The organism is Microbacterium sp. HJ5 (assembly GCF_054824025.1).
Map to the genome: position 1 here is coordinate 113,128 of NZ_JSYE01000013.1, position 55,833 is coordinate 168,960.

General features: G+C 70.4%; 58 protein-coding genes and 2 tRNA genes (2 of these 60 cut by a window edge). 40 read left to right on the top strand and 20 right to left on the bottom strand.

The features are described from left to right. Positions 1-1,227: the 3' portion of a malto-oligosyltrehalose trehalohydrolase gene (treZ, locus tag OB08_RS06975; RefSeq protein WP_461473510.1), read on the top strand. It extends 507 nt beyond the left edge of the window; 1,227 of the gene's 1,734 nt are visible here — the last part of the coding sequence; its start codon lies off the left edge, out of view; its stop codon occupies positions 1,225-1,227. A gap of 2 nt (positions 1,228-1,229) precedes the next feature. Here treZ and map read toward each other — a convergent pair whose 3' ends face one another. Next, positions 1,230-2,012 carry a type I methionyl aminopeptidase gene (gene map / locus OB08_RS06980; protein WP_461473512.1) on the bottom strand — a complete coding sequence of 261 codons (783 nt, stop codon included), beginning with the start codon at positions 2,010-2,012 and terminating at the stop codon, positions 1,230-1,232. Between the two features lie 115 nt (positions 2,013-2,127). Here map and OB08_RS06985 point away from each other — a divergent pair, with 115 nt between their 5' ends. From OB08_RS06985 to OB08_RS07025, 9 genes are all read left to right on the top strand, one after another. Then, a complete protein-coding gene (locus tag OB08_RS06985; protein ID WP_461473514.1) occupies positions 2,128-2,619 on the top strand; it encodes an MFS transporter permease in 492 nt (163 codons plus the stop codon). A 169-nt stretch (positions 2,620-2,788) separates the two neighbouring features. Continuing rightward, positions 2,789-3,136, top strand: a complete 348-nt coding sequence (rplS, locus tag OB08_RS06990) for a 50S ribosomal protein L19 (RefSeq protein WP_461473516.1) — start codon at positions 2,789-2,791, stop codon at positions 3,134-3,136. 172 nt (positions 3,137-3,308) lie between these two features. After that, complete coding sequence (gene lepB / locus OB08_RS06995) at positions 3,309-4,091, top strand: signal peptidase I (protein WP_461473518.1); 783 nt, start codon at positions 3,309-3,311, stop codon at positions 4,089-4,091. Next, entirely contained in the window at positions 4,088-4,747 is a 660-nt protein-coding gene (locus tag OB08_RS07000) for a ribonuclease HII (protein ID WP_461473520.1), read from the top strand. The genes lepB and OB08_RS07000 overlap by 4 nt, the downstream gene beginning before the upstream one ends. A 78-nt stretch (positions 4,748-4,825) precedes the next feature. Then, the gene (locus OB08_RS07005; protein WP_461473522.1) at positions 4,826-5,149 is read left to right on the top strand and encodes a DUF2469 family protein; all 324 of its coding nucleotides are present in this window, start codon (positions 4,826-4,828) and stop codon (positions 5,147-5,149) included. Between the two features lie 112 nt (positions 5,150-5,261). Further along, complete coding sequence (locus tag OB08_RS07010; protein ID WP_461473524.1) at positions 5,262-5,630, top strand: YraN family protein; 369 nt, start codon at positions 5,262-5,264, stop codon at positions 5,628-5,630. Beyond that, positions 5,627-7,153: a YifB family Mg chelatase-like AAA ATPase gene (locus OB08_RS07015; RefSeq protein ID WP_461473526.1), complete on the top strand. Its 1,527-nt coding sequence runs from the start codon at positions 5,627-5,629 to the stop codon at positions 7,151-7,153. Before OB08_RS07010 ends, OB08_RS07015 begins: the two co-directional genes overlap by 4 nt. Then, a complete protein-coding gene (gene dprA, locus OB08_RS07020) occupies positions 7,150-8,331 on the top strand; it encodes a DNA-processing protein DprA (RefSeq protein WP_461473528.1) in 1,182 nt (393 codons plus the stop codon). The genes OB08_RS07015 and dprA overlap by 4 nt, the downstream gene beginning before the upstream one ends. Before the next feature lie 69 nt (positions 8,332-8,400). Continuing rightward, positions 8,401-9,312, top strand: a complete 912-nt coding sequence (locus OB08_RS07025; protein WP_461473530.1) for a tyrosine recombinase XerC — start codon at positions 8,401-8,403, stop codon at positions 9,310-9,312. A gap of 18 nt (positions 9,313-9,330) precedes the next feature. Here OB08_RS07025 and OB08_RS07030 read toward each other — a convergent pair whose 3' ends face one another. Continuing rightward, complete coding sequence (locus OB08_RS07030) at positions 9,331-9,879, bottom strand: peptidoglycan DD-metalloendopeptidase family protein (RefSeq protein ID WP_461473532.1); 549 nt, start codon at positions 9,877-9,879, stop codon at positions 9,331-9,333. 306 nt (positions 9,880-10,185) lie between these two features. Between OB08_RS07030 and rpsB the strand changes: the two genes are divergently transcribed. The 9 genes from rpsB (at position 10,186) to OB08_RS07075 (ending at position 17,071) form a co-directional block, all read left to right on the top strand. Next, on the top strand, positions 10,186-11,118 hold the full coding sequence (gene rpsB, locus OB08_RS07035; RefSeq protein ID WP_461473534.1) for a 30S ribosomal protein S2: 933 nt from the start codon (positions 10,186-10,188) through the stop codon (positions 11,116-11,118). A gap of 110 nt (positions 11,119-11,228) precedes the next feature. Continuing rightward, a complete protein-coding gene (gene tsf, locus OB08_RS07040; protein ID WP_461473536.1) occupies positions 11,229-12,056 on the top strand; it encodes a translation elongation factor Ts in 828 nt (275 codons plus the stop codon). 83 nt (positions 12,057-12,139) lie between these two features. Further along, positions 12,140-12,859, top strand: coding sequence for a UMP kinase (gene pyrH, locus OB08_RS07045; RefSeq protein WP_374314800.1), 720 nt, complete (start codon positions 12,140-12,142; stop codon positions 12,857-12,859). Between the two features lie 50 nt (positions 12,860-12,909). Next, entirely contained in the window at positions 12,910-13,464 is a 555-nt protein-coding gene (gene frr / locus OB08_RS07050; protein ID WP_461473539.1) for a ribosome recycling factor, read from the top strand. Positions 13,465-13,585: 121 nt separating this feature from the next. Continuing rightward, positions 13,586-14,665, top strand: a complete 1,080-nt coding sequence (locus OB08_RS07055) for a phosphatidate cytidylyltransferase (RefSeq protein WP_461473541.1) — start codon at positions 13,586-13,588, stop codon at positions 14,663-14,665. After that, on the top strand, positions 14,662-15,225 hold the full coding sequence (locus tag OB08_RS07060) for a DivIVA domain-containing protein (RefSeq protein ID WP_461473543.1): 564 nt from the start codon (positions 14,662-14,664) through the stop codon (positions 15,223-15,225). The genes OB08_RS07055 and OB08_RS07060 overlap by 4 nt, the downstream gene beginning before the upstream one ends. A 58-nt stretch (positions 15,226-15,283) precedes the next feature. Beyond that, positions 15,284-16,027: an aggregation-promoting factor C-terminal-like domain-containing protein gene (locus OB08_RS07065; RefSeq protein ID WP_461473545.1), complete on the top strand. Its 744-nt coding sequence runs from the start codon at positions 15,284-15,286 to the stop codon at positions 16,025-16,027. Positions 16,028-16,032: 5 nt separating this feature from the next. Beyond that, positions 16,033-16,317, top strand: a complete 285-nt coding sequence (locus OB08_RS07070) for a hypothetical protein (RefSeq protein WP_461473547.1) — start codon at positions 16,033-16,035, stop codon at positions 16,315-16,317. 25 nt (positions 16,318-16,342) lie between these two features. Then, positions 16,343-17,071, top strand: a complete 729-nt coding sequence (locus OB08_RS07075; RefSeq protein ID WP_461473549.1) for an alpha/beta hydrolase — start codon at positions 16,343-16,345, stop codon at positions 17,069-17,071. A 21-nt stretch (positions 17,072-17,092) separates the two neighbouring features. On the opposite strand, the gene OB08_RS07080 is transcribed toward OB08_RS07075, so the two are convergent. Beyond that, a complete protein-coding gene (locus OB08_RS07080) occupies positions 17,093-18,157 on the bottom strand; it encodes an AI-2E family transporter (protein ID WP_461473551.1) in 1,065 nt (354 codons plus the stop codon). 177 nt (positions 18,158-18,334) lie between these two features. Between OB08_RS07080 and OB08_RS07085 the strand changes: the two genes are divergently transcribed. Further along, positions 18,335-20,182, top strand: coding sequence for a glycosyl transferase (locus OB08_RS07085; protein ID WP_461473553.1), 1,848 nt, complete (start codon positions 18,335-18,337; stop codon positions 20,180-20,182). Next, entirely contained in the window at positions 20,179-21,126 is a 948-nt protein-coding gene (locus OB08_RS07090; protein WP_461473555.1) for a tetratricopeptide repeat protein, read from the top strand. The genes OB08_RS07085 and OB08_RS07090 overlap by 4 nt, the downstream gene beginning before the upstream one ends. A 22-nt stretch (positions 21,127-21,148) precedes the next feature. Here OB08_RS07090 and glgB read toward each other — a convergent pair whose 3' ends face one another. The 3 genes from glgB to glgX all read right to left on the bottom strand — a co-directional run bounded on the left by glgB (position 21,149) and on the right by glgX (position 27,560). After that, a complete protein-coding gene (gene glgB, locus OB08_RS07095; RefSeq protein ID WP_461473557.1) occupies positions 21,149-23,326 on the bottom strand; it encodes a 1,4-alpha-glucan branching protein GlgB in 2,178 nt (725 codons plus the stop codon). Then, positions 23,323-25,407: a maltotransferase domain-containing protein gene (locus OB08_RS07100; RefSeq protein ID WP_461473559.1), complete on the bottom strand. Its 2,085-nt coding sequence runs from the start codon at positions 25,405-25,407 to the stop codon at positions 23,323-23,325. Before OB08_RS07100 ends, glgB begins: the two co-directional genes overlap by 4 nt. A gap of 68 nt (positions 25,408-25,475) precedes the next feature. After that, the gene (gene glgX, locus OB08_RS07105; RefSeq protein WP_461473561.1) at positions 25,476-27,560 is read right to left on the bottom strand and encodes a glycogen debranching protein GlgX; all 2,085 of its coding nucleotides are present in this window, start codon (positions 27,558-27,560) and stop codon (positions 25,476-25,478) included. Positions 27,561-27,665: 105 nt separating this feature from the next. On the opposite strand from glgX, the gene OB08_RS07110 reads away from it, so the two are divergent. From OB08_RS07110 to OB08_RS07135, 6 genes are all read left to right on the top strand, one after another. After that, on the top strand, positions 27,666-28,853 hold the full coding sequence (locus tag OB08_RS07110) for a cysteine desulfurase family protein (RefSeq protein WP_461473563.1): 1,188 nt from the start codon (positions 27,666-27,668) through the stop codon (positions 28,851-28,853). Positions 28,854-28,862: 9 nt separating this feature from the next. Further along, the gene (gene mnmA / locus OB08_RS07115; protein WP_461473565.1) at positions 28,863-29,960 is read left to right on the top strand and encodes a tRNA 2-thiouridine(34) synthase MnmA; all 1,098 of its coding nucleotides are present in this window, start codon (positions 28,863-28,865) and stop codon (positions 29,958-29,960) included. A 283-nt stretch (positions 29,961-30,243) separates the two neighbouring features. Further along, a complete protein-coding gene (gene ligA / locus OB08_RS07120; RefSeq protein WP_461473844.1) occupies positions 30,244-32,427 on the top strand; it encodes an NAD-dependent DNA ligase LigA in 2,184 nt (727 codons plus the stop codon). Between the two features lie 7 nt (positions 32,428-32,434). Further along, the gene (locus OB08_RS07125; RefSeq protein WP_461473567.1) at positions 32,435-32,743 is read left to right on the top strand and encodes a YciI family protein; all 309 of its coding nucleotides are present in this window, start codon (positions 32,435-32,437) and stop codon (positions 32,741-32,743) included. After that, entirely contained in the window at positions 32,743-33,525 is a 783-nt protein-coding gene (locus tag OB08_RS07130; protein ID WP_461473569.1) for an SDR family NAD(P)-dependent oxidoreductase, read from the top strand. Before OB08_RS07125 ends, OB08_RS07130 begins: the two co-directional genes overlap by 1 nt. A gap of 40 nt (positions 33,526-33,565) precedes the next feature. After that, on the top strand, positions 33,566-34,060 hold the full coding sequence (locus OB08_RS07135) for a DUF4262 domain-containing protein (RefSeq protein WP_461473571.1): 495 nt from the start codon (positions 33,566-33,568) through the stop codon (positions 34,058-34,060). Between the two features lie 29 nt (positions 34,061-34,089). Here OB08_RS07135 and OB08_RS07140 read toward each other — a convergent pair whose 3' ends face one another. Beyond that, positions 34,090-35,790, bottom strand: a complete 1,701-nt coding sequence (locus OB08_RS07140; protein WP_461473573.1) for a long-chain-fatty-acid--CoA ligase — start codon at positions 35,788-35,790, stop codon at positions 34,090-34,092. A gap of 69 nt (positions 35,791-35,859) precedes the next feature. Between OB08_RS07140 and gatC the strand changes: the two genes are divergently transcribed. Genes gatC through OB08_RS07170 form a run of 6 tightly spaced genes read left to right on the top strand, consistent with a single transcriptional unit; the run spans position 35,860 to position 41,442 of the window. Next, positions 35,860-36,159 carry an Asp-tRNA(Asn)/Glu-tRNA(Gln) amidotransferase subunit GatC gene (gatC, locus tag OB08_RS07145; protein ID WP_461473575.1) on the top strand — a complete coding sequence of 100 codons (300 nt, stop codon included), beginning with the start codon at positions 35,860-35,862 and terminating at the stop codon, positions 36,157-36,159. Positions 36,160-36,167: 8 nt separating this feature from the next. Then, positions 36,168-37,679: an Asp-tRNA(Asn)/Glu-tRNA(Gln) amidotransferase subunit GatA gene (gene gatA, locus OB08_RS07150; protein ID WP_461473577.1), complete on the top strand. Its 1,512-nt coding sequence runs from the start codon at positions 36,168-36,170 to the stop codon at positions 37,677-37,679. Next, positions 37,679-39,196, top strand: a complete 1,518-nt coding sequence (gene gatB, locus OB08_RS07155) for an Asp-tRNA(Asn)/Glu-tRNA(Gln) amidotransferase subunit GatB (RefSeq protein ID WP_461473579.1) — start codon at positions 37,679-37,681, stop codon at positions 39,194-39,196. The genes gatA and gatB overlap by 1 nt, the downstream gene beginning before the upstream one ends. A 59-nt stretch (positions 39,197-39,255) precedes the next feature. Next, positions 39,256-40,521, top strand: a complete 1,266-nt coding sequence (dinB, locus tag OB08_RS07160) for a DNA polymerase IV (RefSeq protein WP_461473581.1) — start codon at positions 39,256-39,258, stop codon at positions 40,519-40,521. A gap of 32 nt (positions 40,522-40,553) precedes the next feature. Further along, complete coding sequence (locus tag OB08_RS07165) at positions 40,554-40,874, top strand: hypothetical protein (RefSeq protein WP_461473583.1); 321 nt, start codon at positions 40,554-40,556, stop codon at positions 40,872-40,874. Continuing rightward, positions 40,849-41,442, top strand: coding sequence for a nucleoside/nucleotide kinase family protein (locus tag OB08_RS07170; RefSeq protein WP_461473585.1), 594 nt, complete (start codon positions 40,849-40,851; stop codon positions 41,440-41,442). Before OB08_RS07165 ends, OB08_RS07170 begins: the two co-directional genes overlap by 26 nt. On the opposite strand, the gene OB08_RS07175 is transcribed toward OB08_RS07170, so the two are convergent. The 6 genes from OB08_RS07175 to OB08_RS07200 form a co-directional block, all read right to left on the bottom strand. Continuing rightward, positions 41,443-41,937 (bottom strand): DUF2017 family protein, encoded by a 495-nt coding sequence (locus tag OB08_RS07175; protein WP_461473587.1) that lies wholly within the window; start codon positions 41,935-41,937, stop codon positions 41,443-41,445. After that, complete coding sequence (gene clpS, locus OB08_RS07180; protein ID WP_461473589.1) at positions 41,934-42,242, bottom strand: ATP-dependent Clp protease adapter ClpS; 309 nt, start codon at positions 42,240-42,242, stop codon at positions 41,934-41,936. The genes OB08_RS07175 and clpS overlap by 4 nt, the downstream gene beginning before the upstream one ends. Next, positions 42,233-42,580, bottom strand: a complete 348-nt coding sequence (locus OB08_RS07185) for a metallopeptidase family protein (RefSeq protein WP_461473591.1) — start codon at positions 42,578-42,580, stop codon at positions 42,233-42,235. Before OB08_RS07185 ends, clpS begins: the two co-directional genes overlap by 10 nt. A 41-nt stretch (positions 42,581-42,621) precedes the next feature. Then, positions 42,622-42,697: transfer RNA gene (locus tag OB08_RS07190), tRNA-His, on the bottom strand. Between the two features lie 37 nt (positions 42,698-42,734). Beyond that, the gene (gene orn, locus OB08_RS07195) at positions 42,735-43,361 is read right to left on the bottom strand and encodes an oligoribonuclease (RefSeq protein ID WP_461473593.1); all 627 of its coding nucleotides are present in this window, start codon (positions 43,359-43,361) and stop codon (positions 42,735-42,737) included. Positions 43,362-43,425: 64 nt separating this feature from the next. Next, positions 43,426-43,498: transfer RNA gene (locus OB08_RS07200), tRNA-Arg, on the bottom strand. Between the two features lie 108 nt (positions 43,499-43,606). Here OB08_RS07200 and OB08_RS07205 point away from each other — a divergent pair. Continuing rightward, the gene (locus OB08_RS07205; protein ID WP_461473595.1) at positions 43,607-43,819 is read left to right on the top strand and encodes a methyltransferase; all 213 of its coding nucleotides are present in this window, start codon (positions 43,607-43,609) and stop codon (positions 43,817-43,819) included. Positions 43,820-43,901: 82 nt separating this feature from the next. On the opposite strand, the gene yczE is transcribed toward OB08_RS07205, so the two are convergent. Then, the gene (yczE, locus tag OB08_RS07210; protein ID WP_461473597.1) at positions 43,902-44,534 is read right to left on the bottom strand and encodes a membrane protein YczE; all 633 of its coding nucleotides are present in this window, start codon (positions 44,532-44,534) and stop codon (positions 43,902-43,904) included. A gap of 61 nt (positions 44,535-44,595) precedes the next feature. Between yczE and yczR the strand changes: the two genes are divergently transcribed. Continuing rightward, complete coding sequence (gene yczR, locus OB08_RS07215) at positions 44,596-46,020, top strand: MocR-like transcription factor YczR (RefSeq protein WP_461473599.1); 1,425 nt, start codon at positions 44,596-44,598, stop codon at positions 46,018-46,020. Between the two features lie 34 nt (positions 46,021-46,054). On the opposite strand, the gene OB08_RS07220 is transcribed toward yczR, so the two are convergent. Further along, positions 46,055-46,309 carry a hypothetical protein gene (locus tag OB08_RS07220; protein WP_461473601.1) on the bottom strand — a complete coding sequence of 85 codons (255 nt, stop codon included), beginning with the start codon at positions 46,307-46,309 and terminating at the stop codon, positions 46,055-46,057. 230 nt (positions 46,310-46,539) lie between these two features. Between OB08_RS07220 and ssb the strand changes: the two genes are divergently transcribed. The 4 genes from ssb to OB08_RS07240 all read left to right on the top strand — a co-directional run bounded on the left by ssb (position 46,540) and on the right by OB08_RS07240 (position 49,987). Beyond that, positions 46,540-47,070: a single-stranded DNA-binding protein gene (gene ssb, locus OB08_RS07225; RefSeq protein ID WP_461473603.1), complete on the top strand. Its 531-nt coding sequence runs from the start codon at positions 46,540-46,542 to the stop codon at positions 47,068-47,070. A gap of 43 nt (positions 47,071-47,113) precedes the next feature. After that, positions 47,114-47,659 carry a DUF6993 domain-containing protein gene (locus OB08_RS07230; protein WP_461473605.1) on the top strand — a complete coding sequence of 182 codons (546 nt, stop codon included), beginning with the start codon at positions 47,114-47,116 and terminating at the stop codon, positions 47,657-47,659. Positions 47,660-47,763: 104 nt separating this feature from the next. Then, positions 47,764-49,443 carry an energy-dependent translational throttle protein EttA gene (gene ettA / locus OB08_RS07235; RefSeq protein WP_461473607.1) on the top strand — a complete coding sequence of 560 codons (1,680 nt, stop codon included), beginning with the start codon at positions 47,764-47,766 and terminating at the stop codon, positions 49,441-49,443. 13 nt (positions 49,444-49,456) lie between these two features. Beyond that, entirely contained in the window at positions 49,457-49,987 is a 531-nt protein-coding gene (locus OB08_RS07240; protein ID WP_461473609.1) for an acyl-CoA thioesterase, read from the top strand. 15 nt (positions 49,988-50,002) lie between these two features. On the opposite strand, the gene OB08_RS07245 is transcribed toward OB08_RS07240, so the two are convergent. After that, positions 50,003-50,875: an acyl-CoA thioesterase gene (locus OB08_RS07245; RefSeq protein WP_461473846.1), complete on the bottom strand. Its 873-nt coding sequence runs from the start codon at positions 50,873-50,875 to the stop codon at positions 50,003-50,005. Positions 50,876-50,978: 103 nt separating this feature from the next. Between OB08_RS07245 and OB08_RS07250 the strand changes: the two genes are divergently transcribed. Then, positions 50,979-51,656 (top strand): hypothetical protein, encoded by a 678-nt coding sequence (locus OB08_RS07250; protein WP_461473611.1) that lies wholly within the window; start codon positions 50,979-50,981, stop codon positions 51,654-51,656. Positions 51,657-51,670: 14 nt separating this feature from the next. On the opposite strand, the gene OB08_RS07255 is transcribed toward OB08_RS07250, so the two are convergent. The 4 genes from OB08_RS07255 to pepN all read right to left on the bottom strand — a co-directional run. Beyond that, positions 51,671-53,341, bottom strand: a complete 1,671-nt coding sequence (locus OB08_RS07255; protein WP_461473613.1) for an FAD-binding dehydrogenase — start codon at positions 53,339-53,341, stop codon at positions 51,671-51,673. 42 nt (positions 53,342-53,383) lie between these two features. Continuing rightward, a complete protein-coding gene (locus OB08_RS07260; RefSeq protein WP_461473615.1) occupies positions 53,384-53,896 on the bottom strand; it encodes a globin in 513 nt (170 codons plus the stop codon). After that, on the bottom strand, positions 53,893-54,981 hold the full coding sequence (locus OB08_RS07265; RefSeq protein WP_461473617.1) for a mechanosensitive ion channel family protein: 1,089 nt from the start codon (positions 54,979-54,981) through the stop codon (positions 53,893-53,895). Before OB08_RS07265 ends, OB08_RS07260 begins: the two co-directional genes overlap by 4 nt. A 222-nt stretch (positions 54,982-55,203) precedes the next feature. Further along, positions 55,204-55,833 carry the 3' portion of an aminopeptidase N gene (gene pepN / locus OB08_RS07270; RefSeq protein ID WP_461473619.1) on the bottom strand. The gene runs 1,917 nt beyond the window's last position, so 630 of the gene's 2,547 nt are visible here — the last part of the coding sequence; its start codon lies off the right edge, out of view — the gene reads right to left on this strand; its stop codon occupies positions 55,204-55,206.

Below are 55,833 nucleotides of genomic sequence, written 5' to 3' on the forward strand. Positions count from 1 at the left end.
ACCTGCCACGAGGCCGGCATCGGCGTCATCCAGGACGTGGTGTACAACCACCTCGGCCCGAGCGGCAACTACCTGCCGGAGTTCGGGCCGTACCTGCGCGACGCCGAGTCGAACACCTGGGGATCGTCGGTCGACCTCGACCAGGCGGAAGTGCGCCGCTACATCGTCGAGAACGCCATGATGTGGCTGCGCGACTTCCACGTCGACGGCCTGAGACTCGATGCCGTCCATGCACTGCGTGACGAGAGCGCTGTGCACATCCTGCGCGAGCTCGCGCAGGCGGCAGACGCCCTCAGTGCCCATCTCGGGCGGCCTCTGACGCTCATCGCCGAGTCGGATCTCAACGACGCGACCCTCATCGCGTCGCGCGAGGCGGGTGGCCATGGTCTGACCGCGCAGTGGAACGATGACTACCACCACGCCCTCCACGTCGCCCTCACCGGCGAGACGGCCGGCTACTACGCGGACTTCGCACCTCTCGCCTCACTGGCGAAGACGGCCACGCGCGGCTTCTTCCACGACGGCACCTGGTCGTCGTTCCGGGACCGCGAGCACGGGCATCCGATCGACCCGCGGATTCCCACCTGGCGACTCGTCACGTTCTCGCAGGATCACGACCAGATCGGCAACCGGGCGGCCGGCGACCGGCTGTCGCAATCGCTCGACGAGGACAGCCTGGCGATCGCGGCCGTGCTGACAGTGCTGAGCCCCTTCACGCCCATGCTCTTCATGGGGGAGGAGTGGGGAGCGTCGACGCCGTGGCAGTTCTTCACATCGCACCCCGAGGCGGAACTGGGCGAGGCCACCGCGCGCGGGCGCCGCGCCGAGTTCGCCCGCATGGGCTGGGACGAGTCGCTCGTCCCCGACCCACAGGATCCGGCGACGTTCGAACGGTCGAAGCTGAAGTGGGAGGAGAAGGATGCCGGTGCCCACGCGCGTCTTCTCGAGCTGTACCGCCGCCTCATCCGGCTGCGTCGCGAGATGCCCGACCTGACAGACCCGGGCTTCGATCGCCTGAGCGCCTCCGCCGACGAGTCGACGCGCGTGCTCCGCCTCCAGAGGGGGTCGGTCGAGATCCTGGTGAACTTCTCGTCGGATGCCGCGGACCTCGACATCGAGCCGTCGTCACGCGTCCTGCTCACCACCGGCCGGGCGCACGTGACGTCCTTGGGCCGGACGCTCGCCCTCGACGGGCGCTCGTCGGCCGTGCTCGCTCGGTCGGACTGAGGTCAGGCGACGCCGAGCCAGGAGCGGTCGGTCAGAACGATCGGGCCGTCGGCAGTGATCGCGACTGTGTGCTCGGAGTGAGCGCCACGCGAGCCGTCGACCGACCGAAGCGTCCAGCCGTCGGGGTCGGTCACGAGCTCGTCCGTCGTCTGGAGGAACCAGGGCTCCAGTGCCACGACGAGGCCGGCGCGGAGCGGGTAGCCCCGACCGGCCTTCCCGTCGTTGGGCACATGCGGATCGCCGTGCATGATGCGGCCGACCCCGTGGCCGCCGAAGTCGGTGTTGATGGAGTACCCGTCGCCGTGGGCGACCTCGGCGATCGCGGCCGAGATGTCGCCGATGCGGTTCTCGACCGTCGCGGCGCGGATCGCGGCATCCAGCGCCCGCTCGGTGGTGTCGATGAGGGCGACATCCTCATCGCGCGCGGTGCCGACGACGAACGAGACGGCCGAGTCGGCGACCCAGCCGTCGACCGACACGGCGAAGTCGAGCGAGACCAGGTCGCCGTCGCGCAGGGTGTAGTCGAACGGCAGCCCGTGCAGCACGGCGTCGTTGACCGACGTGCAGATGACCTTGCCGAACGGGCTCGCCCCGAACGACGGGTGGTAGTCGATGTAGCACGATTCCGCGCCCGCTCGCCGGATGAGGTCGTGGGCCCGGCGATCGATCGCGAGAAGGTTGGTGCCGACCTTCGTCTCGTCGCGCAGGGTCGCCAGCGTCTCGGCGACGAATCGCCCTGCGGGCTTCATCGCCTCGATCTCGGCGGGGGTGCGCAGCTCGATCATCGTTTTCCTCTCGTCGAGTCCATTCTGTCGGACGCGGGCGCGCGGGGCTGTGAGGATGCTCCGCGCGCAGGCCGAGGCGTGCCGCGCGGCGTGGGACCGGCGTACCATTCAGAGCATGTGGCTTCGACGCGGATTCTTCGGGTGGCTCATCCCCGCCGCCTTCGTCCTGCCGCTGTGGCTGTTCGTCGGCTGGATCATCTCCGGCGCGGGCGGCTGGGCGTTCCTCTGGGTCGTCCTCGCGATCCCCGGCGTCTTCCTCTGGCAGCTCCTCCTGTCGCTCCTCGTCCGCGCTCGCGGCACCGTGCGCGCCCACCGGGCCGTCTCGTGGTCGGACGTGCTCGGGTTCTCCGTGTGGCACGTCCTGATCTTCTCGCTCGGGTTCTTCAACCAAGCGTGGTGGGCGCCCGTGATGATCGTGGCGGTGCTCGTCGGCGTCGCGATGTTCTGGCTCGAGCTGTGGCAGCTCTGGCGCGAGGCGAAGCCGTCGCGCATGGTGATGCACACCGTCGAGGGCGTCGCCTACATTCCGCCGGCGCAGGAGCGTCCGGAGGCGGCCGTGCAGGACGTCATCATCGTCAGCGAGAAGCAGCGCCCGACCGCCTCTTGACGCGTTTTGGCCGGGCGCGGCATCCATGGCAGAATGGATCTTTGTGCCCTGACCAGGTTCTGCCTCAGGGGAATCCGCCGTTCGGCTCCGTGCCGGTGGCCTCGGGCACACGACATCCTTTCCATTCCTTCCCGCGGTCGACCTGTGGCGGCCGCAGAGAGAAACGATCATGCAGATCCTCGACTCCGTCGACGCGGCATCGCTGCGCTCCGACATCCCCGCCTTCGCTCCCGGTGACACCGTCAAGGTGCACGTGAACATCACCGAAGGCAACCGCTCGCGCATCCAGGTCTTCCAGGGCGTCGTCATCGGCCGCCAGGGCGACAGCGTCCGCGAGACGTTCACGGTCCGCAAGATCAGCTTCCAGGTCGGCGTGGAGCGCACGTTCCCCGTCCACAGCCCCGTGATCGACCACATCGAGGTCGTCACCCGCGGTGACGTCCGCCGCGCGAAGCTCTACTACCTGCGCAACCTCCGTGGCAAGAAGGCCAAGATCAAGGAGAAGCGCGAGAACTGAGTTCTCCCATTTCCGAAGCCCCGGACCGTTCGGTCCGGGGCTTCGTCGTTCCCGCGCGGGTTCGCTGGGAAACGGCCGCCGAACTCCGCCGCGCGGCACGCCGCGCACGCCGGAATGTGGGAACCTTGTGGGGAGGCCCTCCGATCCGCGGTGCGCCGGTGAAGGATCCCGCATGACGACCGAGAAGACGGCCCCCGCCGAGCCGGCTCCCGCTTCCGGCCCCGGCGGTGACGCGTCGATCCACCGCCGTCGGCGCGGATGGCTGACCTTCCTGCGCGACGTCGTCGTCATCATCCTCATCGCGGTGCTGGTGTCGTTCCTCGTCAAGACCTTCCTGGTGCGCTCGTTCTACATCCCGTCGGGATCGATGAAGGAGACGCTGCACATCGACGACCGCATCCTGGTCGACGAGATCACTCCGCGCTTCGGTGGCTACGACCACGGCGACATCGTCGTGTTCCAGGATCCGGGCGGGTGGCTGCCGCCCGACACCGACCCGGCGCGTCCGCCGGTGGTCGAAGCCGTCGAGTGGGTCCTCGCGCTCGTCGGGCTCTCGGCTCCCGACAGCGATGACCACCTCGTCAAGCGCATCATCGGGCTTCCCGGCGACCACGTCGTGTGCTGCAACACCCTGGGGCAGATCACCGTCAACGGCGTCCCGATCGACGAGACCGACTTCATCGTCGTGCCCACCGGCGAGTCCGCGGCCTCCAGTGTGCCGTTCGATGTCGTCGTGCCGGCCGACAGCCTGTGGGTGCTCGGCGACAACCGCTACCAGTCGAAGGACTCGCGATACAACCAGGACCAACCGGGCGACGGCTTCGTGCCGCTCGAGAACGTCGTCGGCCGCGCGTTCCTCGTGACGTGGCCGCTCAACCGCTTCGGCATGCTCGACTTCCACCACGACGATTTCGCCGGCGTCCCCGAGCCCTCCGCGGAGGACTCCGGGCCATGACCGTGGCCGAGCCGCGGCTGACGCTGGAGCGACGACTCCTCCGGGAGCATGCGCTCGTCATCGCGTGCGACGAGGTCGGCCGCGGCGCCCTCGCGGGGCCGGTAGCCGTCGGCGCGGCGGTGATCGACGCACCCCGCTCGCGCAAGCGCATCCCTCAGGGTCTGCGCGACTCGAAGCTCGTGCCCGAGCCGAAGCGCGCCGATGTCGCCGCCCGTGCCGCCTCGTGGGTGTCGGCGAGCGCCGTCGGGTGGGCGAGCTCGGCAGAGATCGACGAGATCGGGATCATGCGCGCGCTCGGGCTGGCCTCCGTCCGCGCCCTCGCCGACCTGCGTGCGCACGGCGTGGTCCCCGAGGACGCGATCGTGATCCTCGACGGCAACTACGACTACATCACCCCGGCCGGGGCGAGCGGCCTGCGCGTGACGCCGGTGATCAAGGCCGACCGCGACTGCGCGTCGGCGGCGGCTGCCTCCGTGATCGCGAAGGTCGCGCGGGATGCGCTGATGACGCAGCTCCACGACCAGCTCCCGGCCTACAACTGGGCCCGCAACAAGGGCTACGCGAGCCCCGATCATCGCGAGGCGATCCGCGCGCACGGCATCAGCGCGCACCATAGGGCATCGTGGTCGATCGCCGATGCGCCGACGCTGTTCTGACGTCCGCGCGGCGTCCTGCGTCGGTCTGCGGCGGGCGCGGGTCGCGGCATCCGCTCGCGCCCATAGGATGGACTCACCATGGATGACGAAGTCTTCGAGGACTACGACCGTGAGCTGGAGCTCGCCCTCTACCGCGAGTACCGCGACGTCGTCTCGCAGTTCCAGTACGTGATCGAGACCGAACGCCGGTTCTACCTCGCCAACGAGGTGAACGTCGTGCGGCGCGACACCGAGCACGACTTCTACTTCGAGATCTCGATGTCCGACGTCTGGGTGTGGGACATCTACCGCGCCGACCGGTTCGTGAAGGCCGTGCGCGTGCTGACCTTCAAGGACGTCAACGTCGAGGAGCTGCAGCGCCGCGACTTCCACCTTCCCGAGGAGCTCTCGCTCGACAGCTGAGCGCGCGGCCGCTGGTGCATCGGCTTCTCCACAGGAGGGGTGCCACCGGCAGCAGTCAACGGATGCCGCGGCCGGCGTCTTCCGTCGCGCCGCCGCACGCGACGATCGCCTCATGGCAGAGAAGGACGCGCTCGGACGCGCGGGAGAAGATCGGGCGGCTCGGTACTTCGAGGAGCAGGGCTACGCCGTGCTGGCGCGCAACTGGCGCTCGCGCACAGGCGAGCTCGACCTCGTCGTGGCGGGGGAGTCGCACATCGTCGTCGTCGAGGTCAAGACTCGACGCGGCGAGGGGTTCGGGCATCCGTTCGAGGCGATCGACGCGCGCAAGAGGGCGCGCCTCTGGCGGCTCGCGGTGGAGTGGATAGCGGCCCACCACGACGCGGTCCAGGGCCGTCGGCTGCGGATCGACGCCATCGGGCTGACGGGCGCCGACCCCCGCACCGCCCGCCTCGAGCACCTCGTCGATGTCGAGGTGCCGTGAGCGTCGCGCGCACCTGGGCCGTCGCGCTGGTCGGCGCGCAGGGCGAGCCCGTCGAGGTCGAGGCCGACCTGTCCAATCAGACGCCCGAGTTCAAGATCATCGGCCTTCCCGACAAGGCGCTGGCCGAGGCGGTGCAGCGGGTGCACAATGCGTGCGTCAACAGCGGAGTGCCGCTCCCGCGCCGGCGGCTCACCGTCAACCTCTCGCCGGCGAGCCTGCCGAAGCAGGGGTCGGGGTTCGACCTCGCGATCGCGATCGCGTGTCTCGCGACGGAGTCGGGAATGGACCCCGCGTCCGTCGCCTCGGCGGTGCATCTGGGCGAGCTGGGGCTCGACGGCCGGCTCCGCCCGGTCCCGGGGGTGCTGCCGGCGGTGGTCGCCGCGGCGCGGGCCGGGCACCGCACCGTGGTGGTGCCGTGGGCGAACCGCGTCGAGGCGGAACTGGTCGACGGCATCGAGGTCGTCGCCGCCGTCAACCTTGCTCAGGTCGTCGCCTGGCACGGGGCCGACGTCATCGTGCCGCCCGACGAGCCCGTCGATCTGCCCGAGGAGGATGCGCCCCTGCCCGACGCCCCCGACCTCGCCGACGTGCTGGGCCAGCGCGAGGCGGTCGACGCCCTCGTGGTCGCGGCGGCGGGCGGCCACCATCTGCTGATGTGCGGTCCGCCCGGTGCGGGAAAGACGATGCTCGCGCGTCGGCTGCCCGGCATCCTGCCCGAGCTCGACGACCGCGCGGCGCTCGCGAGCGCCTCGATCCGAAGCCTCTCCGGGTCGCGGGTCGTGGACCTGTCGCGCACGCCGCCTTTCGAGGCCCCGCATCACAGCGTGAGCGTCGCGGCGCTCGTCGGCGGCGGTTCGCGGACCGTGCGGCCCGGCGCGATCGCGCGGGCGAGCGAGGGGATCCTGTTCCTCGACGAGGCAGGGGAGTTTCCCACTCACGCCCTCGACGCGCTGCGCCAGCCGCTCGAGAGCGGCTCGATCACGATCCATCGCTCCAGCGTGAGCGCTGCGTTCCCCGCGCGCTTCCAGCTCGTGCTCGCCACCAACCCGTGCCCGTGCGGCGACTACGGCATCAGGGGCGGGAAATGCACGTGCGCGCCCGCGGCGATCCGCCGGTATCGGGGGCGTCTGTCCGGGCCCCTCCTCGACCGCATCGACATCGAACTGACACTGGCCCGCGTCTCGGTCGCGCAGCGCGACCAGTCGCACGGCGTGCTCACGACCGCCGCAGCGCGCGAGCGGGTGTCCGTGGCCCGTGAGCGGGCCGCTGTCCGGCTGGCGGGCACGCCCTGGCGCTTGAACGCCGAGGTCTCGGGGCCCTGGCTGCGCGAGGGGCCCCACGCGCCGGCCGCCGTCATCCGCCGCCCGCTCGACGCGGCGCTCCACCGCGGAGCGCTGACGCTGCGCGGCTACGACCGCGTCCTGCGCGTGGCTTGGTCTCTTGCCGATCTCGACGCCAGCCCGCAACTCGGCGTCGACCACATCGGGCGCGCGCTCTACCTCAAGAAGGGAATCGCCTCATGACGGCGCTCGACCTCTCGCCCTCGACTGCCCGGCGCGTGCTCGGGCGCTTCGGCGACCCGGCAGCGGACGATCACGCTGTGGCGGAGCGCTACGCGACGGTGATCTGGAGCCACCTCGCGGAGCCCGGCGATGCGGTGGCCGGCCGCCTCATCGCCGAGGGTGGCGCACCGCACGCGCTCCGCGTCGTCGCGGGCGAGGTCATCACACGTGCGGTCAGCGGGCGTGAGCTGACGGAGGCGCGCAAGCGGTGGGTGCCGCGACTGTCCGTCGACGCCGTGGCCGACGGGCTGCGCCGGGCCGCGAAGGCGGGCGCCGTGCTGGTGACGCGCGCGGATGCGGAGTGGCCCGTCCAGGTGGACGACCTCGGCGCCCACGCCCCGATCTGCCTGTGGGTGCGCGGCGATGCGTCGCGCCTGGCGCTGCGACCTTCCGTCGCGATCGTCGGCGCTCGGGCATCCACGTCGTACGGAGAGCACGTCGCCCTCGAGCTGTCCGCCGATCTGGCCGGCAGCGGCATCCCGGTGGTCTCGGGTGGGGCGTACGGCATCGACGGCGCCGCCCACCGGGCCGCCATGTCGATCGGCGGCGTCACCGCCGCACTGCTGGCCGGCGGGGTCGACCGTGCCTATCCCGCCGGGCACACCGACCTCATCGAGCGCGCGGCGGCGACGGGCGTGGTCGCGAGCGAGGTGCCCTGCGGAGGCGCGCCCACACGGTGGAGGTTCCTCCAGCGCAACAGGCTCATCGCGGCCCTGGCCGATGTGACGGTGGTCGTCGAGGCCGGCTGGCGCAGCGGGTCGCTCAACACCGCGGGCCACGCCGCCGCCCTGTCGCGCCCCGTCGGAGCGGTGCCGGGTCCGATCACGTCTGCCGCCTCGGCCGGCACGCACCGCCTGCTGCGCGAATTCGGAGCGCAGTGCATCACGAGCGCCGCGGACGTGCGGGAGCTGATGGGCTACGACGCCGGCGTCACGGGAGCGCCGCCCGGCGACGGCCGGGCGCGCACCGATGACACGACCCGTGTGCGCGATGCCCTGAGCTCGCGCGCCTGGCGGGACAGCGGCGACGTCGCGCGCCGGGCCGGCATGAGTCCGCACGACGTCGAAGCGATCCTGGGCCTCCTCCACCTCGAGGGAACGGTGGTACGCGCGCCGGAGGGCTGGCGGATCGTGTCGTGATCGCGGTCCGGGGCCGATCGCCGGTGGGTCGGCAGAGATGATCGAGGGTGGGGCGCCACACTGGAAAGCGTGAGGATCGAACAGGCGGCAGCGACATACACCGCGCACCTCGCCGATGTGCGACGGCTCTCGCCCGCCACCGTGCGCGCGTACCGCGCCGACCTCGCCGACCTCGCCGCCGCTTGCGACGATGCCGAGCTCGCCGACGTCGATCTCGAGGTTCTTCGCGAGTGGCTGTGGCTGGCCACGCGGCGTGGCGATGCGCGGTCGACGATCGCCCGGCGCACATCCTCCGCACGCGGCTTCTTCGCGTGGGCCGTGGAGGAAGGGCTTCTCGACGCCGATCCCGGCATTCGGCTCGTCGCACCCAAGCGCGGCAGGACTCTGCCGAAGGTCGCGACGACCGACGCCCTGTCCGGCCTCCTCGACGCGTCGGCGTCCGCGGCGGCCGAAGGCGATCCCGTCGCGCTGCGCGATCACGCCATCCTCGAACTCCTGTACGGCGCGGCGATCCGCGTGTCGGAGCTCTGCGGTCTGGACATCGGAGACGTCGACCGCGAGCGGCGCACCGCCCGGGTGCTCGGCAAAGGCTCGAAAGAGCGCACCGTCCCCTTCGGCGGATCCGCCGCGCGGGCGCTGGACGCCTATCTCGTGCGCGGCCGGCCGGCCCTGCTCGCCCGTCGCAGCGAGTCGGACCGCGTCGCGCCATCCGCGATGTTCCTCGGCGCGCGAGGCGCGCGACTGGGCCCGCGCGCGGTCTACGACGTCGTTTCGCGGGTGCTCGGTCCCGAGCTCGGGGCGGCCGTCGGTCCGCACGCCCTCAGACACTCGGCCGCCACCCACCTGCTCGACGGCGGCGCCGATCTGCGGGCGGTGCAGGAGATCCTCGGCCACGCGAGCCTCGGCACGACGCAGATCTATACCCATGTCTCGAGCGAGCGTCTGACGGCGACCTACCGGCTCGCGCACCCGCGTGCGTGACCACCGGTCGATGCGCGCCTAGCAGCAGGGGAGGAGCACCGCCCGCGGCACGCCTCCGAGGAGGAGCAGCGGATTGATGTACTCGCCGTGGAGCCGCACCCCGAAATGCACGCTGCCCGCGGCGGCATGACCGCCGAGCGCGACCGTGCCGATGTCGTCCCCGGCGGCGACGACGTCGCCGGGCGAGAGAGCGGTCTCGATCGGCTCGAGGGTCGTGACGAGGCCGTCGCTGTGGTCGATGGTGAGGATGCCGCGGCCGGCGACAGCCCCGGCGAACGCGACGACACCCGCCGCCGGCGCGCGCAGCGCCCCGGCGTCGGCGGGCGCGAGGTCGATTCCCCGGTGTCCCGCGGCATAGCGGTGCGCCGGTGCGACGAACGCCCGCTCGAGCCGGAAGGCGGTGAGCGGCCAGACCCACCCCTCGGACGACAGGTCCGCGGCTTGCGCCGACGCCGGCAGGGGCGCTGACGCGGATGCGCCCGCAGGACAGCCCGTCACCAATGCGGCGATCAGGGCGCATGCGGCCAGTCGTCTCGCGTGCGGGTGTCGATGCAGCTGTCCTGACATCTCCCCACGGTCGCTCACCCGGCCGGGCGCGCAGCCGCGTGCGGCGGAGCGGTGGAGGGACGCCGCCCACGGCGGACCGGGGGAGAAGGCGCTGCTGATACACTGGTTCCCGCACCCCGCTCGTCGGGGTGACTCCGCGTGCCCAGAGCGCTGCGGCGATCCATGATCGCGCGGCGCGGCATCCACTCCCAACGGTCTTGCAGAGCTTCTGCGAGCGGGCGTGTGCCGGGCACCAGGCCACGTCGGCACCCGCCGGCAGGAACACAACCGCAAGAGGCGCGAAAGCGCCGGAACAGGAGAACGGCCATGGCCGTCGTCACCATCCGCCAGCTGCTCGACAGCGGCGTCCACTTCGGACACCAGACCCGTCGCTGGAATCCGAAGGTCAAGCGCTTCATCCTCACGGAGCGCTCGGGCATCCACATCATCGACCTGCAGCAGTCGCTGACGTACATCGACAAGGCGTACGACTTCGTCAAGGAGACCGTCGCGCACGGCGGCACCATCCTCTTCGTCGGCACCAAGAAGCAGGCCCAGGAGATCGTCGCCGAGCAGGCGACCCGCGTCGGCCAGCCCTACGTCAACCAGCGCTGGCTCGGTGGCCTCCTCACCAACTTCCAGACGGTCTCGAAGCGCCTCGCGCGCATGAAGGAGCTCGAAGAGCTCAACTTCGACGACCCGGCTGCGAGCGGCTTCACCAAGAAGGAGCTGCTGATCAAGAAGCGCGAGCTCGACAAGCTCCACAAGTCGCTCGGCGGTATCCGCAACCTGCAGAAGACCCCGTCGGCGATCTGGGTCATCGACGCCAAGCGCGAGCACCTCGCGGTCGACGAGGCCACGAAGCTCGGCATCCCGGTCATCGGCATCCTCGACACGAACGCCGACCCGGACGAGTTCCAGTACCCGATCCCCGGCAACGACGACGCGATCCGCTCGGTGAGCCTGCTCACGCGCATCATCGCCGACGCCGCCGCCGAGGGCCTCATCCAGCGTCACCAGCCCACCGACGAGTCGGCCGACGCCGAGCCCCTCGCCGACTGGGAGCGCGAGCTGCTCGAGCAGGGCGCCGCCGAGACGACCGACGCCGCTGAGACGACCGACGCCGCCGAGGTCGCCGAGGTCGCCGAGGTCGCGACCGAGTCCGCTGCCGACGCCGAAGGCGCCGCCGCGCAGGAGGAGGCCGTCGCAGCCGACGAGACCGCGACCGAGGTCGCGGACGCCGAGGCCGCCGACAAGTAATCGGCCCCGCCGCATGAACTCCGCCCCGGCGGGATCGGACTGAGTCCCGCACTCACGCCGGTCCCGCCGAGGCATCCCCAGCACTCATCACAATCAAGGAGCCGCCACCCATGGCAAACTTCACGATCGCCGACATCAAGGCGCTGCGCGAGCAGCTCGGCACGGGCATGGTCGACACCAAGAAGGCTCTCGAGGAGGCCGACGGCGACCTCGAGAAGGCCGTCGAGATCCTGCGCCTCAAGGGCGCGAAGGGCAACGCCAAGCGCGCCGACCGCTCCACGAGCGAGGGCCTCGTCGCTGCCAAGGAGCTCGATGGCAAGGTCACCATCATCGAGCTGAACACCGAGACCGACTTCGTCGCCAAGAACGAGCGCTTCATCGCCCTGGCCGACAAGGTGCTCGACGCGGCCGCCGCCGCCGGCGCCGAGTCCGCCGAGGTCGCCCTCGCGGCGCCCGCCGGCTCGCAGACGGTCGCCGAGCTCATCTCGGACGAGGCCGCCATCATCGGCGAGAAGGTCGAACTCCGTCGCGTGAGCACCCTCACCGGCGACAAGTTCGAGATCTACCTCCACCGCACCAGCAAGGACCTGCCCCCGCAGGTCGGCGTCGTGCTGGCGTACTCGGGCGACGACGCGGAGACCGCGCGCAGCCTCGCCCAGCACATCTCGTTCGCGAACCCGTCGTACCTCTCGCGTGACGAGGTGCCCGAGGCCGACGTCGAGAAGGAGCGCGAGATCGTCACCGAGATCTCCCGCAACGAGGGCAAGCCCGAGGCCGCCCTGCCGAAGATCGTCGAGGGCCGCGTCAACGCGTTCTTCAAGCAGGTCGCCCTGCTCGACCAGGACTACGCGAAGGACAACAAGCTGTCCGTGGCGCAGGTCGCCAAGGACGCGGGTCTGACCCTCACGGGCTTCGCCCGCTTCAAGGTCGGCGCGTAACATCTCGAGAAGGCCCGCATCGGACTCCGGTGCGGGCCTTTTCTCATGCCCTTCGGTAGTTTGTCCCCAACGAGAGGATCGTCGTGATCAATGAGAACACCGGGCGCCGCCGCGTCCTCCTGAAGCTGTCGGGTGAGGCGTTCGGAGGCGGCCAGCTCGGCGTCAACCCCGACGTCGTCAGCCAGATGGCGCGCGAGATCGCCGAGGCCGTCGATCGTGTCGAGATCGCCGTCGTCGTCGGCGGCGGCAACTTCTTCCGCGGCGCGGAGCTCAGCCAGCGCGGCATGGACCGCGGTCGTGCCGACTACATGGGCATGCTCGGCACCGTGATGAACGCCCTCGCGCTGCAGGACTTCCTCGAGCAGGCCGGAGCGGCGACCCGCGTGCAGTCCGCGATCTCGATGACCCAGGTCGCCGAGCCCTACATCCCTCGCCGCGCGGAGCGTCACATGGAGAAGGGACGCGTCGTGATCTTCGGCGCGGGAGCCGGGCTTCCCTACTTCTCGACCGACACCGTCGCCGCCCAGCGGGCGCTCGAGATCGACGCGCAGGAGGTCCTCGTCGCCAAGAACGGCGTCGACGGCGTGTACACGGCCGATCCGAAGAAGGATGCCTCGGCCACGAAGATCGACCGCATCACCTACCTCGACGCCCTCCAGCGCGGGCTCAAGGTCGTCGACTCGACCGCGTTCAGCCTCTGCATGGACAACAAGATGGACATGCGCGTGTTCGGCATGGAGCCTGCCGGCAACGTGACCAGGGCGCTCCTCGGCGAATCGATCGGCACGCTGGTCACGGCGTGAAGACCGCCGCTGAGTAGACTGATCAGGTTCACCCCGATGAAGGAGACACAGTGATCGCGGACGTCTTGGCCGATGCCGGTGCACGCATGGATCGTGCCGTCGAAGCGGCGAAGGATGACTTCGCGACGGTTCGCACCGGGCGGGCCAACCCCCAGCTCTTCCAGAAGGTGCTGGTGGACTACTACGGCACCCCCACTCCGCTCGCTCAGCTGGCCTCCATCAACAACCCCGAGGCGCGGTCGCTCATCATCACGCCGTACGACAAGTCCGCGCTGAAGGCGATCGAGCAGGCGATCCGCGACATCCCCAACCTCGGCGTCAACCCGACGAACGACGGCAACCTCGTCCGCGTGACGATGCCCGAGCTCACCGAGGAGCGACGCAAGGAGTACGTGAAGCTCGTGCGGTCGAAGGGTGAGGACCACAAGGTCCACCTGCGCGGCATCCGCCGCAAGTCGAAGGACGACCTCGACGACCTCAAGAGCGAGTTCGGCGAAGACGAGCTCAACCGTGCCGAGAAGGAACTCGACGCCCTCACGCGCGCGCACGTCGATGCCATCGACGAGGCGCTCAAGCGCAAAGAGGCAGAGCTGCTCGAGGTCTGAGGTCTCGATGACCGACGCATCGAGCGGACCTCCAGGGGGCGATTCGTCTCCTCCGGAGGTCCCCCTGACGCGCCGAGAGGCGGCAGAGGCACGCAAGGCGACCGAGGCGGCGCCCGCACCCATGCCCGACGACGCCGTCCCCCCGAGCCCCGCCGACCCCGTGATCCCGCCCCGTCCGCCCGCGCCCGTCCTGCCGCTGCCGGCCGACGAGCTTCTCGCGGCCGGCGAGCCTGTCGCCGCGGCAGGGCCGGTCGATTCCGGACCGGTGATCCAGGCTCACCTCCGGGCCGCACGGTCGGAGTTCGAGAGCCAGGTCGCTCATGCCCGTGCCGAGTTCGAAGAGGCGAACGAGCGCATCAAGGCGCGGACAGGGCGCGATCTGATCGTCGCCACCCTCATCGGCATCGCCGCGGGAGCCGTTCTCGTCGGCTCGCTGATCTTCGTCAAGCAGCTCTTCCTCGCCTTCGCCCTGGCAGCGGTGCTGCTCGGCGTGTTCGAGTTCTCCCGCGCGCTGATCGCCTCCGGCCGCCGGGTCGACCTGGTTCCCCAGCTGGTCGCCGGCGGCGTCGTGGTGCTCTCCGGGTATTTCCTCGAGCTCTGGCTGCACTGGGTGGTCGTCTTCGTCGCCGTGGCCCTCGTCGTGGTGTGGCGGCTCGTCGCGCAGATGGCCTCGCACGACGGCCGGACCTACGGGGCCGTGCTGGCGGACGTGCTCATCGGCGCCTTCATCCAGCTGTACGTCCCGTTCCTCGGAAGCCTGTGCGTCGTCCTGCTCGCGCAGGACGGCGGCGAGTGGTGGGTGCTCGCCTTCATCGCCGTGGTGGTCGCCGCCGACACCGGCGCCTATGCGGCGGGCGTGTCGTTCGGCAAGCATCCGATGGCTCCGCGGATCAGCCCGAAGAAGACCTGGGAGGGCTTCGCCGGTGCGGTCGCGGCCGCGATCATCGCCGGTGCGCTGCTGGGAATCTTCATGCTCGGCCTCGACTGGTGGATGGGCGTCGTCATCGGCGTGGTCATCCTCGGCACGGCGATCATCGGCGACCTGGGAGAATCGATGATCAAGCGCGACCTCGGCATCAAGGACATGAGCTCATGGCTGCCCGGCCACGGTGGTGTGCTGGACCGCCTGGACTCGATCCTGCCGTCGACGGCCGCAGCCCTCGCCCTCTACTACCTCTTCACCCCCCTGGTGGCTTCATGACGACCGCAGCTTCATCGACCCCGGCCGCATTCCCCGAGACACGCGGCCGTGAGAAGGGCTACGACAAGCAGGCGGTCGACGACTTCCTCGCCCGTGCGCGAACCGCCTTCGAAGCGGGCGGCGAACCGCTCACCGCGGCCGAGGTGCGGCAGTCGGCCTTCCCGCTGGTGCGCCACGGCTACGCCATCGCCTCGGTGGACGCCGCGCTCGGCCGCATCGAGGACGCCTTCGCCGCGCGCGAGCGCGAGGCGGCGGTGTCCGAGGCCGGTGCGCGCGCTTGGGTGGGCTCCACGCGGGAGACCGCCCAGACCGTGCTCGACAGGCTCTCGCGTCCCCGCCGCAGACGTTTCGACAGGGTGTCGACGCTGCGCTACGGCTATCGCATCGATGAGGTCGACCTCGTCGCCGACAAGCTCTCGCGCTACCTCGAGACGGGGGAGTCGGTGACGATCGAGCAGGTGCGGTCTGTCGCGTTCCGCATGCAGCGAGGCGGCTATCGCGAAGCGCAGGTGGATGCCGTGCTCGACGCCGTCGTCGAGGTCATGCTGGCGGTCGCCTGACGGCCGGCCTTCTGTCCGGATGGACCGTTCGCACGGTGGTCGCTAGACTCGGGACACTGTGACTTCCGGAAACGAGCTGATCCCGAGCCGGCGCTCCCATCGCCAGAACGTGTCGACCCTCGCGGATTCACGGATCTCCGCGCCTCCGCGCGCCGCCGCCCCGAAGCCGCGCTGGTCCCGCCGTCGGGGGGTCCTCGGGGTCTTCGCCGCCTTCGCCGCGGTGGGCTTCGTCGCCGCGTACGTAGGCCCCACAGGCATGGCGCTGTCGGATGCCAACGCCGAGGAGGCCGTCCAGGTCTCGCTCTACGCGAACTCCATCGGCGACGTTCAGACGCGGGAGGCCGACGCGTCGGCAGAGGCGGAAGAGACCCCGGCACTGGACCGCGGCGGCTACTCCGTCTACGTCAAGCCGAAGCCGAAGCCGAAGCCAAAGCCCGTGGTGGTCGAGTCGGCATCGTCCTCTTCCTCGAACTGGGCTCCTCCTTTCGTCACGCCCGACCCCGGCACCGCCCAGGCGATCGCCTACGACATGGTCAAGGCACGCGGCTGGGGCGACGGCGAATTCTCCTGCCTCGTGGCGCTGTGGAACAAGGAGTCGGGGTGGCGCGTCAACGCCTACAACGCCTCCAGCGGCGCCTATGGCATCCCCCAGGCGCTCCCCGGCAGCAAGATGGGCAGCGCCGGCGCCGACTGGGAGACGAATCCCGCGACGCAGATCTCGTGGGGCCTCGGCTACATCGGCGGTCGCTACGGCACGCCTTGCGGCGCGTGGGGCCACTCGCAGAGCGTCGGCTGGTACTGACGCCGATGCCGCGGTCGAACCGCCGTCGTCCGGATCCGGGCGGCGACGACTCGTTCGAGCGTCTGCTCGCCGGATGGAAACGAACCGAGGTCCGTCGCGGCGTCGAGTGGACGGTGCAGCCCGTGTCGGGCGCGCAGGCCGTCAAGAGCTATGTCTGCCCGGGGTGCGGCCGCCCGATCGACGCGGGCGTCGCCCACGTGGTGGCCTGGCGCGCCGACGGGGTGCTCGGCGACCAGGCCGATCTCGCTGCACGCCGGCACTGGCATCCGCATTGCTGGAAACTGGCCTGACGGCCCGAGGGGAGGATCAGCGCACATGGAGATCCGCGGACCGATGCTGCTTCCGGCGCGCCGGGAGGACATCGAGCTCGAGACGATCGACGGTCTCACCCTCGTCGGCGAGCTCGCGCTTCCGGAGGGCACCGACCCGGTCGCGACCCTGGTGACCCTGCATCCGCTGCCCACGGCGGGCGGGTTCATGGACTCGCACATCCTCCGCAAGGCGGCGGGCCGGCTGCCCGCCCTCGCCGACATCGCCGTCCTGCGCTTCAACACGCGCGGGACCACGTCTCCTCGCGGCACGAGCGAGGGCACGTTCGACGGAGGACGCGACGAAGCCTTCGATCTCGCCGCCGCGATGGACTTCGTGCGCGAGCGCGGTCTTCCGCGACCGTGGCTCCTGGGCTGGTCGTTCGGCACGGAGATCGCCCTCAAGTACGGACGCGACCACGAGGTGGAGGGCGCGATCCTGCTCTCGCCGCCCCTGCACCGCGCGACCGACGACGAAGTCGCGGCGTGGTCGGGCGACGAGCGCCGCGTGATCGTGCTGATCCCCGAGTTCGACGACTATCTCAGGCCGGATGCCGCGACCGAGCGGTTCGCGAGCATCCCGCATGCCGTGCTCATCCCCGTCGAAGGGGGTAAGCATCTGTGGGTCGGTGAGAATCAGACGCGCCGCGTCCTCACGGAGATCGTCGCCGCGGTCAATCCCGATGCGCTGCCGCTTCCGAGCGAGTGGGACGGCGAGGTCGTCCCCGACGCCTGACCGGCCGGACGCGGCATCCGCTCATCTCTCGTTCTGGCGGGGGATGACGACCTGCCGGTAGATGATCAGGATGCTGGCGGCCACGGGGATGGCGACGAGAGCGCCCAGCAGTCCGAGCAGCGCGCCGCCGGCGAGCGCCGCGATCACGACGACGGCGCCCGGCACGGAGACGGCGCGTCCCATGATGCGCGGCGACAGCACGTACGCCTCGATCTGCATGTAGATCAGGTAGTAGATCGCCGCGATGAGCGCGGTGGTCGGTGAGCCGAGCCCGAGGCAGAACAGCACGATGATCGTCGAGCCGGTCAGGGTTCCGACGAGGGGGATGAGCGAGAAGAAGAAGGCGATCACGGCGAGGACCGCGGGGAAGGGCGCGTTGATGATCGACAGGAAGATCGCGCTGAGCACGCCGTTGATCACACCCAGGCTGAGCTGGCCGATGACGTAATAGCCGACGGAGTCGGTGATCTGCTCCCCGAGGTCGATGAAACGCGCGCGCTTCGAGGCCGGCACGAGCTGGTAGACGGCGCGCTTCAGGTTCGGGGTCGATGCGGTGAAGTAGATCGTGAGGATCAGCACGATGAAGGCGCCGGCGAGCCCGGCGAGGACGGCGCCGCCCACGGCGATGATGCCGCCGCCGATCTGCTCGCCGACGGCGCCCACGTCGATGGAGTTGAACCAGTCCTCGAGGTACATGAAGACGTCGTCGACGTTCAGGTTGGGGAAGGCGTCGGTCATCCACTGCTTGATCTCGCCGACAGGGTTCCAGTCGTCCTGCTCGACGAGGTCCTGGATGTCGGACACGAGCTGCGAGATCTGCCCGACGATGATCGGCACGATCATGAGGAGGATGCCCGCGAACACCCCCAGCACGCCGAGGATCGTGATGAGCACGGCCGCCCAGCGCGGGAGTTTGCGACGCTCCAGCCACGCCACGATGGGGTCGAGGCCCAGCGAGAGGAACAGCGCCGTGCCGACGTACAGCAGGATCGTCGACAGCGTCTGGATGCTGCCGATGAGCACGAGGCCGAGCCCGACGCCGAGCGTCGCGACGAACGCGACCCGGAACGGATTGTGCACCTTCATGCGGCCCTCCCCACGGGGCCGGCACGTTCGCCGATCCTCGTTCCGTCAGCCTACGCATAGGTGACGCCCAGCCCGGCGGACGCGCCCTCCCGGGCGGCTTTCAGGTCAACTTCGCTAGTCTGAAATGTCGGATCGAGGGTCCATGCCGTCCTGGCGGACCTGTGAAAGGTGTTCTTCGTGCGTTTCGTGTGGGCTGTCGCGGCGTTCGTCCTCGCCGCCCTGATGATCGGTGCGGGCATCGCGCAGCGGACGATCTTCCAAGGACCCGACACCGACATCGCGGCCATCGCGGTGGAGGAGGAAGCACCGTACCTGCTGATCGACGGCGCGGTGCTGAATGAGATCCCGGGTGCGCAGACTCTCCGCGCGCAGGGCGAGGGCGACATCTTCGCCGCCTACGGCCGCACCGCCGACATGAAGGCATGGCTCGCCGACACCCCGTTCAACATCGCGACGCTCGACGACCAGGGCGAGATCGTCACCGAGCTGGTCGAGCCCGAGACGGAGGCCCCGGCGGCCGACGGCGAGACCACTCCGGAAGGCGAGTCCGCGACCGCGCCCGAAGATGAGACCGAGGACGAGACCCCGGCCCGCAGCCCGATCGGCTCGGATCTGTGGCTCGACGAGTACCAGCAGAGCGACATCCTCATCGCGCCCCTTCAGCTCCCCTCCAACATGAGCGTCCTCGTCGCAGCCGACGGCACGGCGCCCGCCCCGGACAACATCTCGGTCTCGTGGCCGATCCCCAACGCGACCCCGTGGGCCGGCCCGCTCATCGTCGGCGGCGGCATCATCATGGCGGTCGGCGTGTTCCTGTACATCCTCGGCATCCGTCACGTCCGCCGTTCGCGCGGGCCGCGCCGCAAGGGTCTTCCGCTGCCCGTCACCGAGCCGATCGACCTCGCGGTCGAGGGCGCGGACAAGGGCGTCATCAGCTCCGGCGCCCCGACGCGCCGCGCCGTGACGAGCGGCCGCCGCGCGTTCGCCGTGCTGCCCGTCGTCGCCGTGTCGGCGCTCCTCTTCAGCGGCTGCTCCGCCGACGCGTGGCCCGAGCTCGGGCCTTCGGCCACCCCCACGCCGACCGAGACGGTGATCGTCCCCGAGGGACAGCAGGCGCCCGCGGTGACCAAGCCGCAGGCGGAGCGCATCCTCACCCGCATCGCCGCCACCGTCGCCGAGGCCGACGAGACGATGGACGAGCAGCTCGCCGCCACGCGCCTGGACGGCGCCGCTCTCGCCGCCCGCTCGACGAACTACACGCTGCGCGGTGCGATCGCCGATCACGCCGCGCCGAAGGCGATCCTCACGAAGCCGCTCGAGATCGTGCTGCCGCAGGCCAACGACTCGTGGCCCCGCTCGGTGATGGCCGTGGTCGACGACCAGGAGACCAAGACGTCGAGCATCATGTTCCTCACGCAGCAGGACGCCTGGTCGCCCTACAAGCTGTCGTATGTCGCGAGCCTCGCCGCCTCCACCGCCATACCCGACCTCGCCCCCGAGTACATCGGCGCGGTGCAGCCCGCGCCCGATTCGCCCTTCCTCGTGATGCCGCCGCAGGACATCGCCGCCGCGTACGCCGACATCCTCAACAAGGGCGAGGAGAGCGAGTTCTTCGACATGTTCGACGCCGAGAGCGACGCGTTCCGCGAGGTCGTCGCCGCCGACCGCCAGAGCCGCCTCGACGAGTTCAACGTGACCGCCGCGAAGAAGACGGGAACCATGACGTTCGCGGCATCCCCGGGAAAATACGCTCCGTTCGCGCTCGCGACCGTCGAGAGCGGCGCCATCGTCGCGGTCAACGTCAACGAGACCGACACGGTGAAGCCGACCGACAAGGCGGCCGTGATCAAGCTCCCCAACAATTCCACCGTGAAAGCGCTGGCGGGCGCGGAGCAGAGCGCGACGGGCTTCCTGACGACCTTCTCGGACCAGGTATTCTTCTATGTCCCCACTCAGGGGTCGACTGAGAAGATCCAGTTCCTCGGGTACTCCTCCGACATCCTCGACGCGAAGGTGATCAAGTGACCGATCCCGCCCCGGGCGCCGCTCTGCGCGGCGCCGTGGATCTCTCGGCGCTCCGCAACCGCCCGGCCGCCCCGCAGGCGGGAGAGACCCCGCCGCCCGGTGCGGCGGCGGGTGCGGTGCCGTCGCTCGTGATGGACGTGACCGACGACACGTTCGGCCAGATCCTCGAGCTCTCGCGCACGGTTCCCGTCGTGGTCGACCTGTGGGCCGAGTGGTGCGGGCCGTGCAAGCAGCTGAGTCCGGTGCTCGAGCGCGTCGTCACCGAGCTCGGCGGCCGCGTCGTGCTCGCCAAGGTCGATGTCGACGCCAACCCTCAGCTGTCGCAGGCGTTCCGGGCGCAGTCCATCCCGATGGTCGTGGCGCTCGTCGCCGGCCAGCCCGTGCCGATGTTCACCGGGGCGGTTCCCGAGCAGCAGGTGCGCGAGGTCTTCGCCCAGCTGCTGCAGCTCGCGGCGCAGAACGGCGTGACCGGCACGGTGAGCGTGGAAGCGGATGCCGCGGCCGAGCCCGCTGAGGCCGTCGAGCCTCCGCTCCCTCCGCTGCACGCCGAGGCCTTCGCGGCGATCGAGGAGGGGGACTACCCCCGCGCCATCGCCGCCTACGAGAAGGCCCTCGCCGAGAACCCGCGCGATGCCGACGCACGCGCGGGCCTGGGCCAGGTCCGACTGCTGGATCGTGTGCAGGGAGCCGATCTCCAGGCGGCGCGGGCGGCGGCCGCTGCCGCGCCACTCGACGTCGACGCGCAGTTCGCGGTGGCCGACCTCGACCTGGCGGGCGGGCACGTCGACGACGCGTTCGGCCGACTCCTCGAGCTGTTCGCGCAGCTGCCTGCCGACGAGCGGACACCCGTGCGAGAGCGCCTGCTCGAGCTGTTCGCGCTCGTCGGCGACGCCGACCCGCGCGTCATCCGCGCACGTGGTCAGCTCGCCTCGCTCCTGTTCTGACCTGAGCCGACGGCGTTCGCGCTCAGCCCTTCGTGGGCGACGGGATGTGCGACTCCGGGTCGTGGCGGAGCCAGAGCACGCCCAGCGGCGGGAGCACGATGTGCGCTCGCCCGCCCTCGCCGGCGTGGACGACGCCGAGGTTGCCGACCCCTGAGCCGCCATAGGCCGCGGCATCCGAGTTCAGAACCTCGTGCCAGACGCCCTGTTCGGGGAGATCGAGCTCGTACGACGTGATCGGCACACCCGAGAAGTTGCAGATCACGGCGATGGCATTGCCGTGCCAGTCGCGACGCGCGAAGGCGATGACGTTCGGGTTCCAGTGCGGGGCGCCGAGCCTGGTGAAGGCGGCGCCGTCGCTGTCGCGCGCCCAGAGGGCCGAGTGCTCGCGGTACACCCGGTTGAGAGTGCCGACGTAGTCCAGCAGCTGCGCGTGCGACGGCTGGTCGAGCAGCCACCAGTCGAGCGAGCGGCCCTCCGACCACTCCGAGAGCTGGCCGAACTCCTGCCCCATGAACAGCAGCTGCTTGCCGGGATGCCCCCACATGTACGCCAGGAACGCCCGCATGTTCGCAAGCTTCTGCCAGTGGTCGCCCGGCATGCGTCCGAACAGGCTGCCCTTGCCGTGCACGACCTCGTCGTGGCTGATCGGCAGCACATAGTTCTCGCTGAACGCGTACACGAAGGAGAACGAGAGCTCGCCTTCGTGGTGGGATCGGTACATCGGGTCGCGCTTGATGTACTGGAGTGAGTCGTTCATCCAGCCCATGTTCCACTTGAAGCCGAAGCCGAGTCCGGCCTGGCTCGTCGGCGCCGTCACACCGGGGAAGCTCGTGGACTCCTCGGCGATCATGGCGATGCCGGGGTACCGCTTGTAGGCCGTCGCGTTGACCTCCTGCAGGAAGCGGATGGCCTCGAGGTTCTCGCGCCCGCCGTGGATGTTGGGAACCCACTCGCCGTCCTCGCGCGAGTAGTCGAGGTACAGCATGGAGGCGACGGCGTCGACGCGCAGGCCGTCGACATGGAACTCCTCGAACCAGTAGAGGGCATTGGCGACGAGGAAGTTGCGCACCTCGTTGCGCCCGTAGTCGAAGATGTAGGTCCCCCAGTCGCGGTGCTCGCCGCGGCGGGGGTCGGGGTGCTCGTACAGCGCCTCGCCGTCGAAGCGGGCGAGGGCGAAGGCATCCTTCGGGAAGTGTCCAGGGACCCAGTCCATGATCACGCCGATGCCGGCGCCGTGCAGGCGGTCGATCAGGTACCGGAGGTCGTCGGGGTGACCGAACCTGCTGGTGGGGGAGTAGTACCCGGTGACCTGATAGCCCCACGACCCCCCGAACGGGTGCTCGGCGAGCGGGAGGAACTCGACGTGGGTGAAGCCCTGGCCTCCGACGTACTCGATGATCTGGTCAGCGGCGTCGCGGTAGGACAGGCCCGGCCTCCACGACCCGAGGTGCAGCTCGTAAACGGACATCGGCTGCGAGACCGGCGTCGACGTCGCGCGGCGCGTCATCCAGTCGTCATCGCCCCAGCGGTAGGCGGAGTCGACGACCACGGAGGCCGTGGCGGGAGGCACCTCGGCCCAACGGGCCATCGGGTCGGCCTTCAGCACCCAGGTGCCGTTGCGGCCGAGCAGTTCGAACTTGTACGCGGTCCCGGCCGCCAGGCCGGGCACGAACAGCTCCCACACGCCGCTGCCGCCCATGGAGCGCATGGAGTGGCCCTGACCGTCCCAGTCGTTGAACGAGCCCACGACCCGAGCGGCTCGGGCGTTGGGCGCCCACACCGTGAAGGCCGTGCCCATCGTCCCGTCCACCTCGCGCACGTGCGCGCCGAGCACGCGCCACAGCTCCTCGTGCCGGCCCTCGCCGATGAGATGCAGGTCGAGTTCGCCGATCGTGGGCGGGAAGCGGTAGGGGTCGTCGGCGACGTAGTCGGGCGCGCCCTCGTACGCCGTCACCAGCTGATAGGCGCGGAGGGGCCCTGATCGGGCGCCTTCCCAGACGCCGGCTCGCACGTGCTCGAGCGGCACGCGGGTGCCGTCCACGAACACCGCGGTGACGCTGCGGGCGAGAGGTCGCCGCGCACGCACGATCCACTCCGTACCGCCCTGGCCGTCATCGTCGGGATGGATGCCGAGCACGCTGTGCGGATCGTGGAACGAACCGGTGCCCACAGTGTCGAGAACCTGGTCGTCGGGGGTCATCGGGTCTCCTTCACGTGCAGGATGTGGACGGGATCCGTGAAGGCGTCGAGGCGGACGAAGTTGTGATCCGACCACGTCCAGCGTGCGCCGGTCACGAGGTCCTCGACCTCGAACGGATCGCCCGCGGCGACACCCCACACCTCGGTGTCGAGATGCACCATCGTCTGCCGCACCGAATGCGGGTCGGTGTTCGCGACGACGATGATCGTGTCGGCCCGCCCTGTCGGCGATAGCGCCGCCGGAAGGTGCTTCGCGTAGACGAGGATCGCGTCGTCGTCGCTCCAGTGGATCGTGAGGTTGCGCAGCTGACGGAGCGCGGGATGATCGCGCCGGATCTCGTTGAGCCGTCGCAGCCACGGCGCGAGCGAGTCGCCGCGCGCCTCCGCGCCGGTCCAGTCGCGCACCTTGATCTCGTACTTCTCGTTGTCGATGTTCTCCTCGGAGCCGGGTCGTGCGACGTTCTCGAAGAGCTCGTAGCCGGCGTACACACCCCACGTCGGGGCCGCGGTCGCAGCGAGTGCCGCCCGGATGGCGTACGCCGCGCGCCCTCCGAACTGCAGGTATTCGGTGAGGATGTCGTGGGTGTTCACGAACAGGTTGGGACGCATGAAGTCCGCGGTCTCGGTCGAGATCGACGTGAAGAACTCCTCGAGCTCCGCCTTGGTGTTCCGCCAGGTGTAGTACGAGTACGACTGCTGGAATCCCGCTTTGGCGAGCGTCTGCATGACCTCGGGGCGCGAGAACGCCTCGGCCAGGAAGACGATGTCGGGTCGCTCGGCGTTCACGGTGGCGATGAGCCACTCCCAGAACTCGAGCGGCTTGGTATGGGGGTTGTCGACGCGGAAGATCGTGACGCCCTGCGCGATCCAGTGCCGGACGACCCGGAGGACTTCCGCGTACACGCCCGCGGGGTCGTTGTCGAAGTAGACCGGGTAGATGTCCTGGTACTTCTTCGGCGGGTTCTCGGCGTACGCGATCGAGCCGTCGGGGAGGGTGACGAACCACTCCGGGTGATCGACGACCCATGGGTGGTCGGGTGAGGCGTTGAGCGCCAGGTCGAGTGCCACCTCGAGCCCGTTCTCGGCGGCGGCGCGCACGAAGGCGCGGAAGTCCGCCATCGAGCCGAGTTCGGGGCTGACGGCGTCGTGCCCGCCGTCGGGGGATCCGATGCCGTACGGCGAGCCCGGATCGCCCGGCTCGGCCGTCAGCGTGTTGTTGCGCCCTTTGCGGTTCGTGGTGCCGATCGGGTGGACCGGCGGAACGTAGAGCACATCGAAGCCCATGTCGCGCACCGCGGGGATGCGGGCGCGGGCGGTGCGGAGGTTGCCGGCCTTGACCCGGCCGTCCTTGAACCGCTTGGCGCCCTCGGAGCGGGGGAAGAACTCGTACCAGGCGCCGACGCCGGCCCGCTCGCGCTCGACGAGCAGCTCGAGCATCGGTCCCGTCGACGCGATCGACATCACGGGGCGGTCGGCGAAGAACCCGGCGAGGGCCGGATCGCGCACCACGGCGAGCGCGCCCTCTGTGCCGACCCGCGCGTCGCGCAGGGTCGCCGCCGCTCCGATGAGCGTCCTGCGTTCGGCCGCGGAACGGTCCTTCTCCGCGGCGGCCCCCTCGAGCAGAAGGGCCCCCATCTCCCGCATGAGGTCGATGTCGACGCCCGCCGCGATCTTGACGTCGGCGGCGTGCTGCCACGTGAGGAAGTCGTCGCCGAACGCCTCGAACCGGAAGGTCCACAGACCGTCCTCGAGAAGCGCGACGGAGGTCGTCCACCGGTCGAGCCCGTTCTCGAGGGGCGTGACGCGGTGCAGGGACTCGTCGCCGGACGGCGAGTGCAGGCGCAGGTGCACGCCGATGCGGTCGTGGCCCTCTCGGAACGACGTGACGGCGAAGGGGACCGCCTCGCCGTTGAACGCCTTGGGCCGGTAGGGCTCGCCGGGGATGGCCGGTGAGGGCTTCGTGAGCGGGATCCTGCCCGTCAGCGTCGCGTACGGCGACTCGTGCTCACGGGCGGGGCGGAGGGGGAGCGCAGACGCGCTCCGCCACGGACGATCGGGGTTCGGTCGCTTCGACGATGCCACGTCTCGAACCTACCGGCCGTGCCGACGGGTCGATAGGAGGTTGCGCGGCGCGTGGATCCGTCGCAGGATCACTCCGCGCGGAAGAGGTGCATCGAGGTGCCCGGCACGTCGACCGCGTCGCCGGGGGCACGCGCCTCGCCGTCGTCCTGCGGCTGCTCGTCGTCGCTCGACCACAGCGGCACGTAGCGCGTCACGCCCTCGATCTCGGGCAGCGTCACCCGCGTGGCGCTCTCGGTGCCGTGCACGATGAGCAAGATCCGGTTGAACTCCTCGAGCTCGGGAGTGGAGGCCGCGACGTACTGCAGGGTGCGATGGGACGGGTTCGTCCATCGCTCGCCGGACATCGTCTCGCCGTGCTCGTCGAACCACTCCATGACCGACGCCGAAGGCGTGTGCTCGCCGAGCCGCGCGAACCGGATGGGGCGCAGCGCCGGGTTCTCGCGGCGGAGGGCGGTCAGCCGCCGCACGTGGGCGTGGAGATCCTTCTGCCACGGCGCGTGCTCCCACGACAGCCATGTGAGCGCCGAGTCGTGGCAGTACGCGTTGTTGTTGCCGCGCTGCGTGCGTCCGAACTCGTCGCCCGCGGTGAGCATGGGGACTCCGGCGGACAGCAGCAGGGTGCCGAGCAGGTTGCGCATCGCCTTGCGCCGTGTGGCGAGGATCGACGCATCGTCGGTGGGGCCCTCGGCGCCGTGGTTGAAGGACCGGTTCGTGTCGGCGCCGTCGCGGTTCTGCTCGCCGTTGCCGTGGTTGTGCTTGACGTCGTACGACACGAGATCACGCAGCGTGAAGCCGTCGTGGGCCGTGACGAAGTTGACGCTCGCGAGAGGACCGCGCTCCGACGAGAAGGTGTTCGCCGATCCGGCGAGCCGCGTCGCGAACCCGCCGATCCCGACCGGAGCCGTCGACGCCCGCCGGGCGTAGTCGACGTCGCTCAGCCAGAAGTTGCGCACACGGTCGCGGTAGCGGTCGTTCCACTCGCTCCAGCCCTCGCCGAAGTTGCCGGTCTGCCACCCGCCCATGCCGACGTCCCACGGCTCGGAGATCTTCTTGACGTCGGCGAGCGCGGGGTCGTCGATGATCGCGCGGAGGAGCGGATGCTCGGGCGTGAAGTGGTGGGCGCCGTCGCGGCCGAGCGTGGCGGCGAGGTCGAAGCGGAACCCGTCGACCTGCACGTCGTTCGCCCAGTAGCGCAGCGAATCGAGGATCAGGCGGGCAGCGGCATCCGTCGCCGTGTTCACGGAATTGCCGCAGCCGGTGACGTCGATGTACGCGCCGTCGTCCTGCTGGCGGTAGTACGCGCGGTTGTCGATGCCGCGCAGGCTCGAGCGCGGACCGCCGATGCCCTCTTCGGCGGTGTGGTTGTAGACGACGTCGAGGATGACCTCGAGACCCGCCTCGTGGAGCAGGCGCACCATGCCCTTGAACTCGCGCAGGACGGCCTCGGGACCCTCGCGGCGCGCATGCTCGGTGGCGTACGGAGCATGCGGGGTGAAGAAGTTGAGGGTGTTGTAGCCCCAGTAGTTCGACAGCCCGTGCTGCAGAAGACGCGGCTCGGTCGCAAAGGCGTGCACCGGGAGCAGCTCGATGCTCGTCACACCGAGCGACAGGAAGTGCTCGACCATCGCGGGGTGCGCGAGTCCGGCGAACGTGCCGTGCAGTGCCGGCGGCACACCCGGATGCCGCTTCGACAGGCCCTTGAGGTGTCCTTCGTAGAGCACCGTGCGGTCCATCGGCACGGCGGGCTTGGGCACGCCGCCCCAGTCGAACGAGCCGTCGACGACGACCGACCGCCAGTCGTCGTATCCGCCGCGGTCGAGGCCGCGCGAGTACGGCTCGAGGAGCAGCGTGCCGCGGTTGAAGGTGTTGCCCGGTCCGTGCGGGCCGTCGACGCGCACCGCGTAACGTGTGCCGGGCCGCAGCAGATGGGTGGTGATCTGCCACACGCCGCCCCCGACGTGGTCGAGCGGGAGGGTGTCGGTGGCCCAGTCCAGGTCGGTGTCGTCGAACACCACGAGGTCCATGGCGTCGGCGGCACCCGACCACACGCGCAGCGTGCCGCCGTCGGGTCCGAGCGTCACGCCCAGGTCGTCGAGATCCGGGCTGAGCAGCCCCGCCGACAGGGTCGGCGAAGCGGACAGGTGGCGAGGCATGCGACCTACAGTAGTAAGGGCGTGCGTCGGGCACGTTACGGAACCCGGTGTCCGGCCACGTGGAACGCAGTCGCGACGCCCGATCGGCGACGGAGAGCGAGAGGCATGCAGGTCTACCTCGATCATGCGGCGACCACTCCGCTGCGCCCGGAGGCGCGCGACGCGTGGGTGCGCGCGGCCGATGCGGTCGGCAACGCGTCGTCGATCCACGGCTACGGGCAATCGGCGCGCAGGCTGCTCGAGGAGTCGCGCGAACGCCTCGCCGCGGTCATCGGCTGCGATGCGATCGAGATCGTGTTCACGTCGGGCGGCACCGAGGCGGTGAACCTCGCCCTCAAGGGCCTGTGGTGGGCGCGAGACGCCGGCACCGACGCGGTCGTGCTGCCGGACGGAGAGCACCACGCGACGCTCGACGCCGTCGAGTGGCTGCGCACCGCCGAGCGGGCGACCCTGCGTCATGTGCCGCTCGATGCCGTCGGAGCGATCAGTGCGGATGCCTTCGCCGAGCGCCTTCCGGGCGCCGCGCTGGCCACCGCACTGGTGGCGAACAACGAGGTCGGGACGGTCAATGACGTCGTCGGGATGGCGACCGCCGCAGGAGACGCGGGAGTGCCCCTGCACCTCGATGCCGTCGCGGCCTTCGGCCACGTCCCGGTGTCGTTCCGGTCGTGGCGAGCGGATGCCCCGGGCCACGCCGGGCTGCGCGCGATGAGCCTCTCGGCGCACAAGGTCGGCGGTCCTGCGGGCGTCGGTGCCCTCGTGGTGTCGCGGCACGCGCGGCTTGTGCCGCTCGTGCACGGCGGTGGGCAGCAGCGGGGCCTGCGGGCAGGCACCCAGGATGTCGCCGGCGCCGCCGCGTTCGCCGTCGCCGCCGAGCTGGCGGAGTCCGAGCGCGAGGCCGAAGCCGCGCGCCTCTCAGGGCTGCGGGAGACGCTGGTGCGGGGCATCCTGTCTACGGTGCCGCGCGCCGAGCTGCTGGGCCACCCCGTCGATCGGCTGCCGGGCAACGCGCACGTCCTCTTCCCCGGCGCGCCGGGCGAGACCCTGCTGTTCCTGCTCGACCAGGCGGGTGTGGCCGTGTCGACCGGCTCGGCGTGCCAGGCGGGCATCCCGGAGCCCTCGCACGTCGTGCAGGCGCTGGGGCGCACCGATGCCGAGGCCCGTCAGGTGCTGCGATTCAGCCTCGGCCGCACGACCGCCGTGGCCGACGTCGTGCGTGCCCTGGAGGTGATCCCCGGTGCGGTGGAGCGCGCACGGGCGGCGTCCGGGGCGTCCACAGGCAGCCGCTCGTAGACTGGACCCATGCGGATCCTTGCGGCCATGAGCGGTGGCGTCGACTCCGCCGTCGCGGCCGCGCGTGCCGTCGAAGCGGGCCACGACGTCGTCGGCGTGCACCTCGCGCTGTCGCGTGCCGGAGGCACGCTGCGCACCGGCAGTCGCGGCTGCTGCACGATCGAGGACGCCATGGACGCGCGCCGCGCGGCCGATCTCCTGGGCATCCCGTTCTACGTGTGGGACTTCTCGGAGCGCTTCCGCGACGACGTCATCGACGACTTCGTGGCCGAGTACCGCGCCGGGCGCACCCCGAACCCGTGCATGCGCTGCAACGAGAAGATCAAGTTCGCGGCGCTGCTCGAGCGGGCGATCGAGCTCGGCTTCGACGCGGTGTGCACCGGCCACTACGCCACGCTCGTCGACACGGCCGAGGGCCTCGAGCTGCACCGCGCGTCGGACGCTGCGAAGGACCAGTCCTACGTGCTCGGGGTGCTCACGGCGGAGCAGCTCGCGCACACGTACTTCCCCCTCGGATCGACGCCGTCGAAGGCGGTCGTGCGCGCCGAGGCCGAGGCCCGTGGCCTCACGGTCGCGCACAAGCCCGACAGCCACGACATCTGCTTCATCCCCGATGGCGACACGCGCGGCTGGCTGGCGGAGAAGGTGGGCACGGCGCAGGGCGACATCGTCGATCGCGCCGGCGCGGTCGTCGGCACGCACGAGGGTGCGCATGCTTTCACCGTGGGGCAGCGACGCGGACTCTCGCTCGGTGTCCCCGCACCCGACGGCAGGCCGCGGTTCGTGCTCGAGGTCCGGCCGGTGTCGAACACGGTGGTCGTCGGGCCGAAGGAGGCGCTCGCGACCGCTGAGATCTCGGGGGAGCGGCACTCGTGGGCGGGTCGCCCGCAGGCGGCGGGGGAGTTCGACTGCGACGTGCAGATCCGCGCGCACGCCGAGCCGGTGCCCGCGCGGGCGACCTTGGCCGACGGGCGCGTCACGGTCGTGCCGGAGGCGCCCTTCGACGGTGTCGCGCCCGGACAGACCGCGGTGCTGTACGACGGCACACGCGTCATCGGGCAGTTCACGATCGATCGCACCGTGTCGGCGGTCCCCGTCGAGGCGTAGGTCCCGGTCCCGGGGTCGTCGAGCGGATGCCGCGCCCCGCCGACTCGGCAGCCGCGGGCGCCCTGGCGCTGTCGCAGGCCGCTCCTAGACTGGCGGAGTGACGGACGACCTCGGTACGCCAGCCTCCGCGCCGCTCGATGCGGCGAACGCCCTGCCCCGAGACGCCGGTCTCGAAGCCTCCCGCACCGAGGCGCAGCAGCTCACCGACCGCATCCTCGATGCGCGCGATGCGTACTACGGCCGCAACGCGGAGATCGTCGACGACGCGACGTACGACGGGTGGATGCATCGCCTCGAAGAGCTGGAGCGCCTGCACCCCGAGCTTCAGGGCCAGGACTCGCCGACGCAGACGGTCGGTGCCGCCGAGAGCTCCATGTTCGCCCCCGTCGAGCATGCCGAGCGCATGCTCAGCCTCGACAACGTCTTCAGCCTCGACGAGCTGAGCGACTGGTGCCGCAAGGCCGAGGCGGGCGCAGGGCGGTCGGTCCGCTGGCTCACCGAGCTCAAGATCGACGGTCTCGCGATCAGTCTCCGCTACGAGCGCGGGGTCCTCACGTCGGCCGCGACGCGCGGCGACGGCCGCACCGGCGAAGACGTGACGGTCAACGCCGTCCGGGTCGCGGGCATCCCGCAGCGTCTGGCAGGCACCGGGCATCCCGACCTGGTCGAGGTGCGCGGCGAGGTGTTCATCCCGGTGGCGGCCTTCGAGCAGCTCAACGCCCTTCAGGCCGACATGCGCGACCGCGCGGTCGCCGAGACGCGGGCGCGCAGCCGAGCGTTCGACGAGGCCAGGGCGCGGGTCAGCGCCGAGCGGCGCTTCCCGTCGTTCGCGAATCCGCGCAACGCCGCGTCGGGCGGGCTGCGCCAGCAGCTCGACAAGAAGGACGGGCTCGAGCGCGAGGCCGGCCAGGCCCGCCTCGACTCGCTGAGGCTCTTCGTTCACGGCATCGGCGCATGGAGCCGCCCACCGGTCGATTCGCAGAGCGAGACCTACGCGCTCCTCGCCGAGTGGGGCCTCCCGACGAGCCCCTACTTCCGCACGTACGACGACGTCGAGGGCGTGCTCGGCTTCGTGGCCCACTACGGCGAGCACCGGCACGATGTGGAGCACGAGATCGACGGCGTCGTGGTCAAGGTCGACGAGCTGGCACTCCACGACGAACTCGGAGCGACCAGCCGCGCACCGCGATGGGCGATCGCCTACAAGTACCCGCCCGAGCAGGTCAACACGAAGCTGCTCGACATCGTCGTGTCCGTCGGGCGTACCGGTCGGGCCACGCCGTTCGCGGTGATGGCCCCGGCGCGCGTGGCGGGATCGGTGGTGCGGCAGGCGACGCTTCACAATCAGGACGTCGTGCGCGCCAAGGGCGTGCTGATCGGCGACACGGTGGTGCTGCGGAAGGCGGGCGACGTCATCCCCGAGATCCTCGGACCCGTGGTCGAGCTGCGCGACGGCAGCGAGCGCGAGTTCGTGATGCCGGCGGACTGCCCCGAGTGCGGGTCGCCTCTCGCGCCCGCGAAAGAGGGCGACATCGACCTGAGATGCCCCAACACGAAGGCGTGCCCCGCGCAGGTCCGCGGCCGTGTCGAGCACATCGGCTCGCGTGGCGCGCTCGACATCGAAGCGCTCGGCGAGGTCACCGCCGCAGCGCTCACGCAGCCCTCTCTGCCCGAGCAGCCTCCGCTCGACACCGAGGCGAAGCTGTTCGACCTCACACTCGACCAGCTCGTGCCCATCGAGGTGGTCGTCCGCGACGCCGAGACGGGTGAGCCGCGGGTCGACGAGAAGACGGGCGACCCCGTGCGGCGCGCTCCGTTCCGGCGCAATGCGAGCGCGGCCGAGAGGAAGGCGGGGATCACGGCTCCTCAGCCGTCCGCGCAGGCGCTCACGCTGATCGATCAGCTCGAGCGAGCCAAGACGAAGGATCTGTGGCGGTTCCTCGTCGCGCTCAACATCCGCCACGTCGGGCCGGTCGCCGCGCGCGCCCTCGCCCAGTGGTTCGGATCGGTGGAGGCCATCCGCTCGGCGTCCCGCGACGAACTGGCCGCCGTCGAGGGCGTCGGCGGGATCATCGCGGATTCGCTGGACGAGTGGTTCGCCGTGGACTGGCACCAGGACATCGTCGACAGCTGGGCCCGCGCGGGTGCGCAGCTCGCGACCCCCGGTCACCCCGGGCCGGGCGCCGCCGTCGAGCAGGGCGGCGTGCTCGACGGCGTGACCGTCGTCGCGACGGGCAGCCTGGAAGGCTACTCGCGCGAAGGCGCGCAGGAGGCGATCATGAGGGCGGGCGGCAAGGCGGCGAGCAGCGTCTCGAAGAAGACCGACTTCGTCGCGGCCGGGCCCGGCGCGGGATCGAAGCTCGCCAAGGCCGAAGAGCTCGGGGTGCGGATCCTCGACGCCGCCCAGTTCCATGTTCTGGTGACCGAGGGACCGGGTGCGCTCGATCCCGCCCCCGACGAGGGGTGAGCGCGCCGTGGCTCAGTGGCTGTATCGCGTCGTCCCGGTGCGCGCCGACATGGTGGGCTCGCCCACCGAGGCCGAGCAGCGGATCGTGGCAGAGCATTTCGGCTATCTGACCGAGCTGCGCGATCGTGGCGTGCTGATCCTCGCGGGGCGCACGCAAGAACAGGCGGGCACGTTCGGCATCACCATCTTCGAAGCGCCCGACGACGCGGCGGCGCGCGCGGTGATGGACGCCGACCCCGCCGTCGCCGCGGGCGTCTTCGCGGCGACCCTCCATCCGTATGCGGTAGCGGTCGCGCGGCGGGGCTGGACGATCTGATGTCCTCGGGGCGCGTGTCGGTCGTGACCGGTGCGGCCGGCGGGGTGGGCTCGGCGATCGTCGATGGGCTGCTCGCCCGCGGCGAGGCCGTCGTCGCCCTGGATCGACGATCCACCGGCCGAGGCGCCTCCGAGGTGTTCGCCGAGGTGATCGGCGATGCCGGCAGCCCCGAGGTCGCGGAGTCTGCGCTGGTCGCCGCTCGCAGGCTCGGGCGACTGACCGGGTGGGTGAACAACGCCGCCGTCTTCGGCGATCTCTGGCTGGATGGTGCCGGCGCCGCGGAGGTCGGCGCCGCGATCGGGGCGAACCTGACGCCGGCGCTGGTGGGGTCCGAGGCGGCGATCCGGGAGTACCTCCGGTTCGCCACACGCGGCGCGATCGTCACCGTGAGCTCGCACCAGGCGTCCCGATCCGTGCGGGGGAGTCTCGCGTACGCCACCGCGAAGGCCGCATCGGAAGGCCTCACGCGCTCTCTCGCCGTCGACTACGGGCCGGACGGCATCCGCGCGAACGCCGTGGCTCTGGGATCGATCCGCACAGCGAGGTACGACGTTCACCTGGCCGAGCTGCCGGAGGCTGAACGGACCCGCTTCGAGGACGCGATCTCGGCGCTGCACCCGCTCGGGCGCGTGGGGGAGGCGTCGGAGGCGGCAGAGGTCGTCGTCTTCCTGCTGTCCGAGGCGGCGTCGTTCGTGACCGGGGTGGTCGTGCCCGTCGACGGAGGGCGAGCGGCGCACGGCGCCGATCCGGAGCAGAGGAATCGCGCCGCGGGAATGTCGTAGATATGTTCTAATCTCGAGACATCCGACGAAGGGACCCGCGATGACTCTGATGCCCGACCCCGCCACGATCGCCTGGCTCGACCAGCAGGACAAGCGCACCGCGCAGACCATCCGCAGCCACGGCACGAGCATCGAATACGTCATGGGCGACATGAAGCGGCGGCAGACTCCCTTCGCCTACACGATCGGGCTGTTCGGCATGGGGCATCCGGAACTGCTCGTCTACGGGCTCGACGCCCGCACGGCCGGCATCCTCCTCAACGACGTGTCCGATCGCGTCCGCGGCGGTCGGGACATCATCCCCGGCGAGCTGCTCGAGTTCGAGGGCTGGGGTCACCGGGTCACGCCCGAGACGGTGCCCAATCCGGGCGAGATCGCCTTCGCCGCGAACCGGTTCTACCGGCGCCCCGACGACCACTCGGTCGAGCTGCTCCAGCTCACGTACGACGATCGCGACGGCCACTTCCCGTGGGACGACGATTACGCGAACGCGGTGTGGATCCAGCCTCGGCCGGGCGCCTTCAGCGCGTGGTGACCGGCGCGGCGGTGCCGTTGCGGTCGGTGCTACGAACCCGTCGTGAGCGTGAGCAGTCGATCGCGCACCTGGCGGCGCAGCACCTTGCCGATCAGAGACTTCGGAAGCTCGTCGACCACGAAGATCCGACGGGGGACTTTGTAGGGGGTGAGGATTCCGCGTGCGAACTCGCGTACCGCCTCGACGTCGATCTCCTCGCCCGGTGCGACGACGACCGCGGCGACGACCTCCTCGCCGGAGTGCTCGCTCGGCAGGCCGACCACGGCCGCGTCCTCCACCTGGGGGTGCTGGCGCAGCGCGCTCTCGACCTCGGTCGGCGCGACGTTGAAGCCGCCCGTGATGATGAGCTCCTTGATGCGGTCGACGATGCGGACGAAACCCGCTTCGTCGATCGTCACGATGTCGCCGGTGCGGAACCACCCGTCGGTGAAGACTGCCTCGGTCTCCTCCGGCTTGCCGTAGTAGCCCCCGAACACCTGAGGCCCCCGCACCACGAGCTCTCCGCGCTCGCCCTCCGGCACGTCCTGCGTCGGGTCGTCCGGATCGACGACCCGGCACTCCGTGCCGGGCAGGGGCAGGCCGACGGTGCCGGGCACGCGGTTGTCGGCCACCGGATTGGCCATGAGCACGGGCGAGCACTCGCTCAAGCCGTAGCCCTCCACGAGGAACCCGCCGGACGCGGCCTCGAACGGCACCACGAGCTCGTGCGGGAGAGCCATCGCGCCGGAGATGGCCACTGCGGTCCCGGCGAGCGATACGCCCTTCTCGCGGGCCGCCTTCAGCAGTCGATCGGCGATCGGGGGCACCAGAGGCAGGAACGTGGCGGGGTGCTTTCTGGTGACCTCGAGGACCATGTCGGGGTCGAAGCGGGGGAAGAGCACCAGACGCGCACCCATCGACATCGCGAAGGTCAGGCACAGCGTCAGTCCGTACGCGTGGAACATCGGCAGCACCGCGTAGACGACGCACCCGTCGCCGCGCACGATCGACGGCACCCAGGCCTTCGCCTGCGCCGCGTTCGACAGCAGGTTGCGATGCGTGAGCGATGCGCCCTTCGGGGTGCCCGTGGTGCCGCTCGTGTACTGGATGAGGGCGAGATCGTCGGTCGACGGCCTCGGATGCGTGGCCGGGAGCGGCTGCGTACCGACGATGTCCTCCCAGTCGATCGCGCCGCTCACGCGCTCGGTGAGCGCCGTTCTCGCCTCGCGGGCCTTCGCGATCGGAAGACGGAGGGCCAGACGGGTCGGGAAGGGCATCGCCTTCGTGATGTCCACCGTGATGAGCGAGGCGACCTCGAGGTCGGCGGGGAACTCCTGGACGGTCTTCACGACCTTCGACCACACGATGGCGTGCTTCGCGCCGTGGTCCTCGAACTGCTTGCGCAGTTCGCGCGGTGTGTAGAGCGGATTGTGCTCGATGACGACCGCCCCCAGGCGCAGGATCGCGTAGAACGCGACGATGTGCTGAGGGCAGTTCGGCAGCACGATCGCCACGGGGTCGCCGGCGCGCACCCCCTGCGCACGCAGTCCCGCGGCGGCGCGATCGATCTGCTCGTTCAGCGAGCGGTAGGAGGTCTCGCGGCCGAAGAACTGCAGCGCCACGGCGTCCGGGTAGTCCGTCGCCGACGCCTCGACGATGTCGATGAGCGAGCCGGTCACCGGCTCGAGGTCGTCGGGCACCCCATCGGCGTAGCTGGCGATCCACGGGCGAGGCGGGTCATACGTCGTCACGCCGCTCAGCCTACGCCTTGGCCCGTCGGCGGCCACGGGCGACCGCCGCCGTCGAACTAGACTGTCGTGGTGTCTGAAATCACCCCTGATCTCGTGCGCCATCTCGGTGTGCTCGCCCGGATCCAGCTGTCCGACGAGGAGGTCGAGCGCCTCACCGGTCAGCTCGACGTGATCGTCGACAACATCGCGAAGGTGTCGGAGGTCGCGACCCCCGACGTGGTGGCGACCAGCCATCCGATCGCGCTGGAGAACATCTTCCGCCCCGATGTGGTGGGCGATCAGCTGACCCCCGCGCAGGTGCTTCAGAACGCTCCGGATGCCGCGGACGGCCGTTTCCGAGTGACCGCCATCCTCGGCGAAGAGCAGTGAGGACCCCCGTGACAGATCTGACGAAGCTGAGCGCCGCCGCGCTCGCAGACAAGCTCGCCGCCGGCGAGATCTCGAGCGTCGAGGCCACGCAGGCCCATCTCGACCGCATCGCCGCCGTCGACGGCGACGTCCACGCCTTCCTCCACGTCAGCGACCGGGCGCTCGCCGTCGCCGCCGACATCGACCACCGGCGCGCCGCCGGCGAGCAGCTCGGACCTGTGGCCGGCGTCCCGCTCGCGATCAAGGACGTCCTCGTCACGACCGACATGCCGTCGACGAGCGGATCGAAGATCCTCGAGAACTACATGTCGCCCTACGACGCCACGGTGGTCGCTCGCTCGCGCGCCGCGGGCCTGGTTCCGCTCGGCAAGACGAACATGGACGAGTTCGCCATGGGCTCGTCGACCGAGCACTCGGCGTACGGCCCGACCCGCAACCCGTGGGATCTCGACCGCATCCCGGGCGGTTCGGGCGGCGGGTCTGCGGCCGCGGTAGCGGCTTTCGAGGCTCCGCTGGCCCTCGGCTCCGACACGGGGGGCTCGATCCGCCAGCCCGCGCACGTCACCGGCACTGTCGGACTCAAGCCCACCTATGGAGGGGTGAGCCGGTACGGGGCGATCGCGCTGGCGTCGAGCCTCGACCAGGTCGGGCCCGTCACGCGCACCGTGCTCGATGCGGGTCTTCTCCACGACGTCATCGCAGGACACGACCCGCACGACTCCACATCGCTGTCCGAGCAGTGGCCGTCCTTCGCCGACGCCGCCCGCGAGGGCTCTCGCGGAGACGTGCTCAAGGGGCTCAAGGTCGGCGTCATCAAGGAACTCCCCGACGCCGGGTTCCAGCCCGGTGTGTCGGCATCGTTCCGGACCGCACTCGCGGCGATGGAGGCCCAGGGCGCTGAGATCGTCGAGATCAGCGCCCCGCACTTCGAGTACGGCGTGGCGGCGTACTACCTGATCCTTCCGGCGGAGGCGTCCAGCAACCTGGCGAAGTTCGACTCGGTGCGTTTCGGCCTCCGCGTCGACGTGCCGGGCGGCACCGTCGAGGACGTCATGGCGCGCACACGTGACGCCGGGTTCGGCGACGAGGTGAAGCGGCGGATCATCCTCGGCACCTACGCGCTGTCGGCGGGCTACTACGACGCCTACTACGGCTCAGCACAGAAAGTCCGCACGCTCATCCAGCAGGACTTCGACGGCGCGTTCGCGTCGGTGGACGTCATCGCCACGCCCTCGGCGCCGACGACGGCGTTCCGGCTGGGCGAGAAAATCGACGACCCGATGCAGATGTACCTGAACGACGTGACGACGATCCCCGCGAACCTCGCGGGTGTTCCGGGCATCTCGATCCCGTCGGGCCTGGCAGACGAGGACGGGTTGCCCGTCGGCATCCAGTTCCTGGCCCCCGCCCGTGAGGATGCGAGGCTCTACCGCGTCGGGGCCGCGCTCGAAGCGGTGCTCGTCGATTCGTGGGGCGCGCCGCTGCTCGACCGCGCACCGATCCTCGGAGGGGCACGCTGATGGCCAAGGACAAGCTGATGGATTTCGACGAGGCGCTGGAGCGGTACGAGCCGGTCCTCGGCTTCGAGGTGCACGTCGAGCTCAACACGAAGACCAAGATGTTCTCGGGGGCGGCCAACCCCGCGCACGCCGACAACCACGGAGCGGACCCGAACACCCTCGTCGCCCCCGTCGACATGGGCCTGCCGGGCTCGCTGCCGACCGTGAACGCCGAGGCCGTGAAGTTCTCGATCAGCCTCGGGCTGGCCCTCGGCTGCTCTATCGCGCCGTCGAGCCGATTCGCACGGAAGAACTACTTCTACCCGGACCTCGGCAAGAACTACCAGATCTCGCAATACGACGAGCCCATCGCCTTCGAAGGTCACGTCGACGTCGAACTGGCGGACGGAACGATCGTCACCGTCCCGATCGAGCGTGCGCACATGGAAGAGGACGCCGGGAAGCTGACCCACGTCGGCGGCGCCACCGGTCGCATCCAGGGCGCCGAATACTCGCTGGTCGACTACAACCGAGCGGGCGTGCCGCTGGTCGAGATCGTCACGAAGCCCATCTTCGGCGCGGAGCATCGCGCGCCCGAGATCGCCAAGGCCTACGTGCAGACGATCCGCGACATCGTGCTCTCCCTCGGCATCTCCGAGGCGCGCATGGAGCGCGGCAACCTCCGCTGTGACGCCAACGTCTCGCTGCGCCCGCGCGGCCAGGAGAAGCTCGGCACCCGCACCGAGACCAAGAACGTCAACTCGATGCGGTCGGTCGAGCGTGCGGTGCGGTACGAGATCCAGCGGCAGGCGGCGATCCTCGCGGCCGGCGGCTCCATCATCCAGGAGACGCGGCACTGGCACGAAGACACCGGCACCACGTCGCCCGGGCGCCCGAAGTCCGATGCCGACGACTACCGGTACTTCCCGGAGCCCGACCTGCTGCCCGTCGCACCGTCGGTCGAGCTGATCGAGCAGCTGCGCGCCGCACTGCCCGAGCCGCCCGCTGCACGTCGCCGCCGGCTCAAGGCCGACTGGGGCTTCGCCGACATCGAGTTCCAGGGCGTCGTCAACAGTGGGCTGCTCGCCGAGGTCGAGGCGACGGTCGCGGCCGGAGCTTCCCCGGCCGCCGCCCGCAAGTGGTGGACGGGTGAGATCGCCCGCATCGCGAACGCACAGGGGCGCGAGGCATCCGATCTCGCGAGCCCGGCAGACGTCGCCGCGCTGCAGCGGCTGGTCGACTCGGGCGCCATCAACGACAAGCTCGCACGTCAGGTCCTCGAGGGTGTCATCGCGGGTGAGGGAACACCGCAGGAGGTCGTGGACGCTCGCGGGCTCGCGGTGGTCTCCGACGACGGCGCTCTGATCGCGGCGATCGACGAGGCTCTCGCCTCGCAGCCCGACGTCCTCGCGAAGATCCGCGACGGCAAAGTGCAGGCGGCCGGTGCGGTGATCGGAGCCGTCATGAAGGCCATGAAGGGCCAGGCCGACGCCGCGCGCGTGCGCGAACTCGTCCTGGAGCGCGCCGCCTCGTCCTGACGGCGGGTGCGGGCCGGTCCGACGCGCAGGTGTCGGAGGGGTGGAGGAGAATCGGGGCCATGGGACGCGGTGACGGCACGGGCAGACTCGTGTCCGCCGAAGGGGCTGACGACACCGGTACCGGCATCCTCCACGTCGACATGGATGCCTTCTACGCATCGGTCGAGCAGCTCGACGACCCTTCGCTCCAGGGCAAGCCGATCATCGTCGGCGCGCCCGAGGGCCGGTCCGTCGTCTCCAGCGCCTCTTACGAAGCCCGCCGATTCGGCGTGCGGTCCGCGATGCCGGTGGGCCAGGCGCTGCGACTGTGCCCGACGGCGACCGTGGTGCTGCCGCACTTCGACCGCTACCTCGAGCTCTCGGGGCGCGTCATGCGCATCTTCCGCGACGTGACACCGCTGGTCGAGCCGCTCTCCATCGACGAGGCGTTCCTCGATGTGCGCGGAGTGCGTCGACTGTGGGGGAGCCCTGGCGCGATCGCCCGTGATCTCCGTGCGCGGGTGCTCGACGAGACCGGGCTGACGTGCAGCATCGGCGTGGCGGCGACGAAGCACGTCGCCAAGATGGCGTCGACCATCAGCAAACCCGACGGCCTGCTGATCGTCACCGAGGCCGACACCGCCGCATTCCTCGCCCCGCGTTCGGTGAGGGCGCTGTGGGGGGTCGGCCCGAAAGCCGCGGAAGCGCTGGAGGGCCGCGGCATCCGCACCGTCGCGGATGTGCTCGACAGCCCGCGGGAAGTGCTCGATCGGGTGCTCGGACCGGCGATGGGCGAGCGCATCCGGCACCTCGCGCGCGGCATCGACGCCCGATCGGTCGACACCCGGCGCGTGGAGAAGAGCATCGGTCACGAGGAGACGTTCGACGAAGACATCGCCGACCCCGCGATCCTCCGCTCCGAGCTGCGTCGCCTCGCCGACAAGGTCGGCGCAAGGCTACGGGGCGCGGGGTGGGAGGCATCGACCATCGCCATCAAGGTGCGCTACGCCGACTTCTCGACGACCTCACGCTCGCAGACTCTTCCCGAGCCGACGGCGGTCGGCCAGCGGATCGGCGATGCGGCGCACGACCTGTTCGCCGCCGTCGACCACCATCTGCCGATCCGGCTCATCGGGGTGCGCGCCGAGAAGCTCAGGACCGCCGGATCCGCACCCCTCGCGCTGTGGGACGACGATGCGGAATGGCGACGTATCGAGGACGCGCTCGACGGAGCGGCCGCGAAGTTCGGGCGAGGCGCAGTCACGCGGGGCACCCTGCTCGGCAAGGCCCGCGGCGGCGGCTCGCTTCCCTCCAGCCCGCCGCCTCCCACGCTGGATCAGGGCTGACACCGGGCATGCGCGACGGGTAGCGTGGTCGCATGCCCAACATCGCACTCGAGCTCGGCCAGCAGTCCGCGTCCTTCGGAGTCAAGAGCGCCTACGGCGAGCAGCAGGATGTCGACGGCATCCGCGTCATCCCCGTCGCGCTCACGTGGTCGGGCTTCGGCGGCGGCTCCGACGAGGCCGGCAACGGGGGCGGCGGCGGTGGGGGATGGTCGGTGCCGCTCGGGGCATACATCCGGCGCGGCGACGACCTGCGGTTCGAGGCGAACATCGTGTCGCTTCTCGCCGTCGGCATCCCGTTCGTGTTCTTCGCCGGTCGCGCGCTCAGCCGTGTCATCCGCGCCCTCAAGAAGTAGCTCCGACCCGGTCGCCCTCTCGCTCGACGCTGCCGCGTCGAGCCTTCTGAGTGCGATCACCGGCGTCGCGGCGGGTAATCCCGTCGTGCTGATCGATGGACGCAGCGGCGCGGGCAAGTCCTCGCTCGCGCGCGCTCTCGTGGCGCGCTGGCCGCTCGCAGGTCGGGTGCAGCTCGTCGCGCTCGACTCGATCTACCCCGGCTGGGACGGCCTGGACCAAGGGGTCGCCCTCGCCCGCGAGCAGATCCTGGTGCCTCATGCGCGCGGGATGATCGGGGTCTGGCAGCGCTGGGACTGGGAAGCCGGCGTTCCGGCCGACGCTCACGCCGTCGACCCCTCCCTCCCGCTCGTGGTGGAGGGATCGGGCATCCTCACGCCCGCGACGGCGCGTCTGGGCGATGTGCGGGTCTGGCTCGAGTCGCCTGCTCCGTCCCGCCGGAACCGGGCGCTGCGGCGGGACGGCGAGACCTACCGGCCGCATTGGGAGCGGTGGGCGCGCCAGGAAGATCAGCACGTCACGCGGGATCAGCCCACACGCATCGCGACGCACGTGTTCGCGGTTCCCTGATCAGTCGTCGTCGCCCGCGACCGCCGCGACCAGGCCGTCGAGCCGGTATCCGAGCCAATCGTAGATGCCGAACCGAGGATCGTCCGGATGGTGGTCGTCGGCCTCGGCGATCCCCAGTCGCGTCGCGAGCACGAGACGGATCGCGGCGAGCGTCCGCAGCCACGCTCCCACCGCGGTGGGATCGAGCGTGATGGTGGCGTTCTCGACCAGCACCGAGTCGGGCGCATCGTCGGGGAGGACAGCGGTCTCGCCGAGGGACGCCAGCACCGCCTGCGCGTCGTCGCGACGGCGGTCGAGCAGATCGGCTTCGGTCAGACGGCGGAACTCCGCCGCGGATTCCGCATCATCGTAGGCATCGGGAACCAGGCGCGCGACCGCGGGGTCGCCCGTCTCGACGACGGCGCCGTCGACCAGCTCGGCGAACTGCGCGACGAGCCCCGCGAGGTGGGCGGCCTCGATGCGCGTGAGTTCGAGGACGACGGACTGCTCGCTCATTGCGGAGCCTGCCGCACCGTCGCCCACAGCCCGTAGTCGTGCATCGCGTTCGCGTGCAACTCCATCTGCTCGCGCGCTCCTTCCGCCACGACCGCGTGGCCTTCGTTGTGGACGGCGAGCATGAGCGCCTCGGCCCTGGCCCGCGGGTAGCCGAAGTATTCGCGGAACACATGGGTGACGTAGCTCATGAGGTTGACGGGATCGTCCCAGACGACTGTCTGCCAGGGGCGGTCGGGGGACACGCGCTCGTCGCGGTCGACCTGCTCGTCGACGTCGGGTGTGGCCAGCGGCGCCATCAGGCCCATCCCAGCTCGTGGAGGCGGTCGTCGTCGATGCCGTAGAAGTGGGCGATCTCGTGCACCAGGGTCGTGTGCAGCTCGTCGCGCAACTCGTCGAGGTCCTCGCACACGGCGAGGTGCGCCTCGCGGTAGACGATGATGCGGTCCGGCAGCTCGCCGACGCCATAGCGGTCGCGCTCCGTGAGCGCCCACCCGTCGTACAGCCCGAGCAGGTCGAGACTGCCGTCCTCGGCGCGGTCCTCGACGACGAAGATGACGTTGTCGAGTCCGTCGACCATGTCGTCGGGCAGGAGATCAAGCTCGTCGATCACGAGCTGTTCGAAGGTCGCGGCATCCATCTCCATCTACGGAGCCTCGATCGATCGTGTCGTGCGACGAACGTACTTGGGGTGAGTAACGGGACTTGAACCCGCGACCCCCTGGACCACAACCAGGTGCTCTACCAACTGAGCTATACCCACCAAGCCTCCCGCCTGCGCGGGCAACCAGAAGATTCTCTCACACCTCTGGGGCGAACAGCGACACGGCGGCAGCTGCTGCCGCACGTGCCCCGTCGCTGGTCGGCCCGGGCTCGGGCACGAACACGGCCTGCCGGTAATACGCCAGCTCGCGGATGGATTCGAGGATGTCGGCGAGCGCCCGGTGGCCGCCGTCTTTCGCCGGCGCGTGGATGTAGGCGCGCGGGTACCAGCGTCGCGCGAGCTCTTTGATGCTCGACACGTCGACGTTGCGATAGTGAAGCCAGTGGTCGATGCGGGGCATGTACTTCGCGAGGAACATGCGGTCGGTGCCGATCGTGTTGCCGGCCAGCGGCGCCTTGCCCTCGAGGGGCACGAACTGCTGGATGTACTCCAGGGCCTGGAACTCGGCGTCGGCGAGACTCACGCCGTTCGGGATCTCCTCGAGAAGACCGGACTTCTCGTGCATCTTGGTGACGAACTCGCTCATGTTGGCGAGCGCGGACGCGTCGGGCTTGATCACCACCTGGAAGCCCGCATGCACGGGACGCAGCTCGAAGTCGGTGACGACGACGGCGATCTCGACGAGCTCGTCGACATCGAGGTCGAGTCCCGTCATCTCGCAGTCGATCCAGACAAGGCGATCGTTCTCAGGTGCCCCCACCATGCGCTCCATCCTATTGACGTCCCCAGACGCCGACGCCTCGGCGTCGACGCCGAGGTCGTAACTGCCCCCCCGGGAGGATTCGAACCCCCGACCTGGCGGGTAGAAACCGCTCGCTCTGTCCCCTGAGCTACGGAGGGAAGGGTGAAGCTCCAGGTTATCGGGTTCGCGCAACACGTGGCGGATGCTGGCATATGAGGCGGGCGCGGCGTAGCGTCAGCCTCGGACGCATCGAAAGGAGTTCACCCATGAGCACCACGGAGACGCACCACACCCTGTGGGTCGCATACGGCGCTTCCGGCGTCGTCGGAAGCATCCGCAAGGACGACGACGGCTACACGGTCACGATGGCGGGAGCCGATGCCAGCGCCGGCACGTATCCCTCGATGGAGATCGCCAAGAGCGCCCTCCATTCCCGCATGGCTGCGGGCAGGGACTGGCCTGAGTTCCGGGAGCACTGAACCGCGCACCGTCGGTCGCGCTTGGCGCGGGCGCGGCTCGATCGTCGATGCGGATGGTGACGGATGCCGCGCCCGCCGCCCGTCAGCGGCTCGGTGTGGCCTCGGCGGGCTCGGTCGTGGCGGCGGCTCGCGTCGGCGCACCGCGGCGGGTGTCGAGAAGCGGCAGCGCGAGGTGGACGAGCGGGCCGATCAGGAACGCGAAAAGCACTGTGCCGATGCCCACCGTGCCCCCGAGGAACCAGCCGATGGCCAGCACCGTGAGCTCGACCAGCGCGCGGCACGCGAAGATGGGCCATCCCAGCCGCTTGTGCATTCCTGTCATGAGTCCGTCGCGCGGGCCGGGGCCGAAGTGCGCCCCGATGTAGAGGCCCGAAGCGACAGCGACGACGATGATGCCCCCGAGGAGCACGCCGAACTGGGCGAAGATGCCCGACACGGGCGGGAAGATCCCCAGCGCGAACTGCATGCTCGTGCCGACGAGGAGGATGTTGGCGATCGTGCCGATTCCGGGCTTCTGCCGCAGGGGGATCCACAGCAGCAGGACGAAGAATCCCAGGATGTTGGCGACCCAGCCGATGCCGATGCCGGTGTGGAGCGATATGCCCTCGGCGAGGACGGTCCACGGGTCGACGCCCAGGCCGGCCTCGACGGTCATCGCGCACCCCACGCCGTAGAGGATGAGGCCTACGAAGAGCTGGATCACACGGCGGGTCATGAGGCCATCCAATCGCAGCATTGGCATGCATGAAACAGGCCAATGTGCGTAGGGTGGCATCATGGACTCCCGGATCTCGGCCCGCGCCCTGGCCGCCGCACTGGGAGGATGGCGCACGAGAGAGCCTGCGTATGAGGCGTTGGCGGACAGCATCCGACTTCTGTGCCTGGACAACCGGCTCGCGCCGCGCACCGCGCTCCCCGCGGAACGAGAACTCGCCGCGGCCCTCGAACTGAGTCGCAGCACGGTCGCCGCGGGGTACCGGAGCCTGCGCGAGACCGGCCACATCGCGAGCCTCCGCGGGTCGGGGAGCGTCACGCTCCCACTTCGGCGTCGCGACCCGGGGCGGGCCGCCGCCGCCGAGGGGGCCATCGACTTGCAGCAGGCGAGCCCGCCGGCCTGGCCCGGCCTCGCCGGGATCATGGCCGATGTGGCCGGGAACGCGGCCGCGCTGGTCTCGCGCGTCGGATACGACGTGCTCGGGAGCGTCGAGCTGCGTGAGGCCATCGCGGCCCATTACGTCAGGCGCGGCGTGCCCACCTCGGCGAGCGAGGTGCTGGTGACGACGGGCGCGCAGAGCGCCATTCATCTCGTGGCGTCGGTGCTGCTCGGGCGCGGCGATCGGGTGCTCATCGAGACCCCGACCTATCCGCATGCCGTCGATGCACTGCGTCGCGCCGGTGCGCGGCTGGTCGGGGTGCCCGTGACCACCGACCAGGGGTGGGACCTCGACCGGGCCGAGCAGGCGTTCGCTCGCACCCTGCCGGTGATGGCATACCTCATGCCCGACTTCCAGAATCCGACGGGGCGCTCGATGTCGCAGGCGGAGCGCGAAGCGTTCCTCCTCGCCGGGGAGCGCGCAGGCTCCGTCCTGGTGCTGGATGAGACGACCGCGGACCTCGACATCGATCGCGGTTCCCTGCCGGCCGGATTCTCCGGGAGTGACCCGTCGACGGTCGTGCGCATCGGCTCGCTGGGCAAGACGGTCTGGGGCGGCCTGCGCGTCGGATGGATCCGGGCGGAAGGCGACCTGGTGCGACGGTTCGTCGCCGCGCGACCGGCCCATGACCTCGGCACACCGGAGTTCGAGCAAGCGGTCGCCGCCGCCCTGTTCGGCGATTTCGGCGAGATCGCCGCCCAGCGATCCGCGCTGCTGCGCGCGGGACGGGATGCCCTCGTCGGTGCGCTCGAGACGAGGATTCCGCAGTGGCGCGTGCCTGTCACGCACGGAGGTGTCTCCCTGTGGATCGAACTCGACGCCGCTCTCAGCTCGGCGCTCGTCATGGACGTGCGGTCGAGGGGCGTCCTGCTCTCTGCCGGCCCGCGGTTCTCCGTCGACGGCGGCCACGATCGCCACCTGCGCCTCCCGTTCACGGCGCCCCCCGACGAGCTCGTGCGGGCGGTGTCGTCGCTTGCGGAATCATGGACCTCGGTCCGCGCCGGTGCCCCGGTCTCGTTCGTCGAGCGGGTCGAGTCGATCGTCTGACGGATGAGACCGGGCTGTCGTGCCCTTGCCCGGCTCACCGCGCGAAACGCAGGCAGTCGACGGCGTCGGCGACCGACCAGAAGTCGCCGAGCTCGAGGAACGCGCGGGAGGCCGCGTGGAACCGCCGCGCGCGATAGCGGATTCCTCCTGGCTGAGCGAGCGCCTGGAGATGACCGATCACGAGACCACGCCGATCGATCACCCTCCAGAGGGAGGGCGCGGCGGGCGCGAGGCGAACGGGCGCACCGGGCGGGAGCGTCGGCATGTCGACGGTGACGGGAACGGTCATGGCATCTCCTCTCGAATCGAACATATGTGCGACCTCCGACATCGCCTCCTCCGTCCGTGACCGTCGGCTCCTCCACAGAAGCGCTGATCCGAGCCGTTTCCCCACAGCGCTCGCTCGTACGTCGTGACATCGCGGGCGAGCGGCAGTCTGATCCCACCGCCGGCGCCCGACTGGGCACACGGGCGCCGGCGGACCGGAGAACGTCTCCGGTCCACGAGAGAGGAAGAGGAATGAACGACACCATCACGATCACGGGGAACGTCGCGACCGATCCCGAGCACAAGCGCACCGCCACCGGGGCGACCGTCACCACGTTCCGGCTGGCCAGCGGGCAGCGGCGGTTCGACCGCGCCTCCAACTCCTGGGTCGAGTCCGCGACGAACTTCTACTCGGTGTCGGCGTGGCGCGGACTGGCCGACCACGCCTTCCAGTCCCTGCGGCGGGGCGAGCGCGTGATCCTCACTGGCCGGCTCCGGGTGCGGGACTGGGACAACGGCGCCAAGAAGGGCACCGACGTCGAGATCGAGGCGGACGCCATCGGTCACGACCTGAGGTGGGGCACGACCACCTTCGTGAAGGATGCGGCACCGGCGGCGCCCGGCGCCGAGGCGACGTGGCAGGCGCCGCTGAGCCACGACGTCCCGCCCGCCGACGAATGGGCGGCGGCCCCCGACGCGGTGCCGGACGGTGCCGGCGAGTCGGCGGGCGACGAGCTGCCGAGTCAGGAGCTCGAGCTCGCCGGGGTCGAGCCGCCGTTCTGAGCACGCGGCGGGTACTCGGGGCGTCGGGCTCTAGACTCTCCCCGTGGTCCGACACCCCGAGCATCCCGCGCGTTCGGCGCGCTTCCCAGGCTCGGCGCGACGACTGGCAGGCATGCTCGCGGTCGCCGCGGTGCTGGCCCTCGCCGGATGCACGGGCGACAATCCGTCCGACCCGACCGCAACGGCATCGTCCGCGCCCACCGGATCGCCCGACCCGAGCTCGAGCGCCGCACCGACCCCGCAGCCCTCCGCCGCCCCGAGCCTCGCGCCGGACGGGTCGGCCGCAGACAACCTCGCGCTGTTCACCGCCGTCACCGAATCGGTGTGGGCGTCGGCCGATCGAGCGTCAGGACGCGCATACGTGGATGCGCTCACCGCAGCCGGCTTCGACAAGACCGCCATGCAGGTGACCCACGACACCTCGACCGTCGGGAATCCGGCCGAGAGTATCCAGTTCTCCGTCCTCTGGGGTGACGAGTGCCTGGTGGGTCAGGTCGGGCCGGCGACCGGAGACCCCTTCACCGTCATCGTCCCCGCGCTCGCCGAGGGCGCGTGCCTCGTGGGGGCGACCCGTCCCATCGACTGGTGACCGACGGTGACCGCACCCCTGGCGGTCTCGCGTAGGCCACGTGCGCCGCGCGCCGGTAGGCTGGGACGCTGACGTCGTCAGGCTTAGGAGAACGTTCACAAGACATGGCTGAATACATCTACTCGATGGTCCGCGCTCGCAAGGCGGTCGGAGAAAAGCTCATCCTCGACGACGTCACGATGGCGTTCCTCCCCGGGGCGAAGATCGGCATGGTCGGTCCGAACGGCGCGGGCAAGTCGACGATCCTCAAGATCATGGCGGGCCTCGACGCCCCCTCGAACGGCGAGGCCAAGCTCAGCCCCGGCTTCTCGGTCGGCATCCTCATGCAGGAGCCCGAGCTCGACGAGTCCAAGACGGTGCTCGAGAACATCCAGGACGGCATCGCGATCAAGGCGAAGGTCGACCGCTTCAACGAGATCTCCGCCCTCATGGCCGACCCCGACGCCGACTTCGACGCGCTGCTGGCCGAGATGGGCGTCCTCCAGGAGGAGATCGACGCCGCGGACGCGTGGGACCTCGACTCCCAGCTCGAGCAGGCGATGGACGCCCTGCGCACCCCGCCGGGCGACGCGCAGATCGGCCCGCTTTCCGGTGGTGAGAAGCGTCGCGTCGCGCTCACCAAGCTCCTGCTGCAGAAGCCCGACCTGCTGCTGCTCGACGAGCCGACGAACCACCTCGACGCAGAGAGCGTGCTGTGGCTGGAGCAGCACCTGCAGAAGTATCCCGGCGCCGTGATCGCCATCACGCACGACCGGTACTTCCTCGACAACGTCGCGGAGTGGATCGCCGAGGTCGACCGCGGCCGCCTCATCGGCTACGAGGGCAACTACTCGACCTACCTCGAGAAGAAGGGTGAGCGCCTCGCGATCCAGGGCAAGAAGGACGCCAAGCTCGCCAAGCGCCTCGCCGAAGAGCTCGAGTGGGTGCGCTCGAACGCGAAGGGCCGGCAGGCGAAGTCGAAGGCGCGACTCGCCCGCTACGAGGAGATGGCGGCGGAGGCCGACCGCACGCGGAAGCTCGACTTCGAGGAGATCACGATCCCGCCGGGGCCGCGCCTGGGCAGTGTCGTGATCGAGGCCAAGAAGCTGCAGAAGGGCTTCGACGGCCGGTCGCTCATCGACGGACTCACGTTCAGCCTGCCGCCGAACGGCATCGTCGGCGTCATCGGCCCGAACGGCGTCGGCAAGACCACGCTTTTCAAGACCATCGTCGGCCTCGAGCCGCTCGACGGCGGTGACCTCAAGATCGGCGAGACGGTCAAGATCAGCTACGTCGACCAGTCGCGCGCCAACATCGACCCGAGCAAGACGCTGTGGGAGGTCGTGTCCGACGGGCTCGACATCATCACGGTCGGCAAGACCGAGATCCCGTCGCGCGCGTACGTATCGAAGTTCGGGTTCAAGGGGCCCGACCAGCAGAAGAAGGCCGGTGTGCTCTCCGGTGGCGAGCGCAACCGGCTGAACCTCGCGCTCACGCTCAAGGAGGGCGGCAACCTGCTCCTCCTCGACGAGCCCACCAACGACCTCGACGTCGAGACCCTGCAGTCGCTCGAGAACGCACTGCTCGAGTTCCCCGGCTGCGCCGTGGTGATCACGCACGACCGGTGGTTCCTCGACCGCATCGCGACGCACATCCTCGCGTACGAGGGAACCGACGAGGACCCCGACAAGTGGTACTGGTTCGAGGGCAACTTCGAGGCCTATGAGGAGAACAAGATCGAGCGTCTCGGTCCGGATGCCGCGAAGCCGCACCGCTCGGCGTATCGCAAGCTCACCCGCGACTGAGCGGAGGCGCACCGTGACTGACGACGCGCAGGCGCAGGCCGCGCAGGCGCAGGCCGCGCCGGCGCGGCGCCTCCACATCCCCATCCACGTGCGGTGGGGTGACCTCGACGCGTTCAACCACGTCAACAACACCTCGATGCTGAAGCTGCTCGAGGAGGCTCGCGTGCGCGCCTTCTGGGTGCCCGAGCCGGGGGAGGACGCTCCCGAGACGGCCGTCCTCGACTCGAGCATCTTCAGCGGCGTCCTGACGCTCATCGCGCGGCAGGAGATCGAGTACCTCGCACCGGTGCCGTATCAGCGGCATCCGCTCGATGTGCAGATGTGGTTCGCGAAGCTCGGCGGGTCCAGCATCGAGGTCTGCTACGAGGTGCGCAGTCCGCGCGAGACGGCCGTCGGCGGCGTCCAGACCGTCTACGCGCGCGCCACCACCGTCGTGGTGAAGGTCGACGCCGGGTCGGGCAGGCCGCTCCGGCTGTCATCCGAGGAGCGCGCGGTGTGGTCGCCCTACCTCGGGGAGCCGATCGCCTACGCGCACCGGCGCTGACGGCCCCGCCGCAGATCAGTCCTGCGCGGAGGCCGGAGCCGCCGGCGCCGCGGGCACCCGCACCATGATCTCCTGCGCGACGCTCGCGAGCAGCGTGCCGTCCTGGGCGTAGACGCGTCCCGTCGCGAGGCCGCGGCCCCCGCGAGCGCTCGGCGACTCCTGCACGTACAGCATCCACTCGTCGACCCTGCCGAACCTGTGCCACCACATCGCGTGGTCGAGGCTCGCGACCTTGAGCCCACGGGTTGCCCAGGGCACACCATGAGCGCGGAGGATCGATTCCTGGATCGTGAGATCGCTGAGGTACGCGAGCGCCGCACGATGGATGTCGGGGGAGTCAGGGATGCTGCGCCGGACCTTCATCCACACGGCCTGACGGGGCGTCCGCTCGCCCTCGACCGTGAGGTAGATGGGCGATGGAACGTGGCGGAGATCGACGGGTCGGTCGGTGAACAGGCGCTTCGACATGGGGTGCAGGCCCTGCAGGTGCGACTCGATGTCGGGGAGCTCCTCGGGCGCGGGGACGCCCTCGGGCATCGGCGCCTGGTGGTCGATGCCCGGATCCTCGTCCTGGAACGACGCGATCATCGAGAAGATCGGCACGCCCTCCTGGAAGGCCTGGGTGCGACGGGTCGAGAACGATCGTCCGTCATGGATGCGATCGACGGCGAACGTGATGCCCTTCGCCGAGTCGCCCGGCCGCAGGAAGTACCCGTGCATCGAGTGCACGTGGCGGCCCTCAGGAGTGGTCCGCGCCGCGGCGACCATCGACTGGGCCAGCACCTGGCCGCCGTACACGCGGCCGAGCGGCATCGACTGCGAGACTCCCGTGAAGATGTCCTCGGTCGTGCGCGCGTCCGAGCCGGCGAGGTCCAGCACCGAGAGCATCGACGCCACGGGGTCGGGATCGGGCTCCCAGTCGGCCTGCTCCACGGGTCTCCTCTCCGGGGGCGCCCGCCGCCCGTCGTTCCGCTTGGTAGCTTAGGGGGCGATGCCTCCCCGCCTCCTTTTCGCCGACGCCGAGTCCGCAGCCGACGCCGTCACGTTCGCTAGCCGGGCGTCCCGCCTCACCGACGAGGGGGTCCGCATCCAGGCGGCGAACGGCGTGCTCGTCATGACCGCCGCCCCGCTCGCACCGCGCGGCCTCGGAGACGCGACGCCGACGGTGCTCGCGATGCGGACGATGCAGGTCGACCCGGAGCTCGTCTGCGACCTCGTGGTCGAGGCATCCGCTCTCCTCGCCGCGCCCGACGACGCGACGGCGGTTCAGCTCCCCGAGACGGCACTGGCTCCCTCGTGGGCCGGAGTCGCCCCGCCCCGCTCGGGTTGGGCGGCCCGACAGGGCGTCGACGCGTCTGTGCTCGCCGCGAAGGCGCAGGGCGGCATCGCCCGGGTCGCCGAGGCGGTGCCGACGGATGCCGGTGAGGACGTCGTGCGGACGGTGCGGGCCGCGGTCTGGGGTGTTCCGGACGCCGAGCTCGGCGGACTGCCGCTGGGCGCGGCGTTCGCGGCGCTGAGCATGGGGTTCATCAGCGGTGCCGAGACGGCGAAGGTCTTCACGAGCGGGCCCTGGACGCGAGTGAGTCTGCTCCGAGGCCACGTGATCGTGCGGGGTCCGGCCGTGATGGGCCTGACGCCGGTGCGGCGCACCGGCGCGGGCGACGCCTGAGCCTGGACCCGCCGTCAGACCGCCAGCGCCGCTGCGCGTCCTGCGGTGCGGCCCGAGAACAGGCATCCGCCGACGAACGTGCCCTCCAGGGCCCGGTAGCCGTGGACGCCGCCGCCTCCGAAGCCGCTCGCCTCGCCGGCCGCGTACAGTCCGGGGATGGGCTCGCCTCCTGTGCCCAGCGCGCGGCCGGAGAGGTCGGTCTCGATGCCGCCGAGCGACTTTCGCGTGAGCACGTGCAGCTTCACGGCGATGAGCGGCCCGGATTCGGGATCGAGGATGCGGTGCGGCTTGGCCGTGCGGATCAGCTTGTCGCCCCGGTAGGCGCGCGCCGAGCGCAGCATCGCGATCTGGGCGTCCTTCGTGAAGTCGTTGTCGATCTCGCGATCGCGCGCCTCGACCTCGAACCGCACGCGCTCCGCGTCGAGGACGTCGCCTCCGGGGAGTGCCTTCATGCCCGCGATGAGCTCGTCCAGCGTTTCGCGGACCACGAAGTCGGCGCCCTTGTCCATGAACGCCTGCACGGGACCCGAGGCGCCCTTGCCGAGCCGCGACTGGGCGAGCAGCTTGACGTCCTTGCCCGTGAGATCGGGGTTCTGCTCGCTGCCCGACAGCGTGAACTCCTTCTCGATGATCTTCTGCGAGAGCACGAACCACGAGTGGTCGTGGCCGGTCGCGCGCAGATGGGCGAGCGTGCCAAGCGTGTCGAAGCCGGGGAAGAGAGGCACCGGCAGCCGGTGGCCGGTCGCGTCGAGCCACACCGACGACGGGCCGGGAAGGATCCGGATGCCGTGGTCGGGCCAGACCGGATCCCAGTTCTGGATGCCTTCGACGTAGTGCCACATCCGGTCGCCGTTGATCAGGTGGGCCCCCGCGGCCTCCGAGACGACCTGCATCGAGCCGTCGACATAGGCCGGCACGCCGGTGACCATCGTCGTCGGTGCAGGGCCCAGTCGCTCTGGCCACCAGCGGCGCACCAGCTCGTGGTTGCCGCCGATGCCTCCCGACGAGACGATCGTCGCGCCCGCCGTGACGGCGAACGATCCGACGATCTCCCGTGACGACGCGAAGCCGCGTGCGGCGCCCGACGGTGCGAGGACGTCGCCCTCGGCGCCGGTGATCACGCCGTTGATGACGGTGAGACCGGTCACCTTGTGACGAGGCAGGACGGTGATGCGGCCCTGTCGCTCCGCGGACTCGACCGCTGCCTGGAACGGTGCGACGATCCCCGGACCCGTGCCCCACGTGACGTGGAAGCGCGGGACGGAGTTGCCGGGCCCGGTCGCCGTGTAGCCGCCGCGCTCGGCCCAGCCGACGATCGGGAAGAAGCCGACGCCCTTCTCGCGCAGCCAGCTGCGCTTCTCCTCGTGGGCGAACTGCAGATACGCCTCGGCCCAGCGCTTCGGCCAGGCGTCCTCCTCGCGATCGAAGCCGGCGTTGCCGAACCAGTCCTGGCGCGCGAGCTCGAGGGAGTCCTTGATGCCCATCCGCCGCTGCTCGGGCGAGTCGATGAAGAAGAGCCCCCCGAAGGACCACCAGGCCTGGCCGCCGAGGTTGGAGCGGGGCTCCTGGTCGACGATGACGACCCGCTTGCCCGCGGCGACGGCCTCGGTCGCGGCGACAAGGCCCGCGAGGCCCCAGCCGATCACGAGGACGTCCGCGGAATGGGTGGCGGGCGCTGCGGGCATGTCGACTCCTTCGTCGGGTGGCGGGGGTGAGGGTGCGGTGCGCTAGCTGGGGGTGTCGGCGGGTGGCTCGGCGACGAGGGGGAGCGATGACCTGGGCGCACCCGCTTCGCGGGGGGAGGGACCGGATGCCGCGTCCCGCCCGCCTGCCGCGGGGCCGATGCCGGTCGGCTCGAACGTGTTCACCATCGCCTGCGCGGCGCGCTGGAGGTAGTCCCACAGCGTCGCCTCGTGCAGCGGAGGCAGCCGGAGCTCGTCGACGGCGGCGCGCATGTGGGCGAGCCAGCGGTCTCGTGCGTCGGGGTTCACGTGGAAGGGCGCGTGCCGCATGCGCAGCCGCGGGTGACCGCGCTGCTCGCTGTAGGTCGACGGACCGCCCCAGTACTGTTCGAGGAACATCGTCAGCCGCACCTTGGCGGGGCCGAGGTCCTCCTCGGGGTACATGGGCTTGAGCACCTCGTCGCCGGCGACGCCGCGGTAGAACGCATCGACCAGGCGGACGAAGGTGTCGTGGCCGCCGACCTCGTCGTAGAAGCTCAGGGGCGAGGCATCCGTCATGGCGTTCCCTTCGCGTCGTCGGCAGGGGTCGCGGGAGGCGTCTTCGGAGTGCGCTTCGGCTTCCATACCGGCCGCGAGGCGGCCGGCGGCGCCGTCACGGCGGTCGGCTTGGTCTTCGGCGGGTTGGCCCCGCGCACGCGCTGCGCACCCTCGATCCCCGACGGCATGATCGTGTTGAGCGCGGGGAGTGTGATTCCCGCTTCGTCGAGCGCCTTCTTCAGGCGCATGCGCAGCTCGCGGGCGACGTCGTCCTTCGCGTTGGCGCGCGTCTTCATCACCAGCCGGATGACCAGCGCGTCGCCGGAGATGGACTCGAGCCCCCAGACCTCGGGCTGCTCGAGGATGCGCGTGCGCCACTTCGCGTCCTTCGCGAGTCCCTTGGCGGTGTCGAGCATGAGCCGCTCGACCTCGTCGATGTCGGCGTCGGTCGGGATGGAGAGGTCGACGATGACGCGGGACCAGCCCTGCGAGAGGTTGCCGATCCGGGTGATCTCGCCGTTGCGCACGTACCAGAGCGTGCCGTTGACGTCGCGCACGTGCGTGACCCGCACACTGACGTACTCGACGATGCCCGATGCCAGCCCGAGGTCGACCACGTCGCCGATGCCCACCTGGTCCTCGGCGACGATGAAGATGCCGTTCAGCACGTCCTTGACGATGTTCTGGGCGCCGAAGCCGAGGCCCGCGCCGACGGCGGCGGTGAGCAGGGTGAGCGACCCGAGCGCCGAGGGCGCCACCACGTTGATGATCAGCAGGATCGCGATCACCACGATCGTGACGCCGACGATGTTCTGGAGGATGGAGCCCAGGGTGCGCGTGCGCTGGACGAGCCTGACCGACGCCAGCGGGGACCGGTCGAGGGCCTGGGTGTCGTCGACGTTCGCCTTCGACTTCGCGCCGTTGACGATGCGGTCGACGACACGGCGGATCACGATCCGAAGGATCCACGCGAGGACGAGGGCGCCCAGGACGATCCCGGCGACGGCGAGGGCGACCTGTCCTGACTTCACGAGGAAGTCCAGGAAGTCGGTCCAGAGCGTGGGGCTCGCGGGGGTGGCCGGTTCGGTGGTGTCGAGCGCGATCATCGAGTCGATCCTAACGACCGCCGCCCGCACGTCCGCCGACACCGAGGAAGCCCGTGACCTTGCCCGGGCTGACGGTGAAGCTGACATCGGTGACGGCGTGTTAGGCGCCGAAGCTCTCGCTGAGGTTCTCTGCGAGGATCATGCTCCGACGCTACGGAGAGACCCCCCTCCGGCACATCGGCCGAGAGGGGGGTCTTCGCTCACTGCGGTGGTACCGCAGTACTACTGGGCGTCGCGCTCCTGCACGGCCAGTGCCCGCTCGACACCGGCGAGGTTCTCGGCGACGAGCCGTCGGAGCGCCGGAGCGGCGGAGGCGTTCGCGTCGAGCCACGCACGTGTGGCGTCGCGCAGTTCGAGGTTCGCCAGCGGAGCCGGGTAGAGACCGAAGATCAGGTACTCGGCGATCTTGTAGCTGCGCGACTCCCAGACGGGCAGGAGCGCGTCGAAGTACGGGGCGACGTAGGCGCCCAGCAGCTCGCGGCCCGCGGGGTGGATGAAGCCGAGTGCGGCCGAGCGGACGATCGTGTTCGGCAGGTCGTCGCTGTCGACGAGCGACGACCATGCGGCGGCCTTCGCTTCGGCGGTCGGCAGTGCGGCCTTGGCCTGCGCGGCGAACTCACCGCCCTTGGCAGTGTTGTCGGCCGCGAGAGCCTCATCGATGTCGGTCACCGTGACGACCCCGCCGGCGGCGAGCGCCACGAGAAGCTGCCACGACAGGTCGGTGTCGATCTCGAGGCCGTCGAACGAGACCTCGCCGTCGCGCACCCGGCGGACTTTCTCGACCTGCGCCGAGGTGGCGGCGGCGCTCGCGAACGCCGTCACGAACTGGAGCTGGCTGTCGCTGCCGGCCTC

What these genes read in the sequence shown, in the direction of transcription:
- map (WP_461473512.1), bottom strand. Translation starts at nt 2,012, where the DNA reads ATGATCGAGCTGCGCACCCCCGCCGAGATCGAGGCGATGAAGCCCGCA.
- OB08_RS06985 (WP_461473514.1), top strand. Translation starts at nt 2,128, where the DNA reads ATGTGGCTTCGACGCGGATTCTTCGGGTGGCTCATCCCCGCCGCCTTC.
- rplS (WP_461473516.1), top strand. Translation starts at nt 2,789, where the DNA reads ATGCAGATCCTCGACTCCGTCGACGCGGCATCGCTGCGCTCCGACATC.
- lepB (WP_461473518.1), top strand. Translation starts at nt 3,309, where the DNA reads ATGACGACCGAGAAGACGGCCCCCGCCGAGCCGGCTCCCGCTTCCGGC.
- OB08_RS07000 (WP_461473520.1), top strand. Translation starts at nt 4,088, where the DNA reads ATGACCGTGGCCGAGCCGCGGCTGACGCTGGAGCGACGACTCCTCCGG.
- OB08_RS07005 (WP_461473522.1), top strand. Translation starts at nt 4,826, where the DNA reads ATGGATGACGAAGTCTTCGAGGACTACGACCGTGAGCTGGAGCTCGCC.
- OB08_RS07010 (WP_461473524.1), top strand. Translation starts at nt 5,262, where the DNA reads ATGGCAGAGAAGGACGCGCTCGGACGCGCGGGAGAAGATCGGGCGGCT.
- dprA (WP_461473528.1), top strand. Translation starts at nt 7,150, where the DNA reads ATGACGGCGCTCGACCTCTCGCCCTCGACTGCCCGGCGCGTGCTCGGG.
- OB08_RS07030 (WP_461473532.1), bottom strand. Translation starts at nt 9,879, where the DNA reads ATGTCAGGACAGCTGCATCGACACCCGCACGCGAGACGACTGGCCGCA.
- rpsB (WP_461473534.1), top strand. Translation starts at nt 10,186, where the DNA reads ATGGCCGTCGTCACCATCCGCCAGCTGCTCGACAGCGGCGTCCACTTC.
- tsf (WP_461473536.1), top strand. Translation starts at nt 11,229, where the DNA reads ATGGCAAACTTCACGATCGCCGACATCAAGGCGCTGCGCGAGCAGCTC.
- OB08_RS07055 (WP_461473541.1), top strand. Translation starts at nt 13,586, where the DNA reads ATGCCCGACGACGCCGTCCCCCCGAGCCCCGCCGACCCCGTGATCCCG.
- OB08_RS07060 (WP_461473543.1), top strand. Translation starts at nt 14,662, where the DNA reads ATGACGACCGCAGCTTCATCGACCCCGGCCGCATTCCCCGAGACACGC.
- OB08_RS07070 (WP_461473547.1), top strand. Translation starts at nt 16,033, where the DNA reads ATGCCGCGGTCGAACCGCCGTCGTCCGGATCCGGGCGGCGACGACTCG.
- OB08_RS07075 (WP_461473549.1), top strand. Translation starts at nt 16,343, where the DNA reads ATGGAGATCCGCGGACCGATGCTGCTTCCGGCGCGCCGGGAGGACATC.
- OB08_RS07080 (WP_461473551.1), bottom strand. Translation starts at nt 18,157, where the DNA reads ATGAAGGTGCACAATCCGTTCCGGGTCGCGTTCGTCGCGACGCTCGGC.
- glgB (WP_461473557.1), bottom strand. Translation starts at nt 23,326, where the DNA reads ATGACCCCCGACGACCAGGTTCTCGACACTGTGGGCACCGGTTCGTTC.
- glgX (WP_461473561.1), bottom strand. Translation starts at nt 27,560, where the DNA reads ATGCCTCGCCACCTGTCCGCTTCGCCGACCCTGTCGGCGGGGCTGCTC.
- OB08_RS07110 (WP_461473563.1), top strand. Translation starts at nt 27,666, where the DNA reads ATGCAGGTCTACCTCGATCATGCGGCGACCACTCCGCTGCGCCCGGAG.
- mnmA (WP_461473565.1), top strand. Translation starts at nt 28,863, where the DNA reads ATGCGGATCCTTGCGGCCATGAGCGGTGGCGTCGACTCCGCCGTCGCG.
- ligA (WP_461473844.1), top strand. Translation starts at nt 30,244, where the DNA reads ATGCATCGCCTCGAAGAGCTGGAGCGCCTGCACCCCGAGCTTCAGGGC.
- OB08_RS07130 (WP_461473569.1), top strand. Translation starts at nt 32,743, where the DNA reads ATGTCCTCGGGGCGCGTGTCGGTCGTGACCGGTGCGGCCGGCGGGGTG.
- OB08_RS07135 (WP_461473571.1), top strand. Translation starts at nt 33,566, where the DNA reads ATGACTCTGATGCCCGACCCCGCCACGATCGCCTGGCTCGACCAGCAG.
- gatB (WP_461473579.1), top strand. Translation starts at nt 37,679, where the DNA reads ATGGCCAAGGACAAGCTGATGGATTTCGACGAGGCGCTGGAGCGGTAC.
- dinB (WP_461473581.1), top strand. Translation starts at nt 39,256, where the DNA reads ATGGGACGCGGTGACGGCACGGGCAGACTCGTGTCCGCCGAAGGGGCT.
- OB08_RS07165 (WP_461473583.1), top strand. Translation starts at nt 40,554, where the DNA reads ATGCCCAACATCGCACTCGAGCTCGGCCAGCAGTCCGCGTCCTTCGGA.
- OB08_RS07175 (WP_461473587.1), bottom strand. Translation starts at nt 41,937, where the DNA reads ATGAGCGAGCAGTCCGTCGTCCTCGAACTCACGCGCATCGAGGCCGCC.
- clpS (WP_461473589.1), bottom strand. Translation starts at nt 42,242, where the DNA reads ATGGGCCTGATGGCGCCGCTGGCCACACCCGACGTCGACGAGCAGGTC.
- OB08_RS07185 (WP_461473591.1), bottom strand. Translation starts at nt 42,580, where the DNA reads ATGGAGATGGATGCCGCGACCTTCGAACAGCTCGTGATCGACGAGCTT.
- orn (WP_461473593.1), bottom strand. Translation starts at nt 43,361, where the DNA reads ATGGTGGGGGCACCTGAGAACGATCGCCTTGTCTGGATCGACTGCGAG.
- OB08_RS07205 (WP_461473595.1), top strand. Translation starts at nt 43,607, where the DNA reads ATGAGCACCACGGAGACGCACCACACCCTGTGGGTCGCATACGGCGCT.
- yczE (WP_461473597.1), bottom strand. Translation starts at nt 44,534, where the DNA reads ATGACCCGCCGTGTGATCCAGCTCTTCGTAGGCCTCATCCTCTACGGC.
- yczR (WP_461473599.1), top strand. Translation starts at nt 44,596, where the DNA reads ATGGACTCCCGGATCTCGGCCCGCGCCCTGGCCGCCGCACTGGGAGGA.
- OB08_RS07220 (WP_461473601.1), bottom strand. Translation starts at nt 46,309, where the DNA reads ATGACCGTTCCCGTCACCGTCGACATGCCGACGCTCCCGCCCGGTGCG.
- ssb (WP_461473603.1), top strand. Translation starts at nt 46,540, where the DNA reads ATGAACGACACCATCACGATCACGGGGAACGTCGCGACCGATCCCGAG.
- ettA (WP_461473607.1), top strand. Translation starts at nt 47,764, where the DNA reads ATGGCTGAATACATCTACTCGATGGTCCGCGCTCGCAAGGCGGTCGGA.
- OB08_RS07245 (WP_461473846.1), bottom strand. Translation starts at nt 50,875, where the DNA reads ATGCTCTCGGTGCTGGACCTCGCCGGCTCGGACGCGCGCACGACCGAG.
- OB08_RS07250 (WP_461473611.1), top strand. Translation starts at nt 50,979, where the DNA reads ATGCCTCCCCGCCTCCTTTTCGCCGACGCCGAGTCCGCAGCCGACGCC.
- OB08_RS07255 (WP_461473613.1), bottom strand. Translation starts at nt 53,341, where the DNA reads ATGCCCGCAGCGCCCGCCACCCATTCCGCGGACGTCCTCGTGATCGGC.
- OB08_RS07260 (WP_461473615.1), bottom strand. Translation starts at nt 53,896, where the DNA reads ATGACGGATGCCTCGCCCCTGAGCTTCTACGACGAGGTCGGCGGCCAC.
- OB08_RS07265 (WP_461473617.1), bottom strand. Translation starts at nt 54,981, where the DNA reads ATGATCGCGCTCGACACCACCGAACCGGCCACCCCCGCGAGCCCCACG.